Origin of the sequence: Croceicoccus mobilis (assembly GCF_001661965.1) — a bacterium.
Classification (GTDB): Bacteria; Pseudomonadota; Alphaproteobacteria; order Sphingomonadales; family Sphingomonadaceae; genus Croceicoccus; species Croceicoccus mobilis.
Map to the genome: position 1 here is coordinate 1 of NZ_LYWZ01000027.1, position 56,292 is coordinate 56,292.

59 protein-coding genes (1 of these 59 only partly in view) are annotated in these 56,292 nt (G+C 64.0%); 32 read left to right on the plus strand and 27 right to left on the minus strand.

The annotated features are described in order from the left end of the window. The 3 genes from A9D13_RS16375 to A9D13_RS16385 form a co-directional block, all read right to left on the minus strand. The coding region (locus A9D13_RS16375; protein ID WP_066776069.1) for an electron transfer flavoprotein subunit alpha/FixB family protein at positions 1–875 on the minus strand (875 nt) is incomplete at its 3' end. After that, positions 875–1,621: an electron transfer flavoprotein subunit beta/FixA family protein gene (locus tag A9D13_RS16380; protein ID WP_066776075.1), complete on the minus strand. Its 747-nt coding sequence runs from the start codon at positions 1,619–1,621 to the stop codon at positions 875–877. The genes A9D13_RS16380 and A9D13_RS16375, both read right to left, overlap by 1 nt. Positions 1,622–1,667: 46 nt before the next feature. Beyond that, a complete protein-coding gene (locus tag A9D13_RS16385) occupies positions 1,668–2,426 on the minus strand; it encodes an SDR family NAD(P)-dependent oxidoreductase (protein WP_066776078.1) in 759 nt (252 codons plus the stop codon). 268 nt (positions 2,427–2,694) lie between these two features. Between A9D13_RS16385 and A9D13_RS20630 the strand changes: the two genes are divergently transcribed. Then, the gene (locus A9D13_RS20630) at positions 2,695–2,862 is read left to right on the plus strand and encodes a hypothetical protein (protein ID WP_156522134.1); all 168 of its coding nucleotides are present in this window, start codon (positions 2,695–2,697) and stop codon (positions 2,860–2,862) included. On the opposite strand, the gene A9D13_RS16390 is transcribed toward A9D13_RS20630, so the two are convergent. The 6 genes from A9D13_RS16390 to rutB form a co-directional block, all read right to left on the minus strand. Next, on the minus strand, positions 2,846–3,463 hold the full coding sequence (locus A9D13_RS16390; protein ID WP_066776081.1) for a TetR/AcrR family transcriptional regulator: 618 nt from the start codon (positions 3,461–3,463) through the stop codon (positions 2,846–2,848). The two genes, A9D13_RS20630 and A9D13_RS16390, sit on opposite strands and share 17 nt — an antisense overlap. Before the next feature lie 159 nt (positions 3,464–3,622). Beyond that, positions 3,623–7,492, minus strand: coding sequence for an Ig-like domain-containing protein (locus A9D13_RS16395; RefSeq protein WP_066776083.1), 3,870 nt, complete (start codon positions 7,490–7,492; stop codon positions 3,623–3,625). 254 nt (positions 7,493–7,746) lie between these two features. Next, positions 7,747–8,805 (minus strand): pyrimidine utilization protein A, encoded by a 1,059-nt coding sequence (gene rutA, locus A9D13_RS16400; protein WP_066776087.1) that lies wholly within the window; start codon positions 8,803–8,805, stop codon positions 7,747–7,749. Positions 8,806–8,811: 6 nt separating this feature from the next. Further along, complete coding sequence (rutD, locus tag A9D13_RS16405) at positions 8,812–9,609, minus strand: pyrimidine utilization protein D (protein ID WP_229665312.1); 798 nt, start codon at positions 9,607–9,609, stop codon at positions 8,812–8,814. Next, positions 9,593–9,976 (minus strand): pyrimidine utilization protein C, encoded by a 384-nt coding sequence (gene rutC / locus A9D13_RS16410; protein WP_066776090.1) that lies wholly within the window; start codon positions 9,974–9,976, stop codon positions 9,593–9,595. The genes rutD and rutC overlap by 17 nt, the downstream gene beginning before the upstream one ends. Continuing rightward, positions 9,976–10,704, minus strand: a complete 729-nt coding sequence (gene rutB, locus A9D13_RS16415) for a pyrimidine utilization protein B (RefSeq protein ID WP_066776716.1) — start codon at positions 10,702–10,704, stop codon at positions 9,976–9,978. The genes rutC and rutB overlap by 1 nt, the downstream gene beginning before the upstream one ends. Before the next feature lie 214 nt (positions 10,705–10,918). Between rutB and A9D13_RS16420 the strand changes: the two genes are divergently transcribed. Beyond that, the gene (locus A9D13_RS16420) at positions 10,919–12,433 is read left to right on the plus strand and encodes a hybrid sensor histidine kinase/response regulator (protein WP_172808210.1); all 1,515 of its coding nucleotides are present in this window, start codon (positions 10,919–10,921) and stop codon (positions 12,431–12,433) included. A 13-nt stretch (positions 12,434–12,446) separates the two neighbouring features. Here A9D13_RS16420 and A9D13_RS16425 read toward each other — a convergent pair whose 3' ends face one another. The 9 genes from A9D13_RS16425 to A9D13_RS16465 all read right to left on the minus strand — a co-directional run bounded on the left by A9D13_RS16425 (position 12,447) and on the right by A9D13_RS16465 (position 19,699). Further along, complete coding sequence (locus A9D13_RS16425; RefSeq protein WP_082922503.1) at positions 12,447–13,538, minus strand: GGDEF domain-containing protein; 1,092 nt, start codon at positions 13,536–13,538, stop codon at positions 12,447–12,449. Between the two features lie 22 nt (positions 13,539–13,560). Continuing rightward, entirely contained in the window at positions 13,561–14,343 is a 783-nt protein-coding gene (locus A9D13_RS16430; RefSeq protein WP_082922504.1) for a sigma-70 family RNA polymerase sigma factor, read from the minus strand. Further along, positions 14,340–16,433, minus strand: a complete 2,094-nt coding sequence (locus A9D13_RS16435; RefSeq protein ID WP_066776096.1) for a flagellar biosynthesis protein FlhA — start codon at positions 16,431–16,433, stop codon at positions 14,340–14,342. The genes A9D13_RS16430 and A9D13_RS16435 overlap by 4 nt, the downstream gene beginning before the upstream one ends. Next, entirely contained in the window at positions 16,433–17,242 is an 810-nt protein-coding gene (locus A9D13_RS16440) for a transglycosylase SLT domain-containing protein (RefSeq protein ID WP_229665310.1), read from the minus strand. The genes A9D13_RS16435 and A9D13_RS16440 overlap by 1 nt, the downstream gene beginning before the upstream one ends. A 74-nt stretch (positions 17,243–17,316) precedes the next feature. Further along, on the minus strand, positions 17,317–17,655 hold the full coding sequence (locus A9D13_RS16445) for a flagellar protein FlgN (RefSeq protein ID WP_229665309.1): 339 nt from the start codon (positions 17,653–17,655) through the stop codon (positions 17,317–17,319). Beyond that, on the minus strand, positions 17,652–17,939 hold the full coding sequence (locus A9D13_RS16450; protein WP_066776099.1) for a flagellar biosynthesis anti-sigma factor FlgM: 288 nt from the start codon (positions 17,937–17,939) through the stop codon (positions 17,652–17,654). The genes A9D13_RS16445 and A9D13_RS16450 overlap by 4 nt, the downstream gene beginning before the upstream one ends. Before the next feature lie 101 nt (positions 17,940–18,040). Then, complete coding sequence (locus A9D13_RS20845; RefSeq protein ID WP_066776102.1) at positions 18,041–18,559, minus strand: flagella basal body P-ring formation protein FlgA; 519 nt, start codon at positions 18,557–18,559, stop codon at positions 18,041–18,043. A gap of 46 nt (positions 18,560–18,605) precedes the next feature. Next, complete coding sequence (locus A9D13_RS20850) at positions 18,606–19,043, minus strand: hypothetical protein (protein WP_172808211.1); 438 nt, start codon at positions 19,041–19,043, stop codon at positions 18,606–18,608. Continuing rightward, positions 19,040–19,699: a MotA/TolQ/ExbB proton channel family protein gene (locus A9D13_RS16465; protein WP_066776738.1), complete on the minus strand. Its 660-nt coding sequence runs from the start codon at positions 19,697–19,699 to the stop codon at positions 19,040–19,042. The genes A9D13_RS20850 and A9D13_RS16465 overlap by 4 nt, the downstream gene beginning before the upstream one ends. A 226-nt stretch (positions 19,700–19,925) precedes the next feature. On the opposite strand from A9D13_RS16465, the gene flgB reads away from it, so the two are divergent. The 17 genes from flgB (at position 19,926) to A9D13_RS16550 (ending at position 34,213) form a co-directional block, all read left to right on the plus strand. Continuing rightward, entirely contained in the window at positions 19,926–20,282 is a 357-nt protein-coding gene (gene flgB, locus A9D13_RS16470; protein ID WP_066776108.1) for a flagellar basal body rod protein FlgB, read from the plus strand. Between the two features lie 3 nt (positions 20,283–20,285). After that, the gene (gene flgC / locus A9D13_RS16475) at positions 20,286–20,690 is read left to right on the plus strand and encodes a flagellar basal body rod protein FlgC (protein WP_066776110.1); all 405 of its coding nucleotides are present in this window, start codon (positions 20,286–20,288) and stop codon (positions 20,688–20,690) included. Beyond that, positions 20,687–20,968: a flagellar hook assembly protein FlgD gene (locus tag A9D13_RS16480; RefSeq protein ID WP_066776112.1), complete on the plus strand. Its 282-nt coding sequence runs from the start codon at positions 20,687–20,689 to the stop codon at positions 20,966–20,968. Before flgC ends, A9D13_RS16480 begins: the two co-directional genes overlap by 4 nt. A gap of 6 nt (positions 20,969–20,974) precedes the next feature. Beyond that, the gene (locus A9D13_RS16485; RefSeq protein WP_066776114.1) at positions 20,975–21,781 is read left to right on the plus strand and encodes a flagellar hook-basal body protein; all 807 of its coding nucleotides are present in this window, start codon (positions 20,975–20,977) and stop codon (positions 21,779–21,781) included. A gap of 5 nt (positions 21,782–21,786) precedes the next feature. Further along, positions 21,787–22,527 carry a flagellar basal body rod protein FlgF gene (locus A9D13_RS16490; protein ID WP_066776120.1) on the plus strand — a complete coding sequence of 247 codons (741 nt, stop codon included), beginning with the start codon at positions 21,787–21,789 and terminating at the stop codon, positions 22,525–22,527. 15 nt (positions 22,528–22,542) lie between these two features. Then, on the plus strand, positions 22,543–23,331 hold the full coding sequence (flgG, locus tag A9D13_RS16495) for a flagellar basal-body rod protein FlgG (protein ID WP_066776123.1): 789 nt from the start codon (positions 22,543–22,545) through the stop codon (positions 23,329–23,331). A gap of 6 nt (positions 23,332–23,337) precedes the next feature. Next, positions 23,338–23,943, plus strand: coding sequence for a flagellar basal body L-ring protein FlgH (locus A9D13_RS16500; RefSeq protein WP_066776128.1), 606 nt, complete (start codon positions 23,338–23,340; stop codon positions 23,941–23,943). 12 nt (positions 23,944–23,955) lie between these two features. After that, positions 23,956–25,053, plus strand: a complete 1,098-nt coding sequence (locus A9D13_RS16505; protein WP_066776130.1) for a flagellar basal body P-ring protein FlgI — start codon at positions 23,956–23,958, stop codon at positions 25,051–25,053. Then, positions 25,050–25,319: a rod-binding protein gene (locus A9D13_RS21190; RefSeq protein WP_066776132.1), complete on the plus strand. Its 270-nt coding sequence runs from the start codon at positions 25,050–25,052 to the stop codon at positions 25,317–25,319. The genes A9D13_RS16505 and A9D13_RS21190 overlap by 4 nt, the downstream gene beginning before the upstream one ends. Positions 25,320–25,322: 3 nt before the next feature. Further along, positions 25,323–26,660 (plus strand): flagellar hook-associated protein FlgK, encoded by a 1,338-nt coding sequence (flgK, locus tag A9D13_RS16515; RefSeq protein WP_066776134.1) that lies wholly within the window; start codon positions 25,323–25,325, stop codon positions 26,658–26,660. 6 nt (positions 26,661–26,666) lie between these two features. After that, the gene (gene flgL / locus A9D13_RS16520; RefSeq protein ID WP_066776136.1) at positions 26,667–27,587 is read left to right on the plus strand and encodes a flagellar hook-associated protein FlgL; all 921 of its coding nucleotides are present in this window, start codon (positions 26,667–26,669) and stop codon (positions 27,585–27,587) included. 11 nt (positions 27,588–27,598) lie between these two features. Beyond that, positions 27,599–28,462: a flagellar motor stator protein MotA gene (gene motA, locus A9D13_RS16525; protein ID WP_066776137.1), complete on the plus strand. Its 864-nt coding sequence runs from the start codon at positions 27,599–27,601 to the stop codon at positions 28,460–28,462. A gap of 3 nt (positions 28,463–28,465) precedes the next feature. Further along, the gene (locus A9D13_RS16530; RefSeq protein ID WP_066776140.1) at positions 28,466–29,311 is read left to right on the plus strand and encodes a flagellar motor protein MotB; all 846 of its coding nucleotides are present in this window, start codon (positions 28,466–28,468) and stop codon (positions 29,309–29,311) included. An 85-nt stretch (positions 29,312–29,396) separates the two neighbouring features. Continuing rightward, positions 29,397–30,767 (plus strand): surface lipoprotein assembly modifier, encoded by a 1,371-nt coding sequence (locus A9D13_RS16535; protein WP_082922506.1) that lies wholly within the window; start codon positions 29,397–29,399, stop codon positions 30,765–30,767. A gap of 18 nt (positions 30,768–30,785) precedes the next feature. Beyond that, the gene (locus A9D13_RS16540) at positions 30,786–32,513 is read left to right on the plus strand and encodes a transferrin-binding protein-like solute binding protein (protein ID WP_156522135.1); all 1,728 of its coding nucleotides are present in this window, start codon (positions 30,786–30,788) and stop codon (positions 32,511–32,513) included. Positions 32,514–32,606: 93 nt separating this feature from the next. Then, the gene (gene trhO, locus A9D13_RS16545; protein ID WP_066776145.1) at positions 32,607–33,590 is read left to right on the plus strand and encodes an oxygen-dependent tRNA uridine(34) hydroxylase TrhO; all 984 of its coding nucleotides are present in this window, start codon (positions 32,607–32,609) and stop codon (positions 33,588–33,590) included. Further along, positions 33,587–34,213, plus strand: a complete 627-nt coding sequence (locus A9D13_RS16550) for a glutathione S-transferase (protein WP_066776148.1) — start codon at positions 33,587–33,589, stop codon at positions 34,211–34,213. Before trhO ends, A9D13_RS16550 begins: the two co-directional genes overlap by 4 nt. A 6-nt stretch (positions 34,214–34,219) precedes the next feature. On the opposite strand, the gene A9D13_RS16555 is transcribed toward A9D13_RS16550, so the two are convergent. After that, the gene (locus A9D13_RS16555) at positions 34,220–34,789 is read right to left on the minus strand and encodes a CAP family protein (RefSeq protein WP_216635517.1); all 570 of its coding nucleotides are present in this window, start codon (positions 34,787–34,789) and stop codon (positions 34,220–34,222) included. Positions 34,790–34,868: 79 nt separating this feature from the next. Between A9D13_RS16555 and hemW the strand changes: the two genes are divergently transcribed. Next, on the plus strand, positions 34,869–36,023 hold the full coding sequence (gene hemW, locus A9D13_RS16560) for a radical SAM family heme chaperone HemW (protein ID WP_066776152.1): 1,155 nt from the start codon (positions 34,869–34,871) through the stop codon (positions 36,021–36,023). 4 nt (positions 36,024–36,027) lie between these two features. Further along, positions 36,028–36,933, plus strand: coding sequence for a tyrosine recombinase XerC (locus tag A9D13_RS16565; RefSeq protein ID WP_229665308.1), 906 nt, complete (start codon positions 36,028–36,030; stop codon positions 36,931–36,933). A gap of 3 nt (positions 36,934–36,936) precedes the next feature. On the opposite strand, the gene A9D13_RS16570 is transcribed toward A9D13_RS16565, so the two are convergent. From A9D13_RS16570 to rsmI, 4 genes are read right to left on the minus strand one after another with little or no spacing between them, the layout of a single operon-like run. Next, entirely contained in the window at positions 36,937–37,572 is a 636-nt protein-coding gene (locus A9D13_RS16570) for a DedA family protein (RefSeq protein WP_066776158.1), read from the minus strand. A gap of 48 nt (positions 37,573–37,620) precedes the next feature. Next, positions 37,621–38,592, minus strand: a complete 972-nt coding sequence (gshB, locus tag A9D13_RS16575; RefSeq protein ID WP_268235796.1) for a glutathione synthase — start codon at positions 38,590–38,592, stop codon at positions 37,621–37,623. 24 nt (positions 38,593–38,616) lie between these two features. After that, positions 38,617–38,982, minus strand: a complete 366-nt coding sequence (locus A9D13_RS16580; RefSeq protein ID WP_066776164.1) for a YraN family protein — start codon at positions 38,980–38,982, stop codon at positions 38,617–38,619. Beyond that, positions 38,979–39,815: a 16S rRNA (cytidine(1402)-2'-O)-methyltransferase gene (gene rsmI, locus A9D13_RS16585; RefSeq protein WP_066776170.1), complete on the minus strand. Its 837-nt coding sequence runs from the start codon at positions 39,813–39,815 to the stop codon at positions 38,979–38,981. The genes A9D13_RS16580 and rsmI overlap by 4 nt, the downstream gene beginning before the upstream one ends. Positions 39,816–39,855: 40 nt before the next feature. Between rsmI and A9D13_RS16590 the strand changes: the two genes are divergently transcribed. From A9D13_RS16590 to A9D13_RS16615, 6 genes are all read left to right on the plus strand, one after another. Beyond that, positions 39,856–41,058, plus strand: coding sequence for a penicillin-binding protein activator (locus A9D13_RS16590; RefSeq protein WP_066776173.1), 1,203 nt, complete (start codon positions 39,856–39,858; stop codon positions 41,056–41,058). A 349-nt stretch (positions 41,059–41,407) separates the two neighbouring features. After that, the gene (gene parE, locus A9D13_RS16595; protein WP_066776176.1) at positions 41,408–43,429 is read left to right on the plus strand and encodes a DNA topoisomerase IV subunit B; all 2,022 of its coding nucleotides are present in this window, start codon (positions 41,408–41,410) and stop codon (positions 43,427–43,429) included. A gap of 16 nt (positions 43,430–43,445) precedes the next feature. Then, positions 43,446–44,150 (plus strand): DUF2238 domain-containing protein, encoded by a 705-nt coding sequence (locus A9D13_RS16600; protein ID WP_066776179.1) that lies wholly within the window; start codon positions 43,446–43,448, stop codon positions 44,148–44,150. 52 nt (positions 44,151–44,202) lie between these two features. Beyond that, complete coding sequence (locus A9D13_RS16605; RefSeq protein WP_229665307.1) at positions 44,203–45,063, plus strand: AAA family ATPase; 861 nt, start codon at positions 44,203–44,205, stop codon at positions 45,061–45,063. Further along, entirely contained in the window at positions 45,060–45,488 is a 429-nt protein-coding gene (locus A9D13_RS16610) for a GFA family protein (RefSeq protein WP_066776182.1), read from the plus strand. The genes A9D13_RS16605 and A9D13_RS16610 overlap by 4 nt, the downstream gene beginning before the upstream one ends. 4 nt (positions 45,489–45,492) lie before the next feature. Further along, a complete protein-coding gene (locus A9D13_RS16615) occupies positions 45,493–46,674 on the plus strand; it encodes a vWA domain-containing protein (RefSeq protein WP_066776185.1) in 1,182 nt (393 codons plus the stop codon). A gap of 16 nt (positions 46,675–46,690) precedes the next feature. Here the strand turns inward: A9D13_RS16615 and A9D13_RS16620 are convergent, their stop codons facing one another. Further along, entirely contained in the window at positions 46,691–47,932 is a 1,242-nt protein-coding gene (locus A9D13_RS16620; protein ID WP_066776188.1) for a M24 family metallopeptidase, read from the minus strand. A 101-nt stretch (positions 47,933–48,033) separates the two neighbouring features. Between A9D13_RS16620 and ygiD the strand changes: the two genes are divergently transcribed. Next, on the plus strand, positions 48,034–48,837 hold the full coding sequence (ygiD, locus tag A9D13_RS16625; protein ID WP_066776191.1) for a 4,5-DOPA-extradiol-dioxygenase: 804 nt from the start codon (positions 48,034–48,036) through the stop codon (positions 48,835–48,837). A gap of 3 nt (positions 48,838–48,840) precedes the next feature. On the opposite strand, the gene A9D13_RS16630 is transcribed toward ygiD, so the two are convergent. After that, positions 48,841–50,073, minus strand: a complete 1,233-nt coding sequence (locus A9D13_RS16630) for an exo-beta-N-acetylmuramidase NamZ family protein (protein WP_066776194.1) — start codon at positions 50,071–50,073, stop codon at positions 48,841–48,843. Beyond that, entirely contained in the window at positions 50,070–50,603 is a 534-nt protein-coding gene (locus A9D13_RS16635; RefSeq protein WP_066776197.1) for a DOMON-like domain-containing protein, read from the minus strand. The genes A9D13_RS16630 and A9D13_RS16635 overlap by 4 nt, the downstream gene beginning before the upstream one ends. Before the next feature lie 120 nt (positions 50,604–50,723). Here A9D13_RS16635 and tyrS point away from each other — a divergent pair, with 120 nt between their 5' ends. From tyrS to A9D13_RS16650, 3 genes are all read left to right on the plus strand, one after another. Continuing rightward, positions 50,724–51,959 carry a tyrosine--tRNA ligase gene (gene tyrS / locus A9D13_RS16640; protein WP_066776199.1) on the plus strand — a complete coding sequence of 412 codons (1,236 nt, stop codon included), beginning with the start codon at positions 50,724–50,726 and terminating at the stop codon, positions 51,957–51,959. Positions 51,960–52,095: 136 nt separating this feature from the next. Further along, a complete protein-coding gene (locus A9D13_RS16645; protein ID WP_066776201.1) occupies positions 52,096–52,449 on the plus strand; it encodes a PilZ domain-containing protein in 354 nt (117 codons plus the stop codon). Between the two features lie 58 nt (positions 52,450–52,507). Continuing rightward, positions 52,508–53,245, plus strand: a complete 738-nt coding sequence (locus A9D13_RS16650) for an NYN domain-containing protein (protein ID WP_066776204.1) — start codon at positions 52,508–52,510, stop codon at positions 53,243–53,245. Positions 53,246–53,325: 80 nt separating this feature from the next. Here the strand turns inward: A9D13_RS16650 and A9D13_RS16655 are convergent, their stop codons facing one another. Continuing rightward, positions 53,326–54,561 carry a tetratricopeptide repeat protein gene (locus A9D13_RS16655; RefSeq protein WP_156522136.1) on the minus strand — a complete coding sequence of 412 codons (1,236 nt, stop codon included), beginning with the start codon at positions 54,559–54,561 and terminating at the stop codon, positions 53,326–53,328. A 379-nt stretch (positions 54,562–54,940) separates the two neighbouring features. Between A9D13_RS16655 and gyrA the strand changes: the two genes are divergently transcribed. Then, positions 54,941–56,292 carry the beginning of a DNA gyrase subunit A gene (gene gyrA / locus A9D13_RS16660; RefSeq protein ID WP_066776211.1) on the plus strand. Its footprint extends 1,438 nt past the window's final position, so only the first 1,352 of its 2,790 coding nucleotides appear in the window; the start codon lies at positions 54,941–54,943; its stop codon lies off the right edge, out of view.

The window sequence follows — 56,292 nt, forward strand, 5'->3', positions numbered from 1 at the left end:
ATGTCTGCGACCTGGAAGATGGGTGCGTCCTCGTCCTTGTTGATGGCGATGATGGTCTTGGAATCCTTCATGCCGGCAAGGTGCTGGATCGCGCCGCTGATGCCGATCGCGATATAGACTTCCGGAGCCACGATCTTGCCCGTCTGCCCGACCTGGTAGTCGTTGGGGACATAGCCCGCGTCCACGGCGGCGCGCGATGCGCCCACGCCCGCGCCGAGCTTGTCGGCAAGCGGCATGATGAGGCTCTCGAAGGTCTCGCTGTCCTTCAGCGCGCGGCCGCCCGACACGATGATCTTCGCGCTGGTCAGTTCCGGGCGTTCGCTCTTGGCGATCTCGGCGCTGACGAAGCTCGATTTGCCGGTATCGCCGGTCGATGCGACCGCTTCGATCTCGGCGCTGCCGCCCTCGGCCTCGGCCTTGTCGAAGGCGGTGCCGCGCACGGTGATGACCAGCTTCGCATCGGTCGATTCAACGGTCGCAATCGCGTTGCCCGCATAGATCGGGCGGGTGAAGGTCTTCTCGCCCTCGACCGAGAGGATGTCCGAGATCTGCATCACGTCGAGCAGCGCGGCGACACGCGGCGCGATGTTCTTGCCGGTGGTGGTGGCGGGGAACAGCACGGCGTCGTGCGCATCCATCAGCCCTGCGATCAGCGGCGCGACATTCTCGGCCAGCTGGTGTTCGAAGGCTGCATCGTCGGCGACATGGACCTTGCCAACGCCAGCGATCTTGCTTGCGGCTTCGCCCACAGCAGCGCAGCCCGCGCCCGCGACCAGCAGGTGCACTTCGCCCAGCTTGGCTGCGGCAGTGACGGTGGCGAGCGTCGCATCACCCAGATTGGCATTGTCGTGATCGACATAAACGAGCGTCTTCATCATGCGACTCCCATGTTCTTCAATTTGGCGACCAGTTCATCGACATCGGCGACCTTCACGCCCGCCTGCCGCACCGGCGGTTCGGCGACGGTCAGCGTCTTCAGGCGCGGCGCGATGTCCACGCCGTAATCGGCCGGGGTCTTGGTCTCGAGAGGCTTCTTCTTCGCCTTCATGATGTTGGGCAGCGAAGCATAGCGCGGCTCGTTCAGGCGCAGATCGGTCGTCACGATCGCAGGGAGCGAGAGCTTCACCGTTTCCAGCCCGCCATCGACTTCGCGCGTCACGCTGACGTGATCACCCTCGACCTCGACCTTCGATGCAAACGTGCCCTGCGGCAGGTCCATCAGCGCGGCCAGCATCTGGCCGGTCTGGTTCGCATCGTCGTCGATCGCCTGCTTGCCGAGGATGATCAGGCCCGGTTCGACCTCTCCGGCCACGGCCTTCAGGATCTTCGCCACCGCGAGCGGCTCCACGGTCTCGTCCGTCTCGACCAGCACCGCGCTATCCGCGCCCATCGCCAGCGCCGTGCGCAGCGTTTCCTGCGCCTTTGCCGGGCCGATGGAGACGGCCACGATCTCCGAAACCGAACCCGCTTCCTTCAGCCGGATCGCTTCTTCCACCGCGATCTCGTCAAACGGGTTCATGCTCATCTTGACGTTCGCAAGATCCACGCCCGAGCCGTCCGCTTTCACACGCGGCTTCACGTTATAGTCAATAACCCGCTTCACGGGCACCAGGGCTTTCATGATGATATTCCCTTTCGGTTCAGATAAATTTAGTGCGAAAATTCAATTATTTCGGCGACATTCTGATCGCCCCGTCGAGGCGGATGACCTCACCATTCAGCATGGCATTGGCGATGATCGATTCCACCATCTGCGCATATTCCTCAGGCTTGCCGAGGCGGCTGGGGAACGGGACCTGCGCACCCAGCGCATCCTGCACCTCCTGCGAGAAGCCTTCCATCATCGGGGTCAGGAACAGGCCCGGCGCGATAGCCATGACGCGGATCCCGTGACGGGCGAATTCGCGGGCGATCGGCAAGGTCATGCCCGCAACGCCCGCCTTTGACGCGGAATAGGATGCCTGCCCGATCTGACCGTCAAATGCGGCGACGCTGGCGGTGTTGATGATCACGCCGCGCTCTTCACCCACCGGATCGGCTTTCGACAGGCGTGCGGCAAATTGCGACAGGACATTGAAGCTGCCAACCAGATTGACGCTCACGCCCTTTTGAAAATCGGCGAGTTTCATCGGATTGCCGTCGCGGTCGATCACGCGGCCGGCAGGCGCAATCCCAGCGCAATTGACGAGGATGCGGGCCACGCCATGCGCGGCCTCGGCTTCCTCCAGCGCGGCAGCGACCGCGGCTTCGTCTGTCACATTGACCTGCGCGAAACGCCCGCCAATCTCGCTCGCAAATTCTTCGCCCGCATCGTTCAGATCGAAGATCGTCACCTTCGCGCCAAGCGACGCCAGATGCCGCGCGGTCGCCCCGCCCAGCCCCGATGCACCGCCTGTCACGATTGCCGCCAATCCGTCGATCTTCATATCCGCATCTCTCCTCGTCGTCCGACATGGACACGCCCGCCCGATCCGCAAGGGGATTTGCGACGCTCCGTTCTTATATACTCATGAGTAGATAATAGGCTCCCCCGTAGATCGTCAAGCGCCAGAAGTGGAAACTCTGCAAAGCGATAGTGCCGCCGGTCGGCGCGCAAGGGGTGTCATGCTTAAGGTGGACAGGACGTTATTGATTAATTTTAGGTTCCTCGAAACTTGCGGGGGCCAGCCTGTCCATCTGACACAGGGGGACATTATGACGATATTCGGCGTCTCGTTCATGAGCATCGGTCTGGCTCTGCTGCTGTTCCTGCCGACCTTCCGCAACCGGCACGCGCGATTTTTCTCGCAACTCGCCAGCGCGGGCGTGTTCGGCGCAGGCACCATTGGCTTCGTCTATTCGATGATCACCCCGCCAGTCTGACGCGATGGGCGGCAAGCGCGTCGGCGACGCGCGCCTTGGCTGCGACGATCGGGTCGCTTTCGGTCAGCAGGCGAAACGTGCCATTCAGCGCGAAAAAGCAGTGGCCATGCACCGTCGCCAATAATGACCGGGTCAGCGCAGGCGCCTCATCCGCGCTCTCATGCGGCATGGCCGCCCTCACCTCGCGCTCGACCGCTTCCATGATCGCGGTGACTTTTGCCGCATAGGGTTCGGGCAAGGGCGTATCATCGGGCAGGCGGAAATCATACAGCGCGGTCCACGCATGGCGATGCGCCATCGCGAAATCGAAATAAGCCTCGATCGCGCGGTCGAGGCGCCTGGCCGGTGCGTCATCATCGGCTCCGTCCAGCCGCGCTTCTAGAAAATCGAGCCACAGGTCGAGCGTGCGGCCATTGATGGCGAGGATCAGCCCGTCATAGCTGCCGAACACATTATAGACCGTACCCACCGAATAGCCGATCCGCTTGGCCACTTCGCGTGCTGAGAAGCGGGCATAGCCGACATCGCCCATGTGGCGGTGTCCTTCGGCGATGAATATCTCCCTGAGCTCGGCGCGGCTGTGGTCGGATCGGCGGCCCATCTGCTGTCCCTGTCGGATTGCGCCCATGGCGCAAAGGCCAATGGCGCGAGAAATGATCGCTGTTCAATATCGCGGGTTGCGGCGGATTGCACAAGGGCCAACACAAAGGGGCGAGACCGCAATGGTCCCGCCCCCGATGTTCCGTCCGAACCGGGCGGATTACAGGATAAATGCAGCCTCCACCGGCATATCGCCATGAACTTCGATCACGAAATCGGCAGTGCCGTCGCCGTCGATGTCGCCTGCCACGATCGCGCCATCATCGGTCGCGGTGACCTGCAATTCACCTGCCGTGCCGGTGAATGCGCCCTCGGCGATGAAGGTAAAGGCATCGTCGTCGCTGCCCGGTCCGGCGTCGATGGCCGACAGGTCGATCAGATCGCCATCCTCGAAATTGAAGATGATGTCCGCATTGGCGAGATCTGCCGCGCTGTCACCTTCGTCGAAGACGAAGATGTCGTTGCCTTCGCCGCCGTCGAGGAAGTCACGCCCCGAGCCACCGATCAGGATGTCGTCGCCGAACAGGCCGATCAGCAGATCGTCGCCCGCGCCGCCCAGCAGCGTGTCATTGCCAGAATTGCCCTCGATGATATCGCTGCCGTCGCGCCCGTCGATGAAATCATCGCCCGCGCCCGCCGAAAGCTCGTCATCGCCCTCAGTCCCGATGACCGTCTTGTCGAGACGGCCGCCGCCATTGTCGACCGTCAGGCTGACCGTCGCGGTCGAGGTCGAGCCATAGCCATCGGTGATGGTGTACTCGAAGCTGTCCGGCCCCTCCTTGTAATCCTCGTCCGGGATATAGGTCAGCGAACCGTCGGAATTGACGATCACCGTGCCATGTTCCGGATCGGTGAAGGAGGTGATGGTGAGTTCATCCCCTTCGGCATCGGTGTCATTGGCCAGAACGTCGATGCGGACCGGCGTGCGGCGGAAGGCGAAGGCGGCATCGTCCATCGCCTCGGGCGCTTCATTGGGCAAATAGATGCTGGTCAGCAGCGGGTCATGGTCCGACGCCTGGATGAGGAATTCGGAATTCACATGCACCGCATCGAACACCGCGCCCGACAGCAGCGAATCCGAAACGAACATCTGGTCCAGCGCCTGCGCATTGCCTTCATAGGTATAGCTGTAGCGTTCCTCGGAAGGCAGCGTGTACCAGAGATTGTTGAGGCCAGCGGCATAGAGCGGGTCCAGCGCGTCTTCGAACTGGAATTCGTTCATGTCGCCCATGACCATCACGCCATCGACAAGGCCCTCTTCGCCCGCGACGAAATCGGCCACCGCCTGCGCCTGGTCATAGCGGCTGTCGGCGCCCGCGTTCTCTGCGTCCTGTTCATCGCCATAGAGATAGCCGGAGCCACCCTTTGAGGTGAAATGGTTGTTGACCAGCGTGATTTCATAGCCGTTGAAATCGAAGGTCGCGACCAGCGGCAGGCGCGAGTTGTAATAGGGATTGTCGGGATTGGTCTGCTGGTCCTCGCCCTCGATCGTGCGAACCGAGCCTTCGATCACATCCACGCGATCGGGGTTATAGAGGAAAGCAGTGCGGATATTGCCGCCCGGCTGTCCGCCATTGGTGCCATCGCCGATGAATGTGTTGTCGATGACATAATACTGGACACCGCTTTCGGCATAGATCGCGTCGGCCAGCATCTGCAGCGTCGCACTGGCCGATACCGTACCGTCATTGGTCGCGCCCGAACCGTCCTGCACTTCCTGCAGGGCGATGATGTCGGGTGTGTTGAGCGAATAGACGATGTCGTCAGCGATCATCTCGAAACGCGTGCCATCGGACGGGTCGAGGTTTTCGACATTATAGGTCGCGACGGTCAGATTGTCGTGGTCGCCGGTAATGCCGCTGATCTCGGCCGTCAGGGTCGATTCCTCGGTCACCGTGACCGCCGTGGTCGGCAGGATCTCGTAATTGCCGTAGCTATAGGAGAGCACGCCCGTGATGTCGGCCAGCTTCGCGCCCACATCCACGTCGGGAATATCGCCCGGCGTGATGTTGAAATCGGCGTCGATCTGGATGCGTTCCGGGTTGTAGTCCGAAATGCCGCCCTCGTCCGTCAGGCCAAGCACGCCGCCCTCGCCTTCGATGACCAGCGTGCCGCGTTCCGACATGTTGGTCGCATCCGCGCCGCCATTGGCGGTGACCCACAGCTCTCCGTAAGAGCTGGTCGGAGCGATGGAGACCGGATCGGGCACGGTCAGCAGCATGCCTTCCATGCTTTCCCAGAAATCGATGCCGTCGGTTTCGGGATCATAGCTGGCGAAGGCATCGTCCTCGATGATCTCGGTCGGGATTGCGCGATCCTCGCCCAGCACGATGGCGGCGGGCAGCTCATTGCCGCTCGACAGCACAACCACCTGCGGAGAGGTGATCTCGGTCGTGGTCAGGCTGCCGGAGAAGCCATATTCCTCGACGATGCCCGATACGCGCGCCTCGTCGCCCACGGCGACGTTCGGGGCGCTTCCGGTATAGACGAAGATCGCGTCGGAGGTGGCATAGTCGCCATCACCGGTCGCGTCCTGCAGATAAAACCCATTGCTGTCGACCGCGGTGACGATGCCCGAAGTCGCGACATTGGTCCCGGCATAGGCGGATTCGTGGCCCGCGCCCTGAATGTCGTAGATCGCGGTCAGCGGGGTGTCATCGTCATAGATCGTGCCGATGGCGCTCGCATCGCCGATGCCTGCGCCGCCGGTGGCGTCGTACAGGGTGAGCGTGAAGGTTTCGTCGGGCTCGATCACGGTGTCGCCCGCAATGGGGATCGTGATGGTCGCCGTGTCCTGACCGTCGGCAAAGGTCACCTTGCCCGTGCCCTCTCCGGCAAAGGCGAAATCCTCCGCATCGGCCGTGCCCGGCGATCCGACCGTGTAATAGGCGCTGACCATGCCCACCGTGCCTTCGGCGCGGGTGACGGTGAAGACCATCGAAGTCGTGCCGCTATCGCCTTCGCCGACAGAGGCATCGCTTACGAACAGGACGCCTGCCGGATTGGGCTCGCCGGTGAAGCTCTGCCCTTCATTTACCGCGCCGCTGCTGGCGGGCGACGGGGTGGCCCAGGTGAAATCCTCGTAAACCGTGCCTTCGCCCGTCAGCTGGAGCGAATAGCCGACTTCGGTGCCGCTCGTCTCATAAACACCGATATCGGTACTGGTCATGCCATCGGCCGGGCCGCCCACAGCGGTCAGCGTGCCTTCATAGGAAAGGAACTGCACGACTTCGCCCGCGGCATTGACGAGCGCGAGGCCATCGGCCGAACCGTTCTGGATGCCGTTCGCGGGAAGATCGAAGCCGATCGTTCCATAGCCATGGTCCTGCGGCTGGATCACGCCCGCCAGATCGACCGTGCGATAGGGTGCGCCGCCATTGCCGTTATACAGCACCACGGTCCAGCCCGTCAGGTCCGTGCCGGCAGCGCCCGCGATCTCGAACCCTTCGTTCACATCGCCGCCGTCATTGTCGTAATGGATTTCGTTGAAGAACACTTCGGTCTGCGGCCCCGGCGGAGGCGGCGGAGGCGGCGCGGCGGTGTCGTCGATGGTCTGGCCGGTGTTCACCTCACCCACGGTTTCCGTCTGCGATGCCTGCCAGGTGAATTCGCCATAGGTGTCGCCCGTGCCGCCCAGCTGCAGCGACGTGCCGACAGGGGTGGACGTGCCTTCGCTGACCCCGATATCGGTGCTCGTCAGCCCCACTGCCGGGCCATCGGTTGCGGTAAAGCTGCCTTCATAGGAGAGGAACTGCACGACATTGCCCGCGGCATCGACCAGCGCAAAGCCATCCGGCCCGCCGTTCTGGATACCGTTCGATGGCAGGGAAATCGCCTGAAACGCATCGCTGCCCGAAAGCGTATAAGTCGCATAGGTCCCGCCGCCCGAGCCATTGTACAGAACGACGGTCCAGCCTGTCAGGTCGAGCCCCGCAGTGTTCGCGATCTCGATGAATTCGCCGGTGTCGGTGCTGGCGTTGTCATAATGCACTTCATTGAAAAAAACGGTGGAATCAGTCCCTGCGACCACGATCAGTCCCCTCGGTCAAAAGCTGTCGTCCATCCGGGCGCGCAGTCCCCGCGCCCGGGCAATGTTTCAAGCGTCTAGATGGATAAAAAGACGTGAAGATGAAACTTGTGCGGCCCGGAAGAGACCAGATAATTTCATTTGTGACAATGCTGCGCCTGCAGCGCATTCGGGTTATTCCCAGCCTGTCACCAAACCGAACGGGGCAGTGCAATAATGTGTGCACCCCGCCCCATCGGGCAGGGCGCCGCAGGCCATTACTGACGCGATTTCATCAGCGGCTGGATGCGCGTGCCGAACGCCTCCACCCCTTCGAGAAAATCGTCGAAGGTCAGGAGAACGCCGCCGGTATTGGGCACCTCGGCCATCTCATCCAGCATCTTCGCGACCGTCTCATAGCTGCCGACCAGCGTGCCCATGTTGATGTTCACGGCCCCCTCGGGCGCGGCCAGCTGGCGGACATTGGTGTCGGTGTTCACCGTGTCCTTTGCGCCCTGGTCGGCAAGCCAGCTGATCGCGTCGATGTCGACGCCCTCGTTATAGCTCTGCCATTTCGCCTGCGCCTCCTCGTCGGTCTCTGCCGCGATGATCATGACGAGGACGAAGACCTGCACATCGCGCCCGGTCTTTTCCAGCGCGACCGCAAGCCGGTCATTATTCGACGAAAACGCGGTGGGCGTATTCACCCCCTTGCCGAGGCAGAACGCGTAATCCGCCCATTTCGCGCTGAAGGCGAGGCCCGCATCCGATGACCCGGCACAGATGATCTTCATGTCGCCGGTCGGCTGCGGCCACACGCGGCAATCGTCCATCGTGTAATATTCGCCTTTGAAGTCGGACGAACCCGTCTCCCAAAGCTCTCGCAAAACCTGCGCATATTCGTCGAGGACATTGTAGCGGTTCTTGAAATGCTCATCGCCGGGCCACAGCCCCATCTGCGTATATTCCGGCGGCTGCCAGCCGGTGATGAGGTTCAGGCCGAAACGACCGTGGCTGATGGAATCGATCGTGTTGCACATGCGGGCGGCGAATGCTGGCGGGATGATCAGCGTCGGGCAGGTGGCGAAGATCTTGATCCTCTCCGTCACCGCGGCCAGCCCCGCCATCAGGGTGAAGCTCTCAAGGCCATATTCCCAGAACTCGGTCTTGCCGCCAAAGCCCCTGAGCTTGATCATCGAAAGCAGGAAATCGAGCCCGTGCTCCTCCGCCTTCATCGCGATCTCTTTGTTGAGGTCGAAGCTCGGCTTGTACTGGGGCGCGTTCTCGCTGATCAGCCAGCCATTGTTGTTGATGGGAATGAAGACGCCGACTTGCATGTGGGTTCAGCTCCTGAGGAAATCGATGACTGCGGATTGGAAGGGGGCGGGATCGGTCAGGTTTACCGCGTGGCCGCCCCAGGGCAGGTGAATATGGCTGGCATTAGCGCCGATCAGTGCCTTATGTTTTTCCGACGAGGTCCACGGCACCAGGAGATCGTCCGCCGCGCTGACCATCAGCACGGGACAGGTGAGATCACCTGCCCACCCGCTGCAATCGAACCCGCGCGCTGCAGCGATGCGGGTCCGCATCGTGTCCTCGCCCGGCCAGCTTGCCAGATGATGCTCGGTCTCGGCCTGAAACGCCGCGTCATGTTCGGAAAGCCATGTCGCCGGGAACAGGAAGATCGGCTGCGCTTCCAGATAGGCACGCGGCCCGCCGCCATCCAGCACGGCAAGCCGGGCCGAAAAACACCGCGCCGTCTGCGGGTCGAGGCTGGCCCAGCCATTGACCACGACCACCCGCTCGATCCGGTCGGGCGCGGCCCGCGCCGCCTCCAGCGCGGCCATGCCGCCGATGGCGTGGCCCATCAGGCTGGCGCGTTCGATGCGCAGCGCATCCATCAGCGCCAGCATGTCCGCGCCCAGATCCGCCAGCGTCAGCCCTTGCGCGCAGACCCGCTCACTGCGCGCCGTGCCGCGATGGTCATAGGCGATGACGCGGAAATGTTCGGCCAGCGCCGGGATATTGGGCGACCAGTAACCGCCCGATCCGCCCAGCCCTGCCGACAGGATCAGGACCGGCGCATCGGCGGCCCCATGTTCTTCGTAATAAAGCCCCGCCGCTTCAGCCAAGATGCGCAACCGAGGCGATCTCTACCAAAAGGTCGGGCTTCACGAGATCGGCCTTGATGCAATAGCGCGCAGGCTTGTCGCCGGGGAAATACTCGGCATAGACCGCGTTGAAGGCCGGATAGTCGGCAAGGTCCTTCAGGAAGATATGGTTCATGGCGATATCGGCCATGGTGCCGCCGCCTGCTTCCACCGTGGTCTTGATCACTTCCAGCACATGGCGCGTCTGCGCGGCGGCATCGCCGACATGCAGCACGCTGCCGCCCTCACCCAGTGCCAGCACGCCGGAAACATAGATGGTGTTCCCCGCCTTCGTGCCCGCCGAATAGGGGGCGATCGGAGCAGGAAACTGCGGCGGGTTGATAGGTTCGAAAGGCATTAATCGTCTCCCTTTGCAGACTGGCCGACGCTGCCGCAGAAATCCGCGACGGAGCTGACCCAGCCAAAGAATTTCTCGACATTGTAGACCGTGGCCTGATGCACGAAGTCGGGGCCCAGATGGTGGGTCGCATCCTCCAGCATCACGCCGAAATATTCGAGGTGGAAGGCATCGCGCAGGGTCGATTCCACGCAGACATTGCTGGCGATGCCGACGAACACGATGGTCCTGATCCCGCGCGAACGCAGCACGCTGTCCAGCTGCGAATTGAAGAAGGCGGAATAGCGTGTCTTGTGCACGCGTATGTCGCCCGGGTGCGGCTTCAGCGCATCGACCAGCTCGTAATCCCAGCCGCCGCGCGCCAGCAACTTGCCGTGAAGTTCGGGCCTATCGCGCATGGTCTTCAATGCGTTCGATTTGTGCCAGTTGGGCGATCCCGGACCGCCCGCCTCGACATAATCGCTGTCCCAACCGTTTTGCAGATAGACCACCGGCATCCCTGCACCGCGCGCCACGTCCAGCACCCTGCCGATATTGCCGATGACACCCGCCGCGCCCGATATGTCGAAGCCCGCCAGATCGACATAGCCGCCTTCTGTCGCATAGGCGTTCTGCATGTCGATCACCACGACCGCGGTATTCGATGGGTCCACCCGGATCGGCTCGGGCCGCGCGGGCAGCGTGACGCTGGCGGGGCCTGATGGGGCGGGTTCGATGATGGATGCGATCGCCGGTCTCCTGTTTTTCCGAAGCGACCAGCTTTCCCCAAACCGCTTACGATTGCAACCGCTTGTGCTGCAGTGCAAAATCACTGTGGAAACAGGCGCCTGTCCGCAATCCTCCCTGCGCCCCCTTAAATCCCGCTGGCACAAGCCGTCTCAGACTCCCGCAGGGCAAGTCGCATGCTGCGCAAAGGCGCGCATGCCAGCAATGGGGAAGCTGATGACACAACCGGGGGATCGCGCAACGAAGGCGACCGCGCGGCAGGCCGCAACCGTGCCCATGGACGGCGAAGCGGGCCATTGGCTGCTGGACGCCGCGACCGGCGAATTGCAGCTTTCGCCCAAAGCGCGCCTGATCTGCGGCTTCCCGGTCGATGGCCGCCCCGACTGGCGCAGCGCGGTCGCACGATTTGCGCGCGAGGACCGCCGCCGCCTGCTGGCAGCCACGCGAAACGCGCTTGCCAGCGGAGAGATCGCCACCTGCGATATCCGCCGCATGCGGCCCGATGGAGAAATCCGCCGCCTGCGCGTCCTCGTCATGCGATCGCCGGCATTCGGATCGCGGCAGATCAACGGCGTGGTGACCGAACAAAGGCCCGATGCGCCTTTCGCCGGGGATGAAGCCCATTTCGACCGGCACCGCTTTTTCGGTCAGCTGGCGCATGAACTTTACAACCCATTGAATGGCATCATCGGCTTTTCCGACCTGATGATGCGTTCCGGCCTGCCTGCAGGACAGGAAGAGCGCGCCGCTGCCATCGCATGCGCCGCGCGGGCCATGCAGCACCATGTCGAGAACGTGATGACCGTCCACGGCGAAGGCAGGCTGCCCGCCGCGCCCGATATGGTGCCGGTCGACATCGCCTGCCTCGCCCGCGATTTCGCCCGGCGTGAAAGCGAGCGCGCATCGCCGGGCGCGATGCCGATCGTGCTCGGCTTCCAGCAGGCCGCCGGGATCTGGGCGCGCAGCGATGCCGCCGTCGTCAGCGCCATATTGCAAAGGCTGATCGCGATCACCGGCGCGGCGCAGGGAAGCCCGCTGCTGCTCGGCCTTGGCTGCGCGGGCGACCGGGTGGAGCTGACGGTGCAGGATCACGCCTGCCGCACCGCGCGGCAGGTCGCAGAGCTACAGTCTGCCCTGCGCGGCGATGCGCAATGCATCTCGGCCAGCGATTTCGCCATGGCCGCCGCCGCACGCCTTGCCGCCAGCATTCAGGCGCGGATCGCATTCGAGGCGACGCCCTGGCCCGGGCATATGGCGACCCTGTCCCTCCCCGCGCTGCTTGGCGCGCAGGCAAGCGCAGGCCTGCGCCCGAAAATGCCCGAACGCGTGCTGTTGGCAGAGGATGACGAAATCTGCCGCATGCTGATCGCCCAATATGCGGCAAGCTGCGATGTCATTCTCGACATTGCCGAAAATGGCGCGGTCGCGGTCGCCATGGTCGAGGAAGCGCAGAGTCTGGGCCATCCCTATGCGCTGGTGCTGATGGATCTTCGCATGCCGGTGATGGATGGTTTCGCCGCCGCGCGCCGCCTGCGCGCGCTGGGTCATGGCGAAGCCGGCCTGCCGATCATCGCCGTCAGCGCCAATTGCAGCGAAGAGGACGTGCTGGAATGCCGCGCCGCCGGCATGCAGGACCTGATGCCGAAACCTTTTATGGTAGAGGAATTCGAATCCTGCATGGTGCGCTGGCTGCCATCGATGCAGCTCAGCGCCCATCACCCCGGCATCTAGTGCACGGCAGGGCTCACCCTGCGATCTCCACCCGGTCGCGCCCCGCTTCCTTTGCGCGATAGAGCGCCTCGTCCGCCGCGCGCAGGGCGTTGCGACGGTCGGGAAAGGCGAAGACATCGGCGACCCCGGCGGAAAAGGACACCTTGCCGATCACATCTCCGGTGCTTTCCTGCACGAAGCGCCTTTTGCCAAGTGCGATCCGCATCGCATCGATCCGCTCACGCGCCTGTTCGGTGGTAAAGCCGCGGAAGATCATCACGAATTCCTCCCCCCCATGGCGGGCGGCATGGCATGACCCGGTTCCCATCGTCTTCAACAGCTCACCCACCGCCACGATAACGCGGTCGCCGGTGTCATGGCCGAAACTGTCGTTGATGCACTTGAAACGGTCGATGTCGCAAAATGCCACGCACATGGCCTCGACATTGCTGCGGGCCATGCGGAATTCCTCCTCGAACACGGCTTCGAAACCGCGCCGGTTGGGCAGCTGGGTCAGCGGGTCGATGGTCGCATCGCGCCGCGCCCGCGCCAGCTCTTCGCGCAGGGATTGCGCCTCGCGCTCTGCGCGCAACAGGCGCATTTCGAACGTGCGGGCGGTTTCCGCCATGCCCTGCGATTTTTCGCGCAAAAGGCTCGTCGCCGCAGGTTCTTCGCGCGCCAGCGTTTCCACCTGCGACGCAATGTCGCGGCCATAGCTGACGACCGCGTTGCGCGCCGAACTCGTGGTGTCGCGAAATCTCTCGACCGAGGATTGCAGGCGCACGGCCATGTCTTCGTAATGGGTGGCGGGATCACTCTTGCCGTCATCGCGTAATTGCTGGTCGAGCCAGAACTGGCTGATCGCCTCTCCCGCCGCGATCCGTTCGCCGATACGGCGGCGCAGGCGCGGATTGCCGCCGGAAAAGGCCGTATGGGCCGCCAGCAGATTGGCGGCGGAAATGTCGAGATTATTGCCGAGCAGGAAGTCCCGGATCGCATCCAGCAGGCGGGCGCGCTCACCTTCTACCGGCGTGTGGGCGTCGGCGGGGGCGTCGGTGGGGGCGGTGACGCCGAAAAGCCCCCTGATACGGCTGCGCCTGCGCTGCATGGACTGGTCGTGAATCATGGCTTCATCCTTTCCCCGTGGATCAGATGATCGTCGCGATGCCGTCCAGCGCCTCGCGCAGCCTTGCCAGCGCCTGCGCCTTTAGCTGGTGCACGCGCGGCACGCTGACCGAAAGCACTTCGGCGATCTCGGTCAGGTTCAGTTCCTCGACGAAATAAAGCTTCGTCACGAGTTGCAGCCGTTCGGGCAAATCCGCGATCGCGGCGATCAGCGCCTCGCGCGTTTCGGCATCGGTGAGCTGGGCGAAACTGTCGGGCGTTTGGTCGGCAAAGGCCGCGCTGGAATCGGAATAGACCTCATCGATGGCCTCGAAGCGCAGCGGCTCGCTTGCCATGCGCAGCGCGGCAAGATCCGGGACCGCCAGCCCCAGCGCCTCGGCCAGTTCGCCTTCATCCGGCAATCGGCCCAGTTCGCCGCGAAGCGCGATCTCCTTCGCCTCGATCTCGCGCCGCCGCTGCGCCGCGCCGCGCGATATGGGGGCCTCGCGCCGGACAAGGTCGAGCATCGCGCCCCTCACCCGCAATTTGGCATAGGCGGCGAAACCGTCCTCGGTCGGGCCGTCATGCTTTTGCGCGCATTCGGTCAAGGCGACGAGGCCCGCCTGCATCAGGTCGGAAAGCTCCATGCCGGGGCGGCCCGATCCGTGCACGTGCCAGGCAAGGCGGCGCACCATCGGCATGAAGCGCCTCACCCTGTCCTCCACGGCCCCGCCATAGGCGTTGCGGGCGGCGTTTCGGCGCGGGTTTGGAGCAGCCGATGACTTCTGCCCGAGCGAGCGTTCGAAAGATGCGTAATCATGTTTCATGCGGCCATCTCGATCTGTTGTGGCTGGCTTGATTGGCCGGGGCTCTCACCGATCACCTCGATCACTTCGATCGGCTGGCTGACCGGCAATTCGGCAATGGAAAGGACAAGGCAGGCAGGCGCGCGCTGTTTCAAAAGCGCGGCGATGGCGCGGCGCGTGGGCGGCTGGACCACCAGCGCGGGCGGCACGGCGGCAGGGCCGCGCGCATCCATGATCGCCTTGACCCGGCCCGAGATGGTGGCCGACAGGCCCGGTTCGATCACCGGCCAGCCCGTCACCGGATCGCGCAGACCGCCCAGGATCGCGCCCTCCATCTGCCCATCCAGCGTGATGACCGGCAGCGCCTGTGCGGACGGGCATGCCTGCCCCACGATCATCGCGCCCAGATCGGCGCGCACCATATCGACCAGCGGCTCATGCTCGGTCGAGCGCATGACCGCGCGCGACAGGCTGGCAAGGATCGGCATGGGATGGGTGAGCGCTATGCCATCCTCCAGCAAATTGCGGAAAACGCGGGTCAGCGCGGCAAGTGAGAGCGGCTGCGGATAGATCGTCTCGACCAGCCCCTCGGCATGATGTTTCGCCGCGTCGATCATCTCGCGCACGTCGTCGGGCCCCAGCAGGTCGTGCGGGCGCGCGGCGAGCAGCTGGTTCAACTGCGTCGCGATGACGGTCGCGGGATCGACGGCAAGGAATCCCTCTGCCACCGCGTGATCGCGTGATGCGGGATCGATCCAGATCGCGGGGCAGCCAAAGCTGGGGTCGATGGTCTGTTCGCCCTGCAGGCGATGCGCCTTGCTTGCCTCTCCGGTGTCGATGGCCAGCAATCTGCCGGGCTGTACCGCCCCGCCGCCCAGCACCACCCCGCCCAGCATGATGCGATAATCATAGGGCGGCAGCCCCAGCGCATCGCGCACGCGGAACTGCGGCACGACGAAACCGAAATCGCGCGACAACTGCTTACGCACGCCGGTAATCCGGCTGACAAGCGGGCTGCCGCGCTTTTCATCGACCAGCGGGACAAGGCCATAGCCAAGCTCGATGGTGACGAGCGTGTGGTCGGACACTTCCTCCAGCGTGATTTTCTGCGGATCGGGCGCGGGTTCGGGTTCGGCGACGGGGATTGCCGCCCGTGCCTGCCGTTTGCGCAGGGCGTGGGACAGCCAGAAGGCAAGCGCCGCCGCGGGCAGGAAGATCGACTGCGGCATGGCCGGTATCATCCCGACCGCGGCCAGCACCACGCCGACCGGCAGCCAGCTTTTCGCATCGGCGAACTGCCCGCCGATCTGCCCGGCAAGGTCACGCGTATCCGAAACGCGGGTCACGATCACGGCAGCCGCGATCGAAAGCAGCAGCGAAGGCACCTGCGCCACCAGCGCATCGCCGATGGCGAGCTGCACATAGGCCTGCGCCGCTTCGCCCGCCGAAAGCCCGTGGCTGATCATGCCAAGGCAGAAACCGGCGATGATATTGACCCCCAGGATCAGCATCGCGGCAATGGCATCGCCTTTCACGAATTTCGACGCGCCATCCATCGAGCCGTAAAAATCCGCTTCGGTCGCGACGTCGCGGCGGCGCGCCTTGGCGTCTTCGGCCGTCAGGATCCCGGCGGCGAGATCGGCGTCGATCGCCATCTGCTTGCCCGGCAAGGCATCGAGGGTGAAGCGGGCGGACACTTCGGAAACACGGCCCGCGCCCTTTGTCACCACGACCATGTTGATGATCATCAGGATCAGGAAGACGAAGATCCCGACCGCGAAATTCCCGCCGATGAGGAAGGCGCCGAACGCCTCGATCACCTTGCCCGCGGCCTCGCCCCCTTCGTGCCCGTGCACCAGCACCACGCGGGTGGAAGCGACGTTCAGTGCCAGCCTGAGCAAAGTGGCGAACAGCAGCACCGATGGAAAGGACGAGAAATCGAGCGGTTTTTCTGCATTCATCGCCGCCATGAGGATCGCGACCGACAGCGCGATGTTGAATACGAAGGACAGGTCAAGGAGGATCGCCGGAACCGGCACGATCATCAGCAGCATCAGCACGAGGATGCCCGCAGGCAGCGCCGCCGCGCCGGGATTGGCAAAGCGTTTCATCACAGCCCCATCCCCTCAAGCCGGCGATAGGCGCGCTGCACGGCGGCGGGCGTGGCGGCATCGTCCATCGACCCGAAGGCGGAGGCGAGGCTTTGCGCCATGGATGGCCCGCGTGCCGCCTGCGGCAATGGCGCGGCCATGGTGATACGCGCCGGTGCTGCCGCAGGGGCAGCTGCAGGCGCTGGCACGCCGCTGCCTGCCATTGCGCCATCGACCTTGGCGCGGATCAGCCCCATGACCTCTCCCACACTGCGGGCAGAGCCGCCGTCATAGAATATCGCCCGATTGGCCGACGCCGCGCGCGGCAGCACGCTGGCAGCGCTGATCTCGGGCGTCGATTTCAGGGCCGAGAGGAATTTCCCCGCATCTCCGCTGCCCAGAAAATGGCCGAGATAAAGTTCGGAGGCATCCGGGCTGCGCCCCAGTACGGCGGACAGATTCGCCCCGTTCTCGCGCGCCAGTTCGCCTGCCATCAGGGCCGAGGCGGCAGGATCGTGCCGCAGCGCCATGATATTGCCGGCAAGCCGCGGATCGGTAATACGCCCGCCCGCGATCGCATCGCTGGCCCAGGCCATGCCGTGCCGCGATCCATGCCGGTCCAGCGTTTCAAGCCAAGTCGCATCGGTAAACTGGTAAAGCCCGCTCGCGCTGGAGGTTTTCGCCTGCGCCTGCGGGTCGAGCGAGGATTCGATCCTTGCCTGCGCCAGTAGGAAATCGAAGTCGACCCCGGTGCTTTGTGCCGCCTGCGCGATGGCGCTGCGGATCTGCGGCGTCGCCGTTCCCAGTGATGATATTCCGGCTCCGCTCACGCCGATGCCTCCGGTTCGTTGTTACCGAAGGAGGATTTGCAAGCACCGTGCCAAATGCACGGGGCTGGCGCGGATCAGGCGCCGCGCCCGGCAACCGCATAAGCGCCGGCGGCATAAAGCCGGGGCGATCCGGTCAGCGCGTCGAGACGCGCCGAGACATTGGCGGCGACAAGATTACGGATCTGCCGGTTCGTTTCGTTAAGGCTGCGCGCCGCCGCGATCATGCCGCGACATTCCTCGTCCAGCGCGTCATCGTCATTCGCGCCTGAAAGAGCGTCGCACAGCACCGCCTTGCCCTGCGCGGCAATGGTGATCGCATCAATGTCGAGACCGGCAAGCGCCTGCCGCTCTTCCTCCAGCACGGCAAGCATCTGCCGCAGCGCCTCGCGCATGGTGTGGCCGCCAGCGTTCATGCCGCGGTCCTGAGCAGCATGCCCGCCGCGATCATGGCATCGCCGATCTCCTGCGGCAGGATCGGGTAATCGCCCGTCTCGATGGCCTTGCGGATTTCGGAGACGCGGTTCGTGTCGACCGGCGGCTGCCCTGCGTCCAGCGCCTGCGCGCTGACGGCAACGCCTGCATCCGCGGCGGCGTGGCTGGCCGCGCCCTGCGGATTGGGCGCAGTGCGCTGGGGGGTCGAGATGCGGGCGTCGATGGCCGCTGCTCCCCGCGTCGCTCCGATTTCGAAAGAAGACATGGGTTATGTTCCTCCTGGTGTTCGATGCTGAGAACGGCGGCGGAAACACAGGTTTAAGGGAGACGCGCGAATTTCGTGAAACCTCCCCTTAACCTCTGCGCTCAACCGGGGGTCAGGGTCACGGTGCGCGCCGCGGTCACGCGCGCGCTCACGACCTTTGCCGGGCGGCGGTCGGTCGAGATGGGGCGCACGCGGATCCATTCGCCCACCGCGCCATCCTCCAGCGCCTGCGCCGGGCGGGTGACGGTAAAGCCCTGTCCGCTGATCTCGATCGCGACGGCATCGCCGCGGGAGATGACATCTTGCGAAACAGCGGCCGGCGCGGCGGATACATCCACGGAGTTTGACGCAGCCGCTTTGGCCTGTGCCCGCACCGGGACAAAGATGCGCCAGCCGCCCTCTTCGGGACAATGTACGATGACATTGCGCCGCTCCTCACCGCGCCATTCCAGCGCCAGCGGCACGCCGCAGCTTTTAAGGCGCAGGCGTCTGTCGACGGGGTACAGCGCCCCGCCTTCTTCGCCGATGGCAGCGCCGGTGAACTGCGCGACGGCGACATCGATGATCTCGGGCGCGGTGGTCGATGCGGCGGCAAGGGTAAGGGCAATGATAAGCGACATTGGGTCAGGGCCTCTGGCGATTGGCGGATTGCCCCTTTCCCTGCAATCAGCGTGCCAGTTCGGCGCCGGCCTGCGCGTCATAGGACAGGCGCACGCGTATCCCCGGTTCGCCGGGCGAAAATACCACGATCGCCCGCTTGCCCCTTGCCCGCGCTTCACTGGCCAGCTCGCCTGCGCGCGCCATTGCCTGTGGCAGCTCGCCGTCGCCATAATGCGCCTCGATGGTGAGATCCGCGCTGTCGCCCATGGCCAGGCTGTCGATCCATTCGGGCAGGCTCGGCGCGCCCGGGGCATCCTCGTAAACGGCCTGCATGACGCCCGGCACGGCCTCCGGCATGGCCCCCGGCATGGCATCCCCGCTTCCCGCCGGACCGGAGGCGGCAACGCTGTCGCGCGGCACCACGGCAGACGCGGTGACAAGAAACAGGATCAGCGCCAGATCGGCCAGCAGGATCGCCCAACCCTGCCCCTTCGCCGCGATCACGCCGCTTGCCGCCGCCATCGCCGATCGGGGACAGGGACCGCGCAGGCCGCCTCCAGCTGGCTGGCCGCCCAATCGAGCAATTCGCCGCGCTCGGCCTCCTCACGCTCACAGGCGCGTGTAACGGCCTGTGCCAGCGGGGCGAAAAGGAGATGGGCGAGCAAAAGCCCGTAAAGCGTCGTCAGCACGGCAGCGGCGACCGCACCGCCGAACCCTGCCTGCAGCCCGCCATCGGGGAGCTGGCTCAAGGCGAGCAGCGTGCCGGCAAGGCCAAATGCGGGCGCGGCCTCTGCCGCCATGGCCAGCGTGCCCGCCGCGGTTTCGGCGCGGTGCCGCCGGTGCTGGCGATGACGGTCGAGCGATGCGCGAAACGCGGCCAGCGAACGCGTCTCGATCAGAGCCCGTGCGGCTTCGTCGATGGCGGCATCGCCCGTTCGGTTCGGATCCGCGCGCAGCAAGCCGTCGGTCCGGATGTCCTGCACCTGCCGGGCGAGATCAGACCTCAGCGCCGCGGCATCGAAACCCCTGTGCGGCAGGCGCGCGACTGCCGCCATGGCGCCGCCACATGCGCGGGGCCCTGCCCGCAGGACGGTGGCCAGCAAGGTGCCGCCGCCCACGACGGCAGCGGAAACGGGATCGATAAGGCTGGCGGCATCCATGCGGCGGTCTCCTTTGCGCGAAAGGAGAGACGGCACGGCGGCGGCAAATTTCACCCCATGCGGCGCGTATTTGCCGTTCGGGGGCGAAATACCGGCAGGTTCTTGCCGCTTGCCATGCCGCACGCCCCCGAAACGGCAATTGGCACGGGCTTTGCAAATACATCCGGGAACGCGGGGCATGCGCCCCTCTCGGCCCACTGGACCGACAGACTGGAGCGATCTGGCGATGAGCAACAATGACAGCAGCCTTTTCGGCATCCATGGCGCGGCGCTTCAGCTGCGTTCGCGCCGCATGGGGATGCTGGCATCGAATATCGCGAATGCCGCCACGCCGGGGTATAAGGCGCAGGACATCGATTTCGATGCCGCGCTGCGCCGGTCTATGCAGGGCGGATCGGCCGAGACCGCCGCTTCTGCCGAAACGCTTTACCGCGTGCCGGTGATGACCGCTTTGGACGGCAATACGGTCGAGCTTCAGACCGAACAGCTCGCCTTCAGCGAAAATGCCGTGGGCTATGCCACCACGCTCTCCTTCATCCAGGGCCGGGTCGAAACCGTGACCCGCGCGATCCGGGGGGAGTAAGCCATGCCCGGTCCCATCTCCGTCTTCGACGTCGCGCAGCGTTCCATGTCTGCGCAGATGGTGCGGATGAACGCGGCGGCATCGAACCTTGCCAATGCGGGCACGGTCAGCGGCAGCGAGGGCGAAGGATACCGCCCTTTACGCGCCGTGTTCCAGTCCGACCTCGATGTAGCCAGCGGGCTTTCGACCGTCGATGTCAGCGCCGTCGTGCGCGAGGATGCAGCCCCTGTCCGCCGCCACGATCCCGATCACCCGCTCGCCGATGAAAACGGCGATGTCTGGGTCTCTCCCGTCGATGAGAATGCGGAAATGGTCGAGATGCTCGAAGCCAGCCGCCAGTACCAGAACATGGTCGAGGCATTGTCCACCGCCAAGCAGCTCATGCTCGAAACGATGAGGATGAAATGACCGTAAGTTCCGTCACTTCCACTGCCGCCAGCACGTCTTCGTCAGCCAGCTCGGCGGGCCTCGGCTCGCTCGATCAGGCCGATTTCCTGAAGCTGATGACCGTGCAGATGCAGCAGCAGGATCCCTTCGATCCCGTCGATCAGAAAGAGATGCTGGCCCAGATGGCGCAGTTCTCCTCCCTTGCCGGCATCGCCGACATGGGCAGCACGCTCGATAGCATTGCCGCCCGGCTCGACACGATCGCGGGCGCCGTAACCACCAGTTCCACGCAGGAGTAAACGCCAATGTCCTTCTACACCTCGCTTTCGGGCCTGAAGAACGCGCAGACTGACCTTGGCGTCGTCTCGCACAATATCGCCAATGCCGAGACCAACGGCTTCAAGAAATCGAACACCGCCTTTGGCGATCTGGTCGCAGGATCGTCGTTTTCGAACCCGAAGATGATCACCGGCATCGGGTCGAACACCGAGGCGATCATCCAGAACTTCGCCATGGGCTCGATCGAGCAGACCGGCTCCTCGCTCGACATGGCGATCACGGGGGACGGGTTCTTCAAGACTTATTCGGCCGCGGGCGACCGCACGCTTTTCACGCGTAACGGATCCTTCGACATGGATGTCGCGGGCAATATCCAGGACGGCGCGGGCAATGTGCTGCAGATCTTCGCGCCCGGTGCAGACCCTGCCACCGATGCGACGATCAATGCCGTCGTGCCCCTGACCAATGCGGCGGGCAGCGAATATGCGGGCGTCACGGTGGAGATGGATGGATCGGTCGTCGTCTCCTACGCCGATGGCACCAATGACACGATCGGCACGGTCGCGCTGGCCAGCTTCTCCTCGCCCACCGGTCTGCGTCAGGTCGGATCGTCGAACTGGGAAGTTACCGGCATTTCCGGCCCTCCGGGCTATGGCTTTCCGGGCGAAGGCAAGTTCGGCAACACGCTTTCGGGTTCCATCGAGCGCTCGAACGTCGATCTTGCCGAGGAACTGGTCAGCCTGATCACCGCGCAGCGTTATTTCCAGGCCAATGCCAAGGCCATCGATACGGCGACGCAGATCAGCCAGACCGTCATCAACCTCAGGACCTGACGCCCATGGACCGGCTGATCTATTCCGCGGTTTCGGGCATGAACGCATCGATGGCGCAGCAGCGCGCCATCGCCAGCAACATGGCCAATTCGGGCACCATCGGCTTCAAGGCCGAACTGCTCGACGCGCGCCCCGTCACGGTGGAGGGCACTTCGCTGGAAGTGCGCGCCATGAACCGCAGCGAAGTGCGCGGCGCATCCATGGCGCAGGGCACGGTGACCGATACCGGCAACCCGCTGGATGTCGCGCTGACGGGCGACACCATGCTGGCCTTGCAGGGCGCGGATGGATCGGAGGTCTATTCGCGGCGCGGGGATCTGTCGGTTTCGGCCAGCGGCGCTTTGCAGAATGGCGACGGACTGGTGGTGCTGGGCACCGCGGGGCCGATCACCGTGCCTGCTGGCGGCGCGCTTTCCATCGCCAGGGACGGCACCGTGCTGATGGCCGATCCTGCCGCGCCGGAAGCCCCGGTCGAGGTCGGCAAACTCAAGCTCGTCTCCACCACCGGAACCGATATCGCCAAGGGGCTGGACGGCCAGTTCCGTGTTCGCGGCGGCGGCACCCTGCCCGAAGATATCGAGGCCGAGGTCATTCCCGGCTCGCTCGAACAGTCGAATGTCGCGGCCAGCGAAGTGCTGACCAGCATGATCGAGGCACAGCGCCTGTTCGAGATCCGCACCAATGTCGTCTCCACCGCGCGGGACATCGATGAAAGCGGCGCGCGTCTGATGCGCCTCGATGCGTAACAAGGAGCAGTAGAAATGCCCACTTCCGCACTTCACGTCGCCCGTACCGGGCTAGAGGCGCAAGATGCGCGCATGCGCGTCATCTCGAACAATCTCGCCAATGTCGCCACCACCGGCTTCAAACGCGATCGCGCCAATTTCGCGACGCTCGCCTATCAGTCGGCGCGCATTGCCGGACAACAAAGCTCGGCCGAAACGCAATATGCCGAGGGGATGAACCTTGGCACCGGCGTCGCGGTGCAATCGACCAGCCGCATCACCAGCCAGGGCACCCTCAACAGCACGGAAAACCCGCTGGACCTCGCCATCTCGGGCGATGGCTATTTCCAGGTCGAGCGCCCCGGCGGGCAGCTCGCCTATACCCGCGCGGGCAATTTCACCCTGTCCGCCGAAGGGCAGATCGTCACACCGCAGGGCTATGCCGTGCAGCCCGCGATCAATGTGCCGCAGGGGGCGGGCTCGCTTGCCATTGGCGACGACGGCATCGTCAGCGCCGTTCTGGCCGGAGAGAGCGAGCCGGTCGAGCTGGGCCAGATCACGTTGGCCAGCTTTACCAACGCGGGCGGATTGCAGCCCATCGGCGACAATTTCCTGATCGAGACTGCCGCCAGCGGCCCCGCCCAGATCGGCGCCGCAAATGCGGAAGGGCGCGGTTCCATCCGGCAGGGCATGCTGGAGGGATCGAACGTCAATGTCGTGACCGAGCTGGTCGACATGATCGAGACGCAGCGTGCCTATGAAATCAATTCCAAGATGATCAGCGCGGTCGATGAAATGCTGCGCAACGCGAACCAGACGCTGTAAAGCCCCATGAGCATTCATCTCCTCATTTCCGCCGGGATCGCCATCCTCATCGCCCCTGCCGCATTTGCCCAGGCCGCAGACGGTGCGATCTTCCACGCCCGCGACGGCTATGCAGGCCTCCACGAAGGCACCCGCGCCCGCGGCGTGGGCGACGTGCTGACGATCCTTCTGGTCGAAAGCACCACCACATCGAAGTCGGTTTCGGGCAAGACCGATAAGTCGGGATCATTGGGGCTTACCCCGCCCGCCACCGGCCCATTCGCCTTTCTCTCGCCCGATGCGCTTAAAGCCAGCTCTTCCGCGTCGTTCAAGGGAGCGGGGAGCGCGGGCCAGTCCAGCACGCTCGCCGCTTCGCTGGCTGTCACCATCGTCGAGGTTCGGCCCAATGGAACCGCTCTTGTGCAAGGGGAAAAGCAGATGCTGCTGAGCCAAGGCGAGGAATGGGTCCGCTTTACCGGCATCGTGCGGCTGGCCGACATCGATATCGAAAACACCGTGCCGTCGAGCCGGGTGGCCGAGGCGCATATCGAATATTCAGGCAAGGGCGCGATCCAGAGGAGCAGCCGCCCCGGCTGGCTGGCCCGTTTCTTCAGCATCATCAACCCGTTCTGAGGACTTTGGCAGATGCGCAGGCTTACCCTTCTCCTGATGGCGCTCCTCACCGCCCTCGCCCCGGCGGCGGCGCAGGCAGAGCGCGTGCGCGACCTCGGCCAGTTTCAGGGCGTCAGGTCGAACCAGCTGACAGGCTATGGAATCGTCGTCGGGCTGGCCGGCACGGGCGATGACAATCTTGCATATCTGACACAGGCGATGAAGGGCGCGGCTGGCCGCATGGGGCTGCAATTGCCGCCGGGCGTACAGCCGGGGCTCAAGAATGCCGCCGCCGTGATGATCACCGCCGACCTTCCCGCCTTTGCCAAACCGGGGCAGCGGATCGACATCACCGTTTCCACCATCGGCAAGGCCAAATCCCTGCGCGGCGGGGCCCTGATCCTGACCCCGCTTTATGGCGCGGACGGGCAGATCTATGCGATGGCGCAGGGCAATCTCGCCGTCGGCGGGCTGGGCGTATCGGGCGCGGATGGGTCGAAGCTGACGGTCAATGTCCCGACCGTGGGCCGCATCGCCGATGGCGCCAGCGTGGAACGCGCGGTCGCCAGCGGTTTCGACACCGGCGATGTGGTGCGCTTCAATCTTGCCGCCGCCGATTTCCTGACCGCAGGCCGCGTGCGCGATGCCATCAACCGCATGCTGCCCGGCACCGCTTCGGTCGAGGACGGCGTATCCATCGCGCTGCGCCTTCCCCCCGGCAGCGACACGCGTGCCAGCCTGATGGCCGCGATCGAGATGCTGGAGGTCGAGCCTGCCGAAACCGCCGCGAAGGTCATCGTCAATTCGCGCACCGGCACGGTGGTCATCAATTCCGCCGTCCGCCTCTCGCCCGCAGCGATCAGCCATGGCAAGCTGACCGTGCGGATCGAGGAAGACCCGCGCATCGTCCAGCCCGAGGCGTTCAGCCGGGGCGTCACCGCCATCGAACCCGCCAGCCAGATCTCCGTCACCGAAGAGCAGGGCAATGTGGCGCTGGTCGCCCCCGGCCCCTCGCTGGCCGAGGTGGTGGATGCGCTGAACCTGCTGGGTGTGGGGGCATCCGATCTGGTCGCGATCCTTGAAGCATTGAAGCAGGCCGGCGCGCTGAAGGCCGAAATGGTGGTGCTGTGAAAATCGCTGGCCCCAACATTCCCGCGCCGACGAAAGCGCCGTCCGACCTGAAACAGGCGTCGCAGGCGTTCGAGGCGATCTTCCTGCGCCAGATGCTGGCGGCGGCGCGCAGTTCGTCGATTGGTGATGATCTGATGGGTAGCCAGGCATCGGACACGTTTCGCCAGATGCGCGACGATGCCTTTGCCGACATCGCTTCGCGGCAGGGCAGCCTCGGCCTTGCCGCCATGATCGAGGCGCAGTTTACCGCGCAGGTGAAGGAATAAGCGATGGCGAACGACCTCCTCTCCATCGCCAAGAGCGGCGCGCGCAGCTCGCGCCTTGCGCTGGACGTTACCGCGCAGAACATCGCCAATGCCGCGACCGAGGGCTATGTCCGCCGCAGCGTCGGGCTGGCGGAGGTCGCATCCACCGGAGGCATTGCGCCTTTTACGCAGCTGAACCTGTCGGGCGTGCGCGTCGACAGCATCATCCGCAACGCCGATGCCTTCCGCCAGAGCGAGGTACGCCGCACCGGCTCCGACCTTGCCCGCGCCGATGCCGAACTTGCGGGCCTGCAGAATATCGAGACCGCGATCGAGCAGACCGGCATCTACGATTCCATCGTCGGTTTCGAAGCCGCGCTGCAGCAGTTGGCCGCCGATCCGGTCGATCCCTCGCTTCGCGCCGCGACGATCGAGGCCGCGCGATCCATGGCGGGCAATTTCAACGTCGCTGATGCCAATCTTGCCGCTGCAGGCGATGGCATGCGGTTTGAGGCAGCGGGCGCGGTCGAACAGGTCAATCTGCTGTCCGACGAACTGGCCCGCGTGAACCTGCGTCTTGCCCGCACCGCCGATAACTCCGGCGATCAGGCGGCGCTGCTGGACCAGCGGGACCTGCTGCTTCAGCAGATTTCGGATTCGGTCGGCATTTCGACGAAGATCAACGCCGACAACACGGTCGACGTGCGGCTCGGCGACAGCTCCGGCCCGGTGCTGGTGACGGGCGGCACCGCCGCGAGCCTGACGATGACGAGCGCCGCCGACGGCACCGTTTCCTTCGATCTCGACGGAACGGCGGTCGCGCCTTCCGCAGGGTCGCTGGCCGGGCATGCGCAGGCGCTGGACATGCTGGCGCAGATGCGCGGCGATCTGGACACGCTGGCGACCGACATGGCGGATGCGGTGAACGCGGCGCAAGGCGCCGGCATCGACCTTGCTGGCGCTTCCGGCACAAACCTGTTCACCGCCACCGGCGCGGGCGATATCGCGCTTGCTTTCGAAGACGGCGCGCTGATCGCCACCGCCCCTGCGGGCGCGGGCGCGGGCAGCCGCGATACGACCAATCTCTCCGCGCTTCAGGCCGCGATGACCGGCGGCAATATCGCAGGGCGCATGGATGGGCTGCTCTTCGACATCTCCTCCACCGTCGCCGGGCGGCAGACGATGCGCGATACCATCGCCACCATCGCCGATCAGGCCAGCACCGCACTCGCCGCCCAGTCCGCCGTCGACCTCGACGAAGAGGCGGTGAACCTCGTGCGGTTTCAGCAGGCGTTTCAGGCATCGGGCCGGGTGATGCAGGTGGCAAGCGAGCTTTTCGACACGATCCTTGGCATCAGGTGACGGCACATGGCGATCTATTCCACTTCCACTGCCGCGTTCTACGACCGCTCACGCATGTCGATGAGCAGCCTGCGCCTGCAGGCCGAAAGCTATCAGCAGCAGCTATCGACCGGCGACCGGCTGGAGCGATCCTCCGACGACCCGGTCGCCGCCTCCCGCCTGCGCACATTGTCGCGCACCGGGCGATTGAGCCAGATCGACGCCGCTAACGCCGACCGCGCCGCCACCGATCTGACACTGGCCGATAGCACCTTGTCCTCTATCGCCGACGTGCTTGCCCGCGCGCAGGAACTGGCCGTGCAGGCAGGATCGAGCACGATGAGCGACACGAACCGCGCCGCCATCGCCACCGAGATGGAGCAGATCCACCAGCAATTGTTCAGCCTTGCCAACACCCGCGACGCGACCGGCCATGCCTTGTTCGGCGGCGAAACGGCGGGCGATGCCTATGCGCTGAATGGCGCGGGGACCGCGGTTTATATCGGCACCGCCGCCGCCGACGAGCTTGACGTGGGCGAAGGGCAGAACGTGCCGCGCTCTGTCACCGGGCCGGATATCTTCGCCTTTGACGACAATGGCACGCCCGCCGACGCGATGGCGGTCGTGCAGCAGCTTGCCGCCGCGCTGGCCGGAGCATCGGCCGATCCCGCCGCTGCCGCGCGCGATGCCGCCGGATCGCTTTCAAACGCGATAGAGAATGTCACCACCAGCCAGACCGTCGTCGGCGCGCGGCTGGCATGGATCGATTTCGTGCAGGCCCGCCAGACCGACATGGGCGAACTGCGCGCCGCCGAAGAGAACGAGCTTGGCGGCATCGACATCGCATCGACCGTCATCAACCTGCAGGAAGCCCTGACCGCTCTCGAAGCGAGCCAGGCCAGTTTTACCAAGCTCTCCTCCATCTCCCTGTTCAACCATATCGGCTGAGGCCCCGCCCCATGTTTGCAATCATCGGCATCGTTATCCTGATCATCATGGTCTTTGGCGGCTTCGCGCTGACCGGCGGCGCATTGGGGCCGGTGATGCATGCCATCCCGCATGAAATGCTGATCATCGGCGGGGCGGCCATCGGCGCGGTCGTGGCGGGCAATTCCATGCATGAATTGAAAGCCATCGGCGGCGCTTTCGTGAAGATCTTCAAGGGCCCGCGCCACACCAAGGAGGACCATGTCGACGCCATCGTCCTCACCTCGAAACTGATGAAGCTGCTCAAAAACGAAGGCCCGGTCGCGCTGGAAAGCCATGTGCAGGACCCTAAGAGCAGCGCGATCTTTGCCGAATATCCGCGCCTTTTGGCAAACGGCGAGCTGGTTCACCTGATCTGCGACACGCTGACGCTGATCGTGGTGTCTTCGGGAACGCTGGAGGTGCATGCGGTGGAAGACGTCATGGACAATGCGATGAAGACGCATTTCCACGAAATGCACGAGCCGCAGCATGCGCTGCAGAGCCTTGCCGATGCGCTGCCGGCTTTGGGTATCGTCGCCGCCGTGCTGGGCGTGGTGAAAACCATGGGTTCCATCGACGAGCCGCCATCGGTGCTGGGCGGCATGATCGGGTCGGCGCTGGTGGGCACCTTCATGGGCGTGCTGCTCGCCTATGGCATTGTCGCGCCGCTGGCAGGCCGGTTGAAACAGATTATCGAGCAGGACGAGATGATCTTTCACGCAGTGAAGCAGGTGGTGATCGCCTCGCTCCACGGATGGCCGCAGCCGCTGGTGGTCGAAAGCGCCCGCTCGGGCCTGGGCCATGCGTTCCGTCCAGGGCTTTCCGAATTGCTCGACGCGATGCGGGGGCGTTGATCCATGGCTTCGAAAGCGGCGAAGGGGCATAATGGCCCGCCCCCTGCCCCGATCATCGTCAAGAAAGTCACCGTTGTCGAAGGCGGCCACCATGGCGGCGCATGGAAGGTCGCCTATGCCGATTTCGTGACCGCGATGATGGCTTTCTTCCTGCTGCTGTGGCTGCTGGGCGCGACGACGGAGGAGCAGCGCAAGGGGCTTGCCGATTACTTCACACCGACGCTGGTCAAGATGAAGCAGAAGAGCGCGGGCGCGAACGGCCTGTTGGGCGGATCGTCGATCACCGATGTCGACAGCTATCCCAATCGCGCCGGGCAGACCGGCACGCAGACGCTCACGATCCCGCGCGATGCGACCGGCGGGCCGAAGGAAGGGTCGGGCCAGCTGAAGCGCTCCGCCTATACGCGCCGCGCGGTCGAAAAAATGCTGCGATCATCGCCCGAATTGCGAAAGCTGGCGCGGCAGGTCCGGCTGGTCGACACGACAGAGGGGGTGCGCATCGACCTTGTCGACAACGCCGATTTCTCGATGTTCATGCTGGGCACCACCGTTTTGACGCAGGACGCGGCGCGTCTGCTGGGCGCGATTTCACAAGCGGCGGCGGATAATCGCACGGAATTGACCGTGCGCGGCCATACCGACGCGCTGCCATGGAAAAGCGGACAGAGCGGCAACAACTGGTCGCTCTCGGCCGGACGGGCAGAGGCGACGCGCCTTGCCATGATCCGCGCCGGCGTGGATGCGGAACGGTTCCGCCGGATCGAGGGGGTAGCCGACCGCGAACCGCTGATCCCCGGCGATCCGAACGATCCGAGGAACAGGCGTATCTCGATCACCGTTCTGGACTGATGCGACATCCATAAAGGGTCATGCCAGATTGCCCACAGTCACCCGAAGGTTGGCTGGACACATCCCGCTGCATTTCATAAGAAAATTGCAGGGGGTCGCCATTTCATTACTTGCCCGTTTCCTGCGCGGAATATCAAAAGCGCTGCCTGTTACGCTGGCTATTGCCGCGCCCGGCCTTGCCCTGCCCGTTGCGGCGCAGGACGGATCGCCGCCTGCGGTAAAGCTGACCCCGGCGCAAATGTTCGATGTCGCATCGCAGGCAGAGGCGAAGGAAGATTACGCCACTGCCGAAGCCTTGCTGGAGGCACTGGCGAGCCATCCTGATCTGGAACTACGGTCAGAGGCTCGCTTTCGTCTTGCCCTGCTGCGCGCCAATCGACAGGGACGCATCCGCGATGGCGCGGTGCTGCTGCGCCAGATCCTCGATGAACAGCCCGAAGCCGCGCGCGTGCGCGTCGAACTCGCCCGGCTGCTGGTCATGCTTAACGATCGCGAAGGGGCGGAACGCGAATTGCGCGCCGCCCGCGCGGCGGGCCTGCCGCCGGAGATCGAGCGGCTCGTTCATTTCTACGCACAGGCGCTCAGCTCGCCCGCCAATATCGGCCTCAATCTCGAAGCCACGCTTGCGCCCGACAGCAATATCAATCGCGCCACCGCATCCGATACGCTCAGCACGGTCATCGGCGATCTCGAACTGTCCGACGATGCGCGCAGGAAGTCGGGCCTTGGCCTTGCCATGCGGGCGCAGGGCTATGGCCGCGTACCGCTGGGCGGCAGCGCCGAATTGGCGGCGACGATTTCGGCCGCGATCCGCGAATATGACGGCTCGGCCTTTGACGACTACCAGGTCTCGGCAGAGCTGGGCCCGCAATGGCAATCGGGCGGCGACCGCATCTCGCTGGCGGCCAATATCCGCTATCGCTGGTTCGGGGACGAACCCTTTACCGAAGCGCATGGCGGCAGGGCCGAGATCCGCCACCCGGTCGGCAAGAGGGGCCGCCTGCGCGCCAGCGTCAGCGCCCTTGATGAAGACAATCGCCGCAACGACCAGCAAGACCAGACACGCCTGTCGCTCGATGTCGGTATCGACCGCGCCTTTACCAGCCGCTGGGGTGCGGGGTTTTATCTTACCGGATCGCGCGCGATGGCTCGCGCCGAACCCTATTCCAACGCCAGCGGCGGGCTGCGGGCATATGTGTTCCGCGAATTCGGGCAGACCTCGCTCGCGCTGTCGGGAAGCTATTCGCATCTCGAAGCGGACCAAGTGCTGGGGCTTTATGGCGCGCGGCGCATCGACGATTTCGCCGCGGTCGGCCTGTCGGGCACGTTCCGGTCTTTTCGCGTCGGCACCTTCGCGCCGATCGCCCGCCTGCAATTCGAACGCAATGCGTCGAGCATTGAAATTTATGATTTTACAAGAAAATCTGTTGAAATTGGCCTGACGGCCGCATTCTGACCGGGGGACGCAGACACCATGAGAAATTCTTTGACCGCCATATCCGCCATCGCCATGTGCAGCGCTCTTGCCGCATGCGGGGGCGGCGGAGGCGGAGGCGGAGGCGGCGGCGGCGGCGGCGGCGGGGTCGTCAGCACGCCTGCCCCCAAGAAGCTGAGCGAGCTTAATTCCAGTGCGAGCTTCGATGCGACCTCGGCTTCCAACAGCTTCAGCATCGAATTGAACGATGCCAGCGTCATCGATGCGGCCGCATCGCGGCAGGCGATGACGATCAGCTATGACAAGGCCAGCGACAGCTATACCCTGACCAGAGGCACCCAGACCGAGACATTCTCCCCGGCCGAGCAGCTGGAATCGCGCTTCGAAGGCGAGGTCAATTACGAAAAGGGCGCGCAATCGCTGTCCCTGTCCACGACCGCATGGGGAACCGAAAAAACCTACGACTATGTCGGCAAGGGTCTGTGGATCGATTACGGCGTGGTGGGATCGAACCAGATCAACGATCTCAGCACCTTCGTCTATGGCTATGAAAGCCCCGCGTCGGCCGTGCCTGTCAGCGGTCAGGGCCAGTACTGGATCGACATGCTGGGAAGTGTGAGCGAGCCGGGCGAACAGGCGTGGTGGATCACCGGGCAAAACAGCTTTCTCGTCGATTTCACGCGCGGCGCCTTCACGATCAACGGCTCGCAATCAATCGAGGGCATCTTCGAGGGAATCTCCAGCGCCGGATCTCTGTATGCCGCCGGCAAAATCAGCGACGGCGGCTTTTCCGGCACTGCCATCTCCAGATACGGCGGGTTCGATTATACCGGCGACATTTCCGGTTCCTTCTACGGGCCCGACGCGCAGGAGATCGGAGGGCAGTTCACCGGCACCAGCGCAAGCGGCGGCGCGGTCGCCATCTCTTTTACCGGCGTGGAGGGCGATGAGCTGGAGACGATGTCGCTGGCCGAGCGTTTCGGCTTCGTCAATATCCCGGCCACGACCGCCCAGATCAGCCTCGACACCCGCTATACCGGCGAGGAAGAGCTGGACATTCGCATGGGGGCTTCGGCGAATGTAGTCTTTGATGCGGATGGATTGTACGAGGTCAGGTCCGGCATCGACGAATATGTCATCGCCGATATCCCGTCGGTAGAGGACGAGAGGGAAAACTTCGACAGCTATGAGCTGGCGAGGTCCACGGGTACGCGCTTCCTGTCGGCATATCGGATCGGAGATGCGAATAGCGAGATCCAGCTCAGCTATTCCACCTTTTTCGAAACGAACGGGGTTGTCGACCAATCCTATCAGACGGTGGACCGCAGGCAATATATCCTTGCCGGGCTGAATACGCACGAAAAGATGATCGAGGCCCGGACAGGCGGGGCCAGCTATTCGGGCATCCTCTACGGCAATGCCCGTAGTCTTGCTGGTGCGGATTACGAATTGTCGGGCAGTTCCAGCTTTGGCGTGGATTTCGGCAATGGCACGGTCGAAGGCGGTCTTGCCGTAATGGGTAACGTCGGCGGCGCGGATGAATATAACTTCGGGCTGTGGACCTTTGCCGGTGACATCGCGGGTCAGGGTCTCGATCGCGTTCAGCTGAGCGGCGACGGGTTGAATGCCGATTCCCAGATCAGCACCTATTTCTTTGGGCCCTATGCACAGGAAATCGGCGCGACTTTCATCGGGACGATGAACGGGCCGGAAGGCGATCCCGATCAGCTGAAATTCGCAGGCGTCGCTCTGGCCAAGGAGGACTGAGGCTGGGCGGCGGCGGAGGGAGCGACCACGCCCCTCTCCGCCAGCCTGCCGCGAAAAGCTGACGGCGGTGCTTTGCCGCGCTATGGGGCGGCCATGTCGATCAATACCGATTCCGCCCACAATGCCTTGGACACGCCGGTTCGCGTCGCCGCGCTCTATCGCTTTACGCGTTTCGACGATCCCGCCGCGCTGCGAGTGCCCCTGCTTGATGCGTGTGGCGCGAACGGGATAAAGGGCACGCTGCTGCTGGCTGCCGAAGGGATCAACGGCACCATCGCGGGAACGGCGCAAGGGATCGACGCGACGCTCGCCCATATCCGTACCCTGCCCGGTTGCGCGGAACTGGAGGTGAAATTCTCTGCCGCGCGCGAAATGCCGTTTCACCGCATGAAGGTGCGATTAAAGCGCGAGATCGTGACCATGGGCCAGCCGGGCATCGACCCCAACCGGAGCGTGGGCACCTATGTCGAGCCGCAGGACTGGAACGCGCTGATCAGCGCGCAGGACGTGATCACCATCGACACGCGCAACGATTACGAGGTCGCGGTCGGCACCTTCCACGGGGCGGTCGATCCCAAGACCGCCAGTTTTCGCGATTTTCCCAGCTGGTTCCGCGCCGAGCGCGAGCGCCTTTTGGGCGAAGGGAAGGAACCGCGCGTCGCCATGTTCTGCACCGGCGGCATAAGATGCGAAAAATCGACCGCCTTCCTGAAACAGGAGGGCGTGGAGGAGGTGTTTCACCTCAAGGGCGGCATCCTCAAATATCTGGAAACCGTGCCGGAGGATGAGAGCCTGTGGGAAGGCGAATGCTTCGTCTTCGACCAGCGCGTGACCGTGGGACATGGTCTGAGGCTGGGCAGCTATGGCCTGTGCCACGCCTGCCGCCGCCCGGTCAGCGACGAGGACCGGACCGACGCGCGATACGAGGAAGGCGTCAGCTGCCCTGCCTGCCACGACGAGCGCACCGACGAGCAGCGCGCATCCTATCGCGAGCGGCACCGGCAGGAGATGCTGGCCGCCCGGCGCGGTGAGGCGCATGTCGGCGCGCAAATGCCCGAGGATGAGGACGAGGCATGACGGGCGACATCCTCTACAGCTTCCGCCGCTGCCCCTATGCGATGCGGGCGCGGCTGGCGCTGGCGGCAAGCGGGTTCACCGGTGAATTGCGCGAGGTGAAGCTGGCGAACAAGCCAGCCGCCATGCTGGAAGCATCGCCCAAGGGGACGGTGCCGGTGCTGGTGCTGGCCGATGGACAGGTGATCGAGGAAAGCATCGAGATCATGCATCACGCGCTGGCGATAAGCGATCCCGATGGCTGGCTGGAGCGTGACGATCCTGATCTGATCGCCCGCAATGACGGGCCCTTCAAGCACGACCTCGACCGCTACAAATATCCCGAAAGACATGACAGCGACGCGCTTGCCCACCGGGAAAGCGGGCTTCGGTTCCTGCGCGATCTCGATGCGCGGCTGGAGACGCACGGCCAGCTTTGCGGGGCGGCCATGGGGCTGGCCGATGCGGCGATCTTTCCCTTCGTCCGGCAGTTCGCCAATAATGATCGCAGCTGGTTCGACGCCCTGCCCCTGCCGCATCTGCAAGGCTGGCTGGCAGGGCATCTCGCCTCAGACCTGTTCGCCACCATCATGGCGCGGCCCAAGCCTTGGGCCGAAGGTGACGAGCCGCTCGCCTTTCCGGGGTAAACGGCCTTAAAGAACCGGGCGGCCCATCGTGTTGCCCGCCGGATAATAGCGGCACACCAGCCAGTCCTGCCCCCCGCCCGGAGCCACCGCGCAGCCGACCTTTTCCGTCTCGCGCCAGATCAGCTGGGTATAATGGCCGACATCGGCCCATTGGCCGGTGGTCGATACCTTGGGGAACGTGCCGGGGCGGTAATATTGCTTTTCGTCGATGAAGGTCTCGATCATCTCTTCAGCGGTGTAATAGCCTTTCACCCCGACCCAAAGGTTCTCGCCCGCGCCATTCCTATCCATGCGGCTGGCATGGGTTAGCGTCTGCTTGCGAGCGATCACATTGGCCCATTCCTGCGCATCGCGGGCCAGCTTCGGGTCCCACGCCAGCGGCGGCACGCCCATGCGGATGCGTTCGCGGTTGTGCGTTTCCAGCAGGCGCCCGGCAAAGCTGCCCTGCGGCACGCTGTCGATCTCGGGGTATTTGTCGGTATAGCCCCATTGCTGCTGCGCCAGCGCGGGCACGCCCACCACGGCCAGTGCCAGCCCCGCCGCGGCCATAGCGCCGCCCACAACCCGTTTCCTCATCGATCCCGCCCTATTTGCTGTTTCCGATCCGGGCGCCATCCTTGACATCAGCCGCTTAACAGGTGCTGAAACAGCGGCCATGTCGCTTGCGCTTTATATCCACTGGCCCTTCTGTCTGAAGAAATGCCCTTATTGCGACTTCAACAGCCACGTCCGTGACGGCGTGGATGTCGAGGCATGGGAAAGCGCGCTGCTGGCCGACATGGCGCATGAGCGGGAGGCGACGGGGCCGGACACGCTCGGCTCGATCTTTTTCGGCGGCGGCACGCCCAGCCTGATGCCGCCTGCGCTGGTGGAACGGCTGATTGCCGAAGCGACGCGGCTCTGGCCGGCGCAGCCGGGGCTGGAGATCACGCTGGAGGCCAATCCCTCTTCGGTCGAGGCATCGAAATTCGCCGATCTGGCGCGGGCGGGCGTGAACCGCGTGTCGCTGGGGCTGCAGGCGCTGAACGATGATGCGCTGCAATTCCTTGGCCGCCTGCACGATGTGCGCGAAGGACTGGCCGCGCTGGACGTGGCGCAAAAGGCGTTCGGGCGCGTCAGCTTCGACCTGATCTACACCCGCCCCGGCCAGAGCGTGCACCAGTGGCGCGCCGAGCTGGAGCAGGCCTTGTCCTTCGGCACCGGCCATCTCTCGCTCTACCAGCTCACGATCGAGCCGGGGACGCGCTTTGCGACCGACTATCGCCTCGGCCGTTTCGAATTGCCGGATGAAGAGGTGAGCGCCGAGATGTTCGCCCTCACCCGCACGATGACGGCACTGGCGGGGCTGCCCGCCTATGAGATCAGCAACCACGCCCGCCCCGGTGAAGAGAGCCGCCACAATCTTACCTATTGGCGCTATCAGGATTATGTCGGCATTGGCCCTGGCGCGCATGGCCGCCGCCGGGGTTTCGCGACGCAGCGGCACAAGAAGCCCGAAAATTTCCTTGCCGCAGTGGAGCGCAATCAGCACGGCCTGTCCGAAACGCGCGCACTGGACCCGGCCGAATGCGCGGCCGAGGCGCTGATGATGGGCCTGCGCCTGACAGAAGGCGTGGATCTTGCCGCCATGGGGCAGCGGTTCGGCATTGCGCCCGATGCGCTGATCGACGGGCGCAAGGCCGCGCTTTATGCGGATCTCGGCTTTGTCGAGCGCGATGGGTCCCATGTCACCGTCACCGAAAGCGGCATGGTGCTGCTCGACAGCCTGCTGGGCGAACTGGTCGCGCCCGGCCTGATGACCGAAGGCTGACCGCTTGGCCCTGCGGAACGACATGCTGGCCGAGTGGCACGATCATCTCGCACTGGGCCTTCGCCGTTCGCCGCATACGGTGCGCGCCTATGCCAATGCGGCGGACCGATTCCTGAAATGGCTGGGCGAGGATGCCGACTGGCGGCGCGTCGCATCGTGCAAGGCGGCAGACATGCGCCGTTTCCTTGGCGCTCGCCGTGCCGATGGGCTGTCCAACGCATCGGCGGCGCGCGAACTGTCGGCATTGAAGGCCTTCATCAAGTTCGCGCTGACGCAATCGGGCGCGCAGGACATCGCGCCACCGCGCCTGCGTGGCCCGCGTGTGCAGAAGGGCCTGCCGCGCGCGGTCACACCTGACGAAGCGGTGAACATCGCCGAAACCGTGGCCGAGTTTTCGGACGAGGACTGGATCGGCGCACGCGACCGGGCGGTTCTGCTGATGCTCTATGGCGCGGGGCTGCGCATTGACGAGGCCCTGTCGCTCGACTGCAATATATTGCCCGTGGGCGGATCGATTACCGTCACCGGCAAGGGCCGCAAACAGCGCGTGGTGCCGATGCTGCCGCTGGTGAAACAGGGGCTGGAGGATTACCTCGACCGCCAGCCATGGAGCATGGGCCTGCGCGATCCGCTGTTCCGCGGGGCGAAGGGCGGGCGATTGTCTCAGGGCGTGGTGCAAAAGGCGATGGCGAAGGCTCGCAAGGCGCTGGGCCTTCCGGCCACCGCGACACCGCATGCGCTGCGCCACAGCTTTGCGACGCATCTGCTGGCGGCGGGCACCGATCTCCGCTCGCTTCAGGAACTGCTGGGCCACGCCAGCCTCGGTTCGACCCAGATCTATACGAAGGTGGATGCCGCGACCCTGCTCGACGTCTATCGTGACGCCCACCCGCGCGAGCGCGGAGACTAGCGCCTATTCCGCCAATTCGCTGTCGGTATCGTCCTTGGGGCTTTCACGCGGTTCCCATGTGATGACGCGATAGACATAGCCAATCAGCATGAGGCCGATCAGAACCCACGTGCCAATGGCGATCACGTTTTCGAACCCGGCGAACCAGCCTGCCATCAAAGATGCCCCGGCAATCAGCGCCGCGTTCCAGATGGCGGAACCCGCCGCTGTGAAGATCAGGAATTTCCAGACATTCATGCAAGACAGCCCGGCGGGCAGCGAAATGATGGTCCGCATCAATGGCGAAAAGCGCAGGAAGAACACGACCCACTGGCCATGTTTCCTGAAAAAGCGGCTGGTATCCTCGACATGTTCCCAGTCCACGGTCAGCCAGCGGCCATGCTTGTCGATAAAGGGGCGCATGGATTTATAGCCGTAATGATAGCCGACCCAGTACCAGACGTAATTGCCCGCCACCGAACCGACCGTGCCCCAGAACAGCAGCGGCCAGAACGACATCGTACCCTTGGACACGGCAAGACCGCCCACCCCCATGATCACCTCGGAAGGGATCGGCGGGAAGATGTTCTCGATCGCCATGAGCAGGGCTATGCCGAGATAGCCGCCGCCCTGGATGATATTGACTATCCAGTCCGTCATTGCAGCATCAATGGATGGCGGGCCGGAAAGCTCCCCGAACGCGGTGAATTACTGGGCGAGCCGTGCCTCGATCGCGTCCCAGATCATGCCGCTGGTGTCGGTGCCGTTGAAATTGTCGATGGAGACGATGCCGGTCGGGCTGGTCACGTTGATCTCGGTCAGCCACTTGCCGCCGATGACGTCGATGCCGACGAAGACGAGACCCAGTTCCTTCAATTGCGGCCCCATGGCGTCGCAGATCTCCTGCTCACGCTCGGTCAACCCTGCGCCCTCGGCATAGCCGCCCTGCGCAAGGTTGGATCGGAATTCGCCCTCGCCCGGCTTGCGGTTGATCGCGCCTGCGACCACGCCATCGACCAGCACGATGCGCTTGTCGCCCTCGGACACTTCGGGAAGGAAGGGCTGCACCATGAAGGGTTCGGGCCAGGTGTTGTTGAACATCTCAACGAGGGCGGACAGGTTGCCGCCATCGGCCTCGACCTTGAACACCGCCTTGCCGCCATTGCCATGGAGCGGCTTTATGACGACCGCGCCATGTTCGGCGATGAAGTCGCGCACCTCCTCGATCCGGCGGGTGATGAGCGTTGGCGGCATGAAACGCGCGAAGTCGAGGACATAGATTTTTTCTGGCGCATTGCGGACGCTGACGGGATCGTTGACGACCAAAGTCTCGCCCTTGATCCGCTCCAGCAGCCATGTGCCAGTCAGGTAACCGATATCGAAAGGCGGGTCCTGCCGCATCAGCACGACATCGACATCGCTGCCAAGGTCGATGGTGCGATATTCGCTGCGGGTGAAATGGTCGCCCTTCACCTTCTGCACCGTGACCGGCGCGGCCCATGCGGTGACGCGGCCGCCGCCCGATCCATCGGACTTCCATGTCAGGCTGCGCACGTCATAGTGGAACAGCTCGTGCCCGCGCTCCTGCGCGGAAAGCATCAGCGCAAAGCTGGAATCGCCCGCGATATTGATCGTTTCCATCGGGTCCATCTGGACGGCGACACGGAGCTTTTGGGTCACGATATTTCCTCTTGATGCGCAGGCTCAGAACTGCCCGGCGTTTTCCAGATGGCGTGGGGGATGGCCCGGTGCAAGGAGCAGTACGTCGATCCGCATGTCATCGCCCGGTTGCACGTAGTTTGCAGCCTCCACCTCAGCTGCGGCGCAAACGCGCGCAAGGCGGCGCGCATCGATGGCAGTGTCGAGCGCAGCGGCGGAGGACCGCCACTTCACCTCGATAAAGGCGACGATATTGCCCTTTCTCGCGACAAGGTCGATCTCTCCCGCCGGATTGCGCAGGCGGCGCGCCAGAATGTCCCAGCCGCCTGCGTGGAGGTAGAGCGCGGCTTCGTCCTCGCCGCGTCGCCCCTGTTTTTCGGCGCGGATGCGTTTGACGGCTGCGGGTTTCACTTCAGCTCCATGGCTCTGGCGTAGAGCATTTTCCGGTCCAGCCCATGCGCCTTGGCGAGTTTCGCCGCTGCCTGACTGGGCTTGTCGGCCTTCAATGCCTCGACGAGCAGGGCGTCGATGTCGAGATCCTCTGCCGCCGTGGCGACCGGCGGGCCGATCATCAGCACGATCTCGCCCCTTGGCGGATGCGCCTCGTAATGGGCGATCAGTTCCTCGGCGGTACCGGATCGACATTCCTCATGCAGCTTGGTCAATTCGCGCCCGACCGCGATGGTGCGCCCCGGCAGCAATTCGCCGATTGCCACCAGCGAAGGCCCCAGCCGCGGCGCGGTTTCATAGAACACGAGGCTGGAGGGCACGCCCGCCAGTTCGGTCAGCACATCGCGGCGTGCCTTGTCCTTGGGCGGCAGGAAACCGGCGAACAGGAAGCGGTCGGTGGGTAGTCCGCTGATCGATAGCCCCGCGATCACCGCGCTCGGTCCCGGCACGGTGACGACGGCGATCCCGCGTTCGCGCGCCTCGACCACCAGCCGGTAGCCGGGATCGGAAATCAGCGGCGTGCCCGCATCGCTGACAAGTGCCACCGGGCCCGTTTCCGCCAATGCCAGCAGCCCGTCGCGCGCGTTGTCGCCCGCGTGGTCGTCGTGCCGGATCAACCGTTTCCTGATCCCGAGGTGATGCATCAGCTTTCCGGTCACCCGCGTATCCTCACAGGCCACCGCATCGCAGGCGTTCAGCACGCTGACAGCGCGCATGGTGATATCGCCGAGATTGCCAATCGGCGTCGCGACTATATAGAGGCCGGGTGAAAGTGGGTCGCGTTGCTGGTCCATTGCCAGCGCTGATGCACAAAGGGTTCAGGGAGATGCAAGCATGAACACGCGGGTCGCCAATAAAACCGCGCCTATCCACACCGCCGCCACGGGCCGCCGCCGCGCCATGAAGCTCGGCTTCGCCGGTTTCGGCGCAATGCTGCTGGCAGGCTGTAGCGGGATTATCCCGGAAAGCGGCGCGCCGGTCGCAGGCCCCGCCCCGACCGAGGGGCCGAGCGCCACGACGCTGCCCGATACCGATACGGACCGCCACCGCGTGGCGCTGCTGGTGCCGATGTCGGGCACGAATGCAGCCGTGGGGCAAAGCCTGTCGAACGCGACCACCATGGCGCTGCTCGACACCAATACCTCGAATATCCGCATCACCAGCTATGATACGTCCAGCGATCCCGCAGGCGCTGCACGGAAGGCGATCGCCGATGGCAACCGGCTGATCCTTGGCCCGCTGCTGGGTGACAATGTGCGCGCGGTAAAAAGCGTGGCGGGACCGGCGCGCGTTCCGATCATCAGCTTTTCGAACGACAGCGAAGTGGCAGGCGATGGTGTCTATGTGATGGGGCAGGTCCCCGCGCAGTCGATTGCGCGCACCATGCTGTTTGCACAGCAGAACGGCATCACCCGCTTTGGCGCGCTGGTACCAAGGGGCGAATATGGCAATCGCGCATCCGAAGCCATGCTGGAACAGGCCCGCAAGAGCGGGGTGACCGTCGGCGCGATCGAGACCTATGACCGCTCGGCCAGCTCGCTTTCGGCAGCGGTGAAGCGGCTTTACGGCAAGGGCGATTACCAGGCGGTGCTGATCGCCGATGGCGCGCGCATGGCCGTGCGCGCCGCCCCGATGATCCGTGATGCGGACAAGATGGCAAAGATCCTCGGCACCGAATTGTGGAGCGGCGATGCGCAGATCGCGCAAAGCGCGCCGCTTCGCGGGGCATGGTTCTCGGCCGTGTCGGATGCGCGTTTCAAGCGCCTGTCGGATAGTTACAAGGCCCGCTTCGGTTCGGCGCCCTATCGCGTGTCGGCGCTGGGCTATGATGCGGTGCTGCTGACGATCCGCGTCGCGCGCGGCTGGAATCCGGGCGGCCGCTTCCCGACTTCCGCGCTCGATGATCGCGGCGGTTTCCTCGGCCTCGACGGCGCGTTCCGTTTTGACGATGGCGTGGTGCAGCGCGCCTTCGAAGTGCGCGAGGTAACGGTGAACGGCGTCAAGGTCGTGTCGCCCGCGCCCACGAAGTTCGATTGATGTGAAATGGTGCCCCGGCTCGTCTGGGGCACCGCCTCGCCTGTCGGGGGATGGGAGAGAGACGGCAAAGCGGTGCCCGTTTCGACGGCTTCCGAGAGGGACTGGGGAAGCCGGACGATACGCGCTGCGCCGGAAGGGGGATGGCGCATTGCGTTGCGCGCCCCCTAGTCGCATAAGGCTTATTCGGTAAAACCGGAAAAAACTGTCTCAGAGATCGTTTTCGTCGATCATCCGGGTCGCGTCCGTCCCCTGCCCCCTCCCCGCCTGCCGCCCCCTTTGTCGCATGACTGCTCATAACTGGGGGCAAGAGGCTTGATCGCGGGGCTGCCAAGGCCCTAGCCTCGCCCCTATGCCCGACGATAAAAAAGACGATCTTTTCGATGCCAAGGCCACCGCCGCGGCGCAAAGCTATGACAGCAGCGCGATCGAGGTTCTCGAAGGCCTTGAACCCGTGCGCCGCCGCCCCGGCATGTATATCGGCGGCACAGACGAACGCGCGCTCCACCACCTTGCGGCCGAGGTGCTCGACAATGCGATGGACGAGGCTGTCGCCGGCCACGCCAACCGGATCGAGGTGACGCTGGAGAAGGGTGAGCCCGGGACCGCGGGCAAGATCACGATCAGCGATAATGGCCGCGGCATGCCGATCGACGAGCATCCCAAATATCCTGGCAAATCGGCGCTGGAGGTGATCCTGACCACGCTGCATTCGGGCGGCAAGTTTTCAGGCAAGGCCTATGCGACATCGGGCGGTCTGCATGGCGTGGGCGTTTCGGTCGTGAACGCGCTCTCCACCCTCACCCGCGTCGAGGTGGCGCGTGACAAGCAGCTTTACGCGCAGGAATTTTCCAAGGGCCACCCGCTCGGGCCCATCGAGAAGATCGGCGCCGCCCCCAATCGGCGCGGCACCACGGTCAGCTTTACGCCCGACCCTGAAATCTTCGGGCCGCAGAAGTTCAAGCCCGCCCGCCTGTTCCGCCTGACCCGGTCGAAGGCCTATCTTTTCGCAGGGGTCGAGATTCGCTGGAAATGCGATCCCGAACTGGCCAGCGAAGACGTTCCGGCAGAGGCGGTCTTCCAGTTTCCCGGCGGCCTTGCCGACCATCTCAAGGAACAGGTCGGAAACCGCGAATGCGTGACCACCGAGTTCTTCGCCGGCAGCCAGGATTTCCCGAAGGGCGAGGACGGGCTCGATCAGGGCCGGGTCGAATGGGCGATCGCATGGCCGCTGTGGTCCGACGGTTCCTACAGCTGGTATTGCAACACCATCCCCACCCCCGATGGCGGCACCCATGAACAGGGCCTGCGCGCCGCACTGACCAAGGGGCTGCGCGCCTTTGCCGAGCTGGTCGGCCAGAAGAAGGCCAAAGACATCACGCCCGACGACGTGGTGACGGGGAGCGAGGTCATGGTCTCGCTCTTCATCCGCGATCCGCAGTTCCAGTCGCAGACCAAGGACCGGCTGACCTCGCCCGAAGCGGCGCGTCTGGTCGAAAACGCGATCCGCGACCATTTCGACCATTTCCTGTCGGGCAATATGGACCGGGGCAAAGCGCTTTTGGGCGCGGTGATGGACCGGATGGACGAGCGCCTGCGGAGGAAGCAGGAGCGCGAGATCAAGCGCAAGACCGCGACCAATGCGAAGAAGCTGCGCCTGCCCGGCAAGCTCACCGACTGTTCTGGCGAAGGCAATGGCGAAACCGAATTGTTCATCGTCGAGGGCGATTCCGCAGGCGGCAGCGCGAAACAGGCGCGCAATCGCAAGACGCAGGCGATCCTGCCGATCCGCGGCAAGATCCTCAACGTCGCCAGCGCCAGCGCCGACAAGATCCGCGCCAATCAGGAAATCGCGGACCTCACCCTCGCCATGGGGTGCGGCATCCGCAAGGACTGCAACCCCGACGATCTGCGCTATGACCGCATCATCATCATGACCGACGCCGACGTCGACGGCGCGCATATTGCGACGCTCTTGATGACCTTCTTCTTTCAGGAAATGCCGGAGATCGTGCGGAACGGGAATCTCTTCCTCGCCCAGCCGCCGCTCTATCGCCTGACTGCGGGTAAGGAGAGCCGCTATGCCCGCGACGACGCACACCGCAAGGAGCTGGAGGAGACGGTCTTCAAAGGCAAGAAGGTCGAGATCGGCCGCTTCAAGGGTCTGGGCGAGATGAACCCCGGACAGCTTCGCGAAACGACGATGAACCCCGAAAGCCGCAGCCTGATCCGCATCACCCTCCCCACCGAATACGAACAGCGCGCAGGCGTGAAGCGGCTGGTGGACGAGCTGATGGGCCGCAATCCGGAACACCGTTTCAACTTCATCCAGAACAATGCGGGCGAATTCGACCGCGACATGATCGACGCGTGACCTGCCGGGCTGCGTGATGACAGACGCAGCAGAGCGATCCGAATCCGGCCCGCCCGAGTCCGGTCCTCTCGCCCGGCGTATCCATCTGGTCATCGTCGGCGTGATGGAACTGATGATGGCAGCCGAGCTGGTCGCCCTCGCATTCGATCAGCGGTGGATGGGGATGTTCCTTGTCATCGCCCTGATGATCGTGATCGGCGTGCCTGCCGTCGCGCCCGAAAAGCTGCCCGTGTTCATCCCGGCGGAAATCCAGATCTTCGTCGTATTGTTCGTGTTTGCGACCCTCTTTCTGGGCGAGGTGCGCGACTATTACGAACGTTTCTGGTGGTGGGACCTCGTGCTTCACACCAGCTCGGGCGTGCTCCTGGGGCTGCTGGGGTTTCTCTTCGTCTACATGGTGAATGAAAACCGGCTGGTCGATGTCACCATGCGGCCCAGCTTCGTCGCATTGTTCGCCTTTTTCTTCGGCGTGGGGATCGGCGCGCTTTGGGAAATACTCGAATTTTCGGCTGACCAGATTTTCGGCCTCACCATGCAGAAACCGATGCTGGGCGATCCATCCGGCCTTACCGACACGATGTGGGACCTGATCGTCGATACGATGGGTTCGGCGACGGTCGCGGTCATGGGCTGGGGCTATATGCACCGCGCCCGGCGCGAACGCACCGATTTCTGGCTGCGGCGCTTTATCCGGCGCTATCCGCATCTCTTCGGCAGCTAATCGCTTCGCTTGCCATGCTGCGGCGCAATACCTAGCCTGTCTGCAGACGCGAATGACAGGACAGAAAATGCAGCGCTTTACCGGCACCGAAAACTATGTCGCCACCGAGGATCTGAAGGTCGCGGTCAATGCCGCGGTCACGCTTCGCCGCCCGCTGCTGGTCAAGGGCGAACCGGGCACCGGCAAGACCGTGCTGGCCCATGAAATCGCGAAAGCGACCGGCGCGCCGCTGATCGAATGGGGCGTCAAATCCACGACCAAGGCGCAGCAGGGCCTGTATGAATATGACGCGGTCGCCCGCCTGCGCGACGGGCAGCTGGGCGATGAGCGCGTGCACGACATTTCGAACTACATCCGCAAGGGCAAGCTGTGGGAGGCCTTCACCTCGCCCCAGCTGCCCGTGCTGCTGATCGACGAGATCGACAAGGCCGATATCGAGTTTCCGAACGACCTCCTGCAGGAGCTCGATCGCATGAGCTTCGACGTTTACGAAACGGGCGAGCGGGTCGAGGCGGTGGAGCGGCCCATCGTCGTCATCACCTCGAACAATGAAAAGGAGCTGCCCGACGCGTTCCTCAGGCGCTGCTTCTTCCATTACATCAAGTTCCCCGATGCCGAGACCATGACCGAGATCGTCGAGGTCCATTTTCCCGGCATCCAGCAGCGCCTCGTCTCCCGCGCATTGGAAATGTTCTACCAGATCCGGGATGTGCCCGGCCTCAAGAAGAAGCCTTCGACAAGCGAACTGCTCGACTGGCTGAAGCTGCTGCTGGTCGAGGACATGCCGCTGGAGGTGCTGCAGCAGCAGGACCCGAAAAAGGCGATCCCGCCACTGGCCGGTGCGCTGCTCAAGAACGAGCAGGACATGATGCTGTTCGAAAGGCTGGCCTTCATGAGCCGGAGGGAACGTTGAGCGCGCCCTATAAAGGCGGCTGTGCCTGCGGCGCGGTTAGCCTGACCATTACCGCCGAACCCGTCGGCACGCGCCAGTGCTGGTGCCGCCAGTGCCAGAAGATCTCGGGCGGCGGGCCGAGCAATAATGCGATGTTTCCGGCGGATGCGGTAAAGGTCGCGGGCACGCTGGGTCATTCGACTTGGCAAGCGGCGAGCGGGAATGCGCTGACTTTCCATTTCTGCCCATCATGCGGGGTGCAGATCTTTGCGCAAAGCTCGGCGCGCATGCATCTGAAAACGGTGCGGCTGGGCGCGCTCGATCCCGGCCACGGCCTTGCGCCAGAGGTCATCATCTGGACCGAGGACGCGCCCGAATGGGCCATCATCGACCCCGCGCGCGAAAGCTGGCCGCAGCAGCCCCCGCCGCCTCCATCGGCGGGCTGATCCAATGCTGCTCAATTTCCTTGAAGAACTGCGCAAGGCCGGGATCAAGGCCGGGATGAAGGAGCATCTGACGCTGCTGGAGGCGCTGGATGCCGAGGTCATCAGCCATACGCCGGAGGATTTCTATTACCTCTCACGCGCGGTCTATGTGAAGGACGAGGGGCTGATCGACCGCTTCGACCAGGTGTTTCACAAGGTCTTCAACGGCGTGCTGTCAGAGCTGGCCGAAGAGGAAGCGCAGATCCCCGAGGAATGGCTGCGCGCCGTGGCGGAGAAGTTCCTGACCAGGGAACAGATGGAGCAGATCGAATCCCTTGGCGACTGGGACGAGATCATGGAGACGCTGAAGAAGCGGCTGGAGGAGCAAAACGAGGAGCACCACGGCGGCAACAAGTGGATCGGTACCGGCGGCACGAGTCCTTTCGGTCATTCGGGCTACAACCCCGAAGGCATCCGCATCGGCGGGCAGAGCCGGCACAAGCGCGCGATCAAGGTCTGGGAAAAGCGCGAGTTCGCCAATCTGGACAACCAGAAAGAGCTGGGCACGCGCAACATCAAGGTGGCGCTACGCCGCCTGCGCCGTTTCGCGCGCGAGGGCGCGGCGGACGAGCTGGATCTGGATGCCACCATCGCGGGAACGGCGCGGCGCGGGTTCCTCGACATCAAGATGCGGCCAGAGCGGCATAATGCAGTAAAGCTGCTGCTCTTCCTCGACGTCGGCGGGTCGATGGACCCGCATATCGCCATGGTGGAGGAGCTGTTTTCCGCCGCTACCTCCGAGTTCAAGAACCTCGAATTCTTCTACTTCCACAATTGCCTTTACGACTTCGTATGGAAGGACAACCATCGCCGCCATTCGCAGCGGATCAACACATGGGACGTCCTCCACAAATACGGCCATGACTATAAGGTCGTGTTCGTCGGCGATGCGGCGATGAGCCCGTATGAAATCATCCAGGCGGGCGGATCGGTCGAGTATCTCAATGACGAGCCGGGTGCGGTGTGGATGCAGCGCGTGACCAACACTTACCCCAGCGCGGTGTGGATCAATCCGGAGCCCAAGCGCATGTGGGAATATCACCAGTCCAACCGGCTGATCCGCCAGCTGATGAACGACCGCATGTATGAGCTGACGCTACAGGGTCTGGAAGACGCGATGCGCCAGTTGACCCGCAAGCAGGCGTAAGCGCAACCGTTTCTGATCAACCAATCGGATCGTCGATGGAGGACGGCGGCGTGGAGAACCAGCGCGGCCCGCTTTCGGTCATGTAAAAGCAATCTTCGACCCTGATGCCATAGCTGCCGGGGATATAGATGCCGGGCTCGTCCGAGAAACACATACCCGGCGCCAGCCGCGTGGTTTCGCCATGGACAAGATTGAGCGGTTCGTGTCCGTCGAGGCCGATACCGTGCCCGGTACGGTGCGAGGTGCCCGGTAGCTTGTATCCGGGCCCGTAGCCCAAAGTCTGGTAAAAGCTGCGAACCGCATCGTCGACCTCGCCCGCCGGGCGGCCCGGTTGCGCCGCATCAAAGGCGATCTGCTGGCCCTGCCGCATCTGGTTCCAGACCATCCGCTGCTGCTTGTTCGCGCCGCCATGAACATAGCTGCGCGATACGTCCGATTGGTAGCCATGGACGTTGCAGCCGCAATCCATCAGCACGACCTCGCCCTCGCGCACCTCCTGCGGCTTGTCCGATCCGTGCGGATAGGCGCTCGCCTCGCCCAGCAGCACCAGCGCAAATTCGGGGGTGCCGCCCATCTGCCGCACCGCGCCATTGATGATGCCGCCAATGTCGGACGGGGTCATGCCCGCCTCTATCCGCGTATAGGCATGGCGATAGGCGCGCATGGTAATTTCGGTCGCGACCTGCATCAGCGCGAGTTCGGTGGGCGATTTTATCATGCGGCAACCGCGCACCACTGGATTGGCGCTCACGATCGCGGCGTTCGGCAACACCGCGCGCAGCCCGTCGGATGCGAAGAAGCGCACCGTTTCCTCGATCCCGATGCGCCCGCCGGTCAGCCCGCGCTTTTCCAGCCATGCGGCGATTGCGGCCAGCGGGTTCTCGTCCTCGTCCCATGGCAGCACCTCGGCAGGCACGGCCAGTGTCTCGCGGACAGAGGGTTCCTCGAAAAACGGGGTGACGATGGCGATCTCGCCCTCTCGCGTCATGACCGCCGCGGTAAGGCGCTCTGATCGCCACCAGTGGACGCCGGTGAAATAGACCATGCTCGATCCCGCCTCCACCAGCACGGCGTCGATATCGTATTCGCGCATCAGCGCGCCGGCCTTGGCGATGCGGGCCTGCCGCTCCCCGGTGGTGATGGGCTTTGCGCTGGCAGCGAGATCGGGCAATTCGCCATCGGCGGCGAAACTGGTGGCAGGAAGGCCGAGAGCCAGCGAAGCGAGCCCCGTGCGGCCCAGAAAATCACGCCTGATCATGGCGCTTCCCTATCGCCCGCCAAGCGCGGCGGCAATCGGGATCAGCGGTTACAAGACTGTGCCTTCTTGGCAGCAGGGCGCAACGGGCCGATATTGCGGTCATGACCAGACAACCCGCTCTCTTCCTTGGCCATGGTTCGCCCATGACCATGATCACCGACAACCCCGAACGCGCCACGTTCGAGGCTCTGGGCCGCGAACTCGCCCGGCCGGGGGCGATCATCTGCGTGACCGCCCATTGGGAAACGCGGGGGTCCACCCGCGTCACCTCGGCCGCGCATCCGCACACGATCCACGATTTCCGCGGCTTCCCGCAGGAACTCTATGACATGCAATATGCAGCGCCCGGCGATCCAAAGCTGGCGCAGCGCGTGGTCGATCTGATCAGCGACGAAGGCTTTCCCGCCCGGCTCGATCCCGATTACGGTTTCGACCATGGCGTGTGGGGCACGCTGAAGCCGATGTTCCCCGAAGCCGACATTCCCGTCGTCGCGGTCAGCGTCAATATGAGCGCGCCGCCCGAACGCCATCTCGACATCGGCCGCCGCCTCGCCCCCTTGCGCGATGAAGGCATCATGATCGTGGCGAGCGGGAATATCGTGCATAATCTGATGCTCTGGCGGCAGACCGCAGGGACGAAGCCCGACTGGGCCGTCGAATTCCAGTCGCGCATCAACAAGGCGCTGGTGGAAGGCGACGAACGCGCCATCAGCTTCTTCACGCGTGAGGACAAGGCCGCCGGCGCCGCGATCAATTCGGGTGAGCATTACCTGCCGCTGCTCTATGCGGCGGGCGCGCGTCTGCCCGGCGATGTCGTGTCGATCTTCAACGACAATATCGACGGCGCGTTGTCGATGACCAGTGCCGCTTTCGGCGAAGCGGAACCCTTCGCCGCCTACGCCTGACGATCAGTACAGCAGGATGGGCGCGATCGCTTCGCGCCACGCCGCCTCGTCCGCGCCCGCGATGCCTTCCAGATCGGCGGGCGTGGCGTCGGGATCGTCGACCCATTCGCGCAAGGCAGGGCCGCCATTGATCACGTCGATGGCCAGCCGCTCGAACTCGTACTCATACGGGAAGTCGCGCCACAGCTCATAGCCGGGGTACAGATTCCGGATCGCCTTGAACGCCAGCGCCTGAAGCCGCCAGGGGCGGAAGGCATCATGGTCATAGAACGCCCCCTCGGCATGGATCATCAGCCCGCTGCACAGCTTTCCGGCATGCTTGTGAAAGGTCGGCTCGAACCAGCATTCGCGCAGGGCGCAGCCAACCAGCCATTCGGGGGCGACGCGCTCCATTTCGGCCATGATCCGCTTCGCATCGAGGTCGGGCGCGCCGAACAGCACTTCCAGCGGGCGGGTCGTGCCGCGCCCTTCGGAAACGGTCGCTCCCTCGATCATCACCGTGCCGGCATAGGCGCGCGCCATGTTGACGTTCGCGGCATTGGGGCTGGGATTGATCCACACGCGGTCGGTCGGCCAGCCGAAACCGGGGCCATCGGGCTGCCAGCCCTCCATCTCGATCACTCTGTAGGCGACATCGATGTTGAAGTGGCGGATGAACCAGTGCCCCAGTTCGCCCATGGTCAGGCCGTGGCGCATGACCATCGGCCCTGCGCCGACGAAGCTCTCATGCCCCTCGATCAATGTGGTGCCCTCCACCGAGCGACCGGCGGGATTGGGGCGATCAAGAACCCAGACTTCCTTCCCGTGCTTCGCCGCCTCTTCCAGCAGATAGAGGAGCGTGGTGGCAAAGGTGTAGATCCGGCAGCCAAGGTCCTGCAGGTCATAGATGAAGACATCGGCGGAAGAGATCATCTGCCCGGTCGGGCGGCGCACTTCGCCATAAAGGCTGAAGACCGGGATGCCGTATACGGGATCGGTCTCATCCTCGCTCTCGACCATATTGTCCTGCTTGTCGCCTTTCAGCCCGTGCTGCGGGCCCATGGCGGCGGACAGGCTGATATCCTCGCACGCGGCCAGCGCATCGAGCGTATGGGTGAGATCGGCGGTGACCGAAGCGGGATGCGCCAGCAGCGCCACGCGCCTGCCTTTCAGCGGGGCGCGCAGTTCCGGGTCGGCCAGCAGGCGGTCGATGCCGAACCTGACACTTGGGCCGGATTTCACACTGTGATTGCTCATGCGCGCATTGCCTCGGGAATATCGAATGTGAAGCCATCGGGGTGATGGAAATCGGGCCGCGCGCCGGGATGCGCTAGCGCCCAGTATGAAAGATGCCCGCCTTCTTCCTCGATCACCATCGACAGCCCGGCGCGGGTAAAATCGCCGATCTCGCGCGGGTCGAGCTTGGCATCGAGCACCGCCATGGTGTCGCCGGTGCGGATGTTGATTTCGGGAATGTCAAAGGGGTCATGGTCGCCAGCACGCTTGCGATAGGCTGCAAAGTCCCAGGCGGCCCAGCGACCGCTGGGGGAGAAATTGAATTCGCGGTAGCGATCCCCCTCGCCTATCAGGAAAACCTCGCCGCAGCTGTGCTTCCACAAATCGTCCTCACGCCCGCGGCCGGTGAATTCGGGGATCACCAGTCTGCCTATGCCGGTGATGCGATATCGGGCCATCAGCGCGCCCTTGCCGGGCAGGCGGATAAGCTGGGCCTCGACGCTTTCGACGGCGAGCGGCGGACTTTCGGGATGCGGGTGCAGCGCGGGCATGGCGTCTCTGTGCCCAAGCCTTCGGCCCGTGGCAATCACCTGTGACACAGCTGTGCGCAAACTCGCACCCAATAACCGTCTTTGCCCCTTGCGCACCCCGTGCTAACGGCGCTCCCCATCATGACACAGTACAAGTCCGAACTCCTGCGCCTGCTTTCGTCGCGCGGCTACATCCACCAGACCACCGATGCCGAGGCGCTCGACGCTCTCGCGAGCAAAGCGGTCGTGCCGGGCTATATCGGCTTCGACCCGACGGCACCGTCGCTGCATGTCGGTTCGCTGGTGCAGATCATGATGCTCAGGCGTCTGCAGCAGGCCGGGCACAAGCCCATCGTGCTGATGGGCGGCGGCACCGGCAAGATCGGCGACCCCAGCTTCAAGGACGAGGCGCGATCGCTGCTGACCGAAGAGCGGATCGCGGCCAATGTCGCGTCGATCAAGACCGTGTTCGAACGCTTCCTCACCTTTGGCGACGGGCCGACCGATGCGGTCATGGTCGATAATGCCGACTGGCTCGATGCGCTCGAATACATCCCCTTCCTGCGCGAAGTGGGGCAGCATTTCTCGGTCAACCGGATGCTCAGCTTCGATTCGGTGAAGAACCGGCTGGGGCGCGAACAGTCGCTCTCCTTCCTCGAATTCAACTACATGATCCTGCAGGCCTACGACTTCCGCGAGCTGTCGCAGCGCATGGGCTGCCGCCTGCAGATGGGCGGAAGCGACCAGTGGGGCAATATCGTCAACGGCATCGAACTCGCCCGCCGCATGGACGGGACCGAGGTGTTCGGCGTCACCACCCCGCTGCTCACCACCGCCGATGGCGGCAAGATGGGCAAGACCGCCGCAGGCGCGGTCTGGCTGAACGACGACGCGCTGCCCGCCTATGATTTCTGGCAGTACTGGCGCAATTGCGACGACCGCGACGTGGGCCGTTTCCTCAAGCTGTTCACCGACGTGCCGCTGGACGAGATCGCCGCGCTTGAGGCGCTGGAAGGCAGCGCCATCAACGAGGCGAAGATCCGCCTTGCCGACGAGGTGACGACCCTTTGCCGCGGCGCCGACGCCGCCGCCAGTGCGCGCAAGACCGCCGAAGAGGTATTCGCCAAAGGCGGCGTGGGCGAGGACCTGCCTGAACTGTCGATCCCGGCAGGGGGCATGGGACTGACCGCCGCGCTGACCGCGATCGGTTTCACCAAGTCCAACGGCGAGGCCAAGCGCAAGATTGCCGAGGGCGCGGTCAAGCTCGACGACGTGCTTGTCAGCGACGCCCAGATGACCGTGCAGCCCGGCGCAGGCGAATCGATCAAGCTCTCGCTTGGCAAGAAGAAGCACGGCCAGCTGGTTGGTGCCGCCTGAATCGCGCATTCCCCCCGCATTGACTGACATCATTGTCAGCAATGCGGGGGATGGCGGTTAGCAATCCTAACAATTTTAACTCTTTATTCGCCATTTCCTCATACCCTCTCCCAACAGGACGAGAAGGAGAACGGCAGTGGTTGGCGGGGCCCAGCTTTCGGTTACAGACTTGCGCCGTGCAGCGCGCCATCCGGTCCATTATCCGGTCCTGGCGGAGCACCGCCTGCTGGGCGACGTGCATTTCGTGATCGCCAATGTTTCGCAAAACGGCTTCATGATCGAGGGCGAAACCCCGCTTGGCCGCGGCGAACGCGTGCTGATGCGCCTTCCCGTGATCGGCCGGATCGAGGCGCATGTGATCTGGGTGGCCGAAAGCCGCGCCGGCTTCCAGTTCGAACGCATCGTGCGCCCCGACCTGTTTCAATCGATGGTCGATGAAATGCAGCCCCGCACCCGCCCGAACACGCGACCCAAGCGTCGCAAGGGCTGAGTGGTTAACGAAACCGCCGCTGCTTGCAATTCAGTGGCAGGGACCCGATTTCGGCGGCATGACAGAAGAATCACTGAAGAATATCGCCCTTCTCATCGATGCGGATAACACGACGCCCGCCGGGATCGACCCGGTGCTGACCGCATTGGCAGAGCTGGGGCAGGTGAACATCCGCCGCGCCTATGGCAATTTTGCCAAGGACAACCTGCACAAATGGGGCGAGATCACCAATCAATACGCGATCGCCCCGCAGCAGCAATTCGACCTGACCAAGGGCAAGAACGCCACCGACATGGCCATGACGATCGACGCTATCGACCTCCTCTATCAGGGCAAGGTCGACGGGTTCGGCATCATGAGCAGCGACAGCGACTTTACCCCGCTGGTTTCGCGCCTGAGGCAGGATGGTCTTGTTGTTTATGGCTTCGGGTCGAAGCAGCGCACGCCGAACGCGTTCATGGCTGCCTGCACCCGCTTTATCGATCTCGACGCGCTGATCCGCGAGGATGCGAGCGACAGAACGGGCGGTCGCTCTGGCGGCAATGACGGCAACGCCACCCCCGCCCCTGCTCCCGATGACGAGCTGATCACCCTGCTGGGCAAGGCATGGGCCGCGGCCAAGCGGGGCGACGACAATTATGCGCGGCTTAGTGAAGTCGGGAAGATCGCGGGCAATCGTTCCAATTTCGACGTGCGCAATTACGGCTATCAGCGGCTGACCGACCTGATCGAGGCGCTGCCCAATTTCGATGTGCAGAAACGCGATGGGCAAAGCTGGGTCAAGCGGCTGCGCTGATCGGCTGCGCGGCATCGCAACCAACGAAAAAGGGCGACCCCGCGGGGCCGCCCTTTTCCTTTATAGATCCGTGATAGCGATCAGGCGCCTGCCTTACCGTCCACATAGGCGATCCACAGCTTGGCAAGCTCGGAACGCTGACCCGTCGTGATTTTCTCGAACGTGGCCTTGGCCTCGGCATATTTGCCCTGATCGGCCTGTGCGATGCCAAGCCCGGTCAGCGCGCGATCCTGTTCGGTCGTGCCACCGTCGATCGCCTTGGTATAGGCGGCTTCGGCTTCGGCCGACTTGCCATAGCCGAGATAGGTGTCGGCAATAGCCAGTGCCGCATCGCCGGATGCGCTCGGCGCGTCGGCGTCCAGCTCCTTCAGCGTGGTGGCGTAACGCTCGTTCGCGACGCGCTTTGCATCGGCGACCAACGCATTGTCGGTCGGCGCCTTTGCGCCGACGCCGTCGAAGAAGTTCTTCGCCTCACCTGGGCGGCGCAGCGGCTGCATCAGGTCGAGATAGGCCACATACTGGCGCGGCTGGTCAAAGGCGTTCTCACGCGCCATGAGGCGCATCAGGTCGAGCTGCACATCATCGGCAAAGGGCGAATAGGCCTCGACCACGCGATAGGCCTGGCTGCGCGCGCTGTCGCGGCTATCGGTCGCGAGCGTCATGACACCCCATTTGAACGCGGCGGGACGATCGTCCTGACCGACGGCGGCGGCCATGCCGTTGAAGGCCCAGCCCTCGGGCACCGGCTGACCGGCGGCCTGCAGGTCCTTGATCGCGCTGTCGAGCATGGCAAGACCCTCGGCGGGCTTTTCATTGGTGATGTAGGTGCTGGCGAGCAGCCCCTTGGCATCGGCGCTACCTGCGTCGGCGGCCTGCTTCAGATATGTTTCCGCCTTGGTGTAATCCTTGGCGTTATAGGCCAGCTGCCCCGCGGCAAGGCTGAACGATGCGATGTTCTCGGCAGGAACCTTGCCCGAAGCGAGCATCATTTCCACGCCCTGCAACTGCACGGCCTGATCCTGCGTCTTGGAACCGATATTGAAGATCACATTGCCTGCGGCCATCTTCTCGTCATTGGAAGTGGTAAGCGCGACGAGGCTGGGGATCTGCGGCTTGAGCGCGGCCAGATCGCCACCCGCATCGACTGCGTTGGCGAGCGGCTGGTAGGCCTCGACGAATTCCTTGGAATATTCGGCAGCAGCTTCCTTTTCCTTCTTCTTGCCCTGTGCCATTGCAGGCGTCACGCTCACACCGGTCGCGGCCATGCCGGTGGCAAGGGCGAATGCAAGTGCAGCGCGGGAAATCGAACGAACCATCAAAAACTCCTTTTCGGTTTTCTGGTAAAAGGCCCTGACGATCGCAACGCACCGGGAGGGATGGTGCATTGCAGAAGGCCCCTCTCTTAAAAATGGCGCGCACCAGATGACGGGATATGCCCCGCAGCGCAACCGGTACGCGCCTTTAATTCCATATTTGACCTGTTTTATAGCAATCGGCGACTGAACGCGGATTGAATGAAAATGACGCCCGGTCAGACCCTTTCGTCGCCCTTTGGGTCCATCGGTCGCCCGACTGTGGAAAACGGGCCACTTACAGGGGGGCAGCGGTCCGCTTCGCTGGCCTTGGGCGCGCCGCTGCCCTAGGCTGCCTGGGCGATATGACAGTCAAAAGACGCAATTCAGAGCAGACCTTCCAGTGAACGACATCACCACCGACATTCCCGATAGCGCGGGCCCTCAGATCGAGCCGATCGACATCGTCGATGAGATGAAGACGAGCTATCTCGATTACGCGATGAGCGTGATCGTGTCCCGCGCGCTTCCCGACGTGCGCGACGGTCTGAAGCCGGTGCATCGCCGCATTCTGTATGCAGCGCAGGTCGGCGGCTATCACGCGAATAAGTCCTATAACAAATCGGCGAAGATCGTCGGTGACGTGATGGGTAACTACCACCCGCACGGCGACAGCGCGATCTATGACGCGCTGGCCCGCATGACGCAGGACTGGTCGATGCGTCTGCCGCTGATCGATGGCCAGGGCAATTTCGGCTCCATGGATCCGGATCCGCCGGCGGCCATGCGTTACACCGAAAGCCGCCTTGCCCATGCGGCGACGCCGCTGCTGTCGGATCTCGACAAGGATACGGTCGATTTCGTCGACAACTACGACGGGTCCGAGCAGGAGCCTTCGGTCCTTCCCGCTCGCTTCCCGAACCTCCTCGTCAATGGCGCGGGCGGCATCGCGGTCGGCATGGCGACCAATATTCCGCCGCACAACCTTGGCGAAGTGATCGATGGCGTGTTCGCCATGATGGACAATCCGGCGATCACCATTGATGAACTCACCGAGATCATCCCCGGCCCCGATTTCCCGACCGCCCCGCTGATCCTGGGCACGGCAGGCGCGCGCGCCGCCTATCGCGAAGGGCGCGGGTCGATCCTGATGCGCTGCCGGCATGAGATCGAGAGCCGCCGCGGCGACCGCGAATCCATCGTCCTCACCTCGATCCCCTATCAGGTCGGTAAGGCGGGTCTGGTGGAAAAGATCGCCGAGGCCGCCAAGGACAAGCGGATCGAGGGCATCACCGACATCCGCGACGAGACCAACCGCCGGGGCGTGCGCGTGGTCATCGACCTGAAGCGCGATGCTACGGCAGAGGTCGTGCTCAATCAGCTGTGGCGCCATACGCCCGCGCAGTCGTCCTTCCCCGCCAATATGCTGGCGATCCGCGGCGGCCGTCCCGAAACGCTGAACCTGCGCGAGATCCTGCGGACCTTCATCCATTTCCGCGAAGAGGTCATCACCCGCCGCACCAAGTACGAGCTGAACAAGGCCCGCGAACGCGCGCATGTCTTGCTCGGCCTCGTCATCGCGGTCACCAATCTGGACGAGGTGGTGAAGATCGTGCGCGGCTCCTCCAGCCCCGCGGTCGCGCGCGAGACGCTGCTGGCCCGCGAATGGGAAATGGGCGAGATCGCGCCTTATATCCGTCTGGTCGAAGCGATCGAGGAGCATGAAGACGCGCCGGAGGCGGCGACCTATCGCCT

What these genes read in the sequence shown, in the direction of transcription:
- A9D13_RS16380 (WP_066776075.1), bottom strand. Translation starts at nt 1,621, where the DNA reads ATGAAAGCCCTGGTGCCCGTGAAGCGGGTTATTGACTATAACGTGAAG.
- A9D13_RS16385 (WP_066776078.1), bottom strand. Translation starts at nt 2,426, where the DNA reads ATGAAGATCGACGGATTGGCGGCAATCGTGACAGGCGGTGCATCGGGG.
- A9D13_RS20630 (WP_156522134.1), top strand. Translation starts at nt 2,695, where the DNA reads ATGACGATATTCGGCGTCTCGTTCATGAGCATCGGTCTGGCTCTGCTG.
- A9D13_RS16390 (WP_066776081.1), bottom strand. Translation starts at nt 3,463, where the DNA reads ATGGGCCGCCGATCCGACCACAGCCGCGCCGAGCTCAGGGAGATATTC.
- rutA (WP_066776087.1), bottom strand. Translation starts at nt 8,805, where the DNA reads ATGCAAGTCGGCGTCTTCATTCCCATCAACAACAATGGCTGGCTGATC.
- rutC (WP_066776090.1), bottom strand. Translation starts at nt 9,976, where the DNA reads ATGCCTTTCGAACCTATCAACCCGCCGCAGTTTCCTGCTCCGATCGCC.
- A9D13_RS16420 (WP_172808210.1), top strand. Translation starts at nt 10,919, where the DNA reads ATGACACAACCGGGGGATCGCGCAACGAAGGCGACCGCGCGGCAGGCC.
- A9D13_RS16425 (WP_082922503.1), bottom strand. Translation starts at nt 13,538, where the DNA reads ATGATTCACGACCAGTCCATGCAGCGCAGGCGCAGCCGTATCAGGGGG.
- A9D13_RS16430 (WP_082922504.1), bottom strand. Translation starts at nt 14,343, where the DNA reads ATGAAACATGATTACGCATCTTTCGAACGCTCGCTCGGGCAGAAGTCA.
- A9D13_RS16435 (WP_066776096.1), bottom strand. Translation starts at nt 16,433, where the DNA reads ATGAAACGCTTTGCCAATCCCGGCGCGGCGGCGCTGCCTGCGGGCATC.
- A9D13_RS16445 (WP_229665309.1), bottom strand. Translation starts at nt 17,655, where the DNA reads ATGAACGCTGGCGGCCACACCATGCGCGAGGCGCTGCGGCAGATGCTT.
- A9D13_RS16450 (WP_066776099.1), bottom strand. Translation starts at nt 17,939, where the DNA reads ATGTCTTCTTTCGAAATCGGAGCGACGCGGGGAGCAGCGGCCATCGAC.
- A9D13_RS20845 (WP_066776102.1), bottom strand. Translation starts at nt 18,559, where the DNA reads ATGTCGCTTATCATTGCCCTTACCCTTGCCGCCGCATCGACCACCGCG.
- A9D13_RS16465 (WP_066776738.1), bottom strand. Translation starts at nt 19,699, where the DNA reads ATGGATGCCGCCAGCCTTATCGATCCCGTTTCCGCTGCCGTCGTGGGC.
- flgB (WP_066776108.1), top strand. Translation starts at nt 19,926, where the DNA reads ATGAGCAACAATGACAGCAGCCTTTTCGGCATCCATGGCGCGGCGCTT.
- flgC (WP_066776110.1), top strand. Translation starts at nt 20,286, where the DNA reads ATGCCCGGTCCCATCTCCGTCTTCGACGTCGCGCAGCGTTCCATGTCT.
- A9D13_RS16480 (WP_066776112.1), top strand. Translation starts at nt 20,687, where the DNA reads ATGACCGTAAGTTCCGTCACTTCCACTGCCGCCAGCACGTCTTCGTCA.
- A9D13_RS16485 (WP_066776114.1), top strand. Translation starts at nt 20,975, where the DNA reads ATGTCCTTCTACACCTCGCTTTCGGGCCTGAAGAACGCGCAGACTGAC.
- A9D13_RS16490 (WP_066776120.1), top strand. Translation starts at nt 21,787, where the DNA reads ATGGACCGGCTGATCTATTCCGCGGTTTCGGGCATGAACGCATCGATG.
- flgG (WP_066776123.1), top strand. Translation starts at nt 22,543, where the DNA reads ATGCCCACTTCCGCACTTCACGTCGCCCGTACCGGGCTAGAGGCGCAA.
- A9D13_RS16500 (WP_066776128.1), top strand. Translation starts at nt 23,338, where the DNA reads ATGAGCATTCATCTCCTCATTTCCGCCGGGATCGCCATCCTCATCGCC.
- A9D13_RS16505 (WP_066776130.1), top strand. Translation starts at nt 23,956, where the DNA reads ATGCGCAGGCTTACCCTTCTCCTGATGGCGCTCCTCACCGCCCTCGCC.
- flgK (WP_066776134.1), top strand. Translation starts at nt 25,323, where the DNA reads ATGGCGAACGACCTCCTCTCCATCGCCAAGAGCGGCGCGCGCAGCTCG.
- flgL (WP_066776136.1), top strand. Translation starts at nt 26,667, where the DNA reads ATGGCGATCTATTCCACTTCCACTGCCGCGTTCTACGACCGCTCACGC.
- motA (WP_066776137.1), top strand. Translation starts at nt 27,599, where the DNA reads ATGTTTGCAATCATCGGCATCGTTATCCTGATCATCATGGTCTTTGGC.
- A9D13_RS16530 (WP_066776140.1), top strand. Translation starts at nt 28,466, where the DNA reads ATGGCTTCGAAAGCGGCGAAGGGGCATAATGGCCCGCCCCCTGCCCCG.
- A9D13_RS16540 (WP_156522135.1), top strand. Translation starts at nt 30,786, where the DNA reads ATGAGAAATTCTTTGACCGCCATATCCGCCATCGCCATGTGCAGCGCT.
- trhO (WP_066776145.1), top strand. Translation starts at nt 32,607, where the DNA reads ATGTCGATCAATACCGATTCCGCCCACAATGCCTTGGACACGCCGGTT.
- A9D13_RS16550 (WP_066776148.1), top strand. Translation starts at nt 33,587, where the DNA reads ATGACGGGCGACATCCTCTACAGCTTCCGCCGCTGCCCCTATGCGATG.
- A9D13_RS16555 (WP_216635517.1), bottom strand. Translation starts at nt 34,789, where the DNA reads ATGAGGAAACGGGTTGTGGGCGGCGCTATGGCCGCGGCGGGGCTGGCA.
- hemW (WP_066776152.1), top strand. Translation starts at nt 34,869, where the DNA reads ATGTCGCTTGCGCTTTATATCCACTGGCCCTTCTGTCTGAAGAAATGC.
- A9D13_RS16570 (WP_066776158.1), bottom strand. Translation starts at nt 37,572, where the DNA reads ATGACGGACTGGATAGTCAATATCATCCAGGGCGGCGGCTATCTCGGC.
- rsmI (WP_066776170.1), bottom strand. Translation starts at nt 39,815, where the DNA reads ATGGACCAGCAACGCGACCCACTTTCACCCGGCCTCTATATAGTCGCG.
- A9D13_RS16590 (WP_066776173.1), top strand. Translation starts at nt 39,856, where the DNA reads ATGAACACGCGGGTCGCCAATAAAACCGCGCCTATCCACACCGCCGCC.
- parE (WP_066776176.1), top strand. Translation starts at nt 41,408, where the DNA reads ATGCCCGACGATAAAAAAGACGATCTTTTCGATGCCAAGGCCACCGCC.
- A9D13_RS16600 (WP_066776179.1), top strand. Translation starts at nt 43,446, where the DNA reads ATGACAGACGCAGCAGAGCGATCCGAATCCGGCCCGCCCGAGTCCGGT.
- A9D13_RS16605 (WP_229665307.1), top strand. Translation starts at nt 44,203, where the DNA reads ATGACAGGACAGAAAATGCAGCGCTTTACCGGCACCGAAAACTATGTC.
- A9D13_RS16615 (WP_066776185.1), top strand. Translation starts at nt 45,493, where the DNA reads ATGCTGCTCAATTTCCTTGAAGAACTGCGCAAGGCCGGGATCAAGGCC.
- A9D13_RS16620 (WP_066776188.1), bottom strand. Translation starts at nt 47,932, where the DNA reads ATGATCAGGCGTGATTTTCTGGGCCGCACGGGGCTCGCTTCGCTGGCT.
- ygiD (WP_066776191.1), top strand. Translation starts at nt 48,034, where the DNA reads ATGACCAGACAACCCGCTCTCTTCCTTGGCCATGGTTCGCCCATGACC.
- A9D13_RS16630 (WP_066776194.1), bottom strand. Translation starts at nt 50,073, where the DNA reads ATGAGCAATCACAGTGTGAAATCCGGCCCAAGTGTCAGGTTCGGCATC.
- A9D13_RS16635 (WP_066776197.1), bottom strand. Translation starts at nt 50,603, where the DNA reads ATGCCCGCGCTGCACCCGCATCCCGAAAGTCCGCCGCTCGCCGTCGAA.
- tyrS (WP_066776199.1), top strand. Translation starts at nt 50,724, where the DNA reads ATGACACAGTACAAGTCCGAACTCCTGCGCCTGCTTTCGTCGCGCGGC.
- A9D13_RS16650 (WP_066776204.1), top strand. Translation starts at nt 52,508, where the DNA reads ATGACAGAAGAATCACTGAAGAATATCGCCCTTCTCATCGATGCGGAT.
- A9D13_RS16655 (WP_156522136.1), bottom strand. Translation starts at nt 54,561, where the DNA reads ATGGTTCGTTCGATTTCCCGCGCTGCACTTGCATTCGCCCTTGCCACC.